At 72.8% G+C, this 56,150-nt stretch carries 52 protein-coding genes and 4 tRNA genes (2 of these 56 cut by a window edge); 22 read left to right on the top strand and 34 right to left on the bottom strand.

The window, feature by feature from the left end; translation table 11 throughout:
* Positions 1-1,038, top strand: the 3' portion of a protein-coding gene (locus G6R13_RS05560; protein WP_078025969.1) for a helix-turn-helix domain-containing protein. Its footprint begins 429 nt before the window's first position; the window shows 1,038 of its 1,467 coding nt (coding positions 430-1,467); its start codon lies beyond the left edge, outside the window; the stop codon is at positions 1,036-1,038.
* Positions 1,039-1,097: 59 nt separating this feature from the next.
* Here G6R13_RS05560 and fbaA read toward each other — a convergent pair whose 3' ends face one another.
* Positions 1,098-2,120 carry a class II fructose-bisphosphate aldolase gene (gene fbaA / locus G6R13_RS05555; protein ID WP_095695227.1) on the bottom strand — a complete coding sequence of 341 codons (1,023 nt, stop codon included), beginning with the start codon at positions 2,118-2,120 and terminating at the stop codon, positions 1,098-1,100.
* Between the two features lie 197 nt (positions 2,121-2,317).
* Here fbaA and G6R13_RS05550 point away from each other — a divergent pair, with 197 nt between their 5' ends.
* Together G6R13_RS05550 and G6R13_RS05545 are read left to right on the top strand one after the other, a co-directional pair.
* Positions 2,318-3,673: a lipase family protein gene (locus G6R13_RS05550; RefSeq protein ID WP_119217600.1), complete on the top strand. Its 1,356-nt coding sequence runs from the start codon at positions 2,318-2,320 to the stop codon at positions 3,671-3,673.
* 51 nt (positions 3,674-3,724) lie between these two features.
* Positions 3,725-4,621, top strand: a complete 897-nt coding sequence (locus tag G6R13_RS05545; RefSeq protein ID WP_119217601.1) for an SMP-30/gluconolactonase/LRE family protein — start codon at positions 3,725-3,727, stop codon at positions 4,619-4,621.
* Between the two features lie 121 nt (positions 4,622-4,742).
* Here the strand turns inward: G6R13_RS05545 and G6R13_RS05540 are convergent, their stop codons facing one another.
* Positions 4,743-5,513 carry an RNA methyltransferase gene (locus tag G6R13_RS05540; protein ID WP_233569935.1) on the bottom strand — a complete coding sequence of 257 codons (771 nt, stop codon included), beginning with the start codon at positions 5,511-5,513 and terminating at the stop codon, positions 4,743-4,745.
* Positions 5,432-5,800, bottom strand: coding sequence for a hypothetical protein (locus G6R13_RS05535; RefSeq protein WP_020626754.1), 369 nt, complete (start codon positions 5,798-5,800; stop codon positions 5,432-5,434). The genes G6R13_RS05540 and G6R13_RS05535 overlap by 82 nt, the downstream gene beginning before the upstream one ends.
* A 63-nt stretch (positions 5,801-5,863) precedes the next feature.
* Here G6R13_RS05535 and G6R13_RS05530 point away from each other — a divergent pair, with 63 nt between their 5' ends.
* Entirely contained in the window at positions 5,864-6,955 is a 1,092-nt protein-coding gene (locus tag G6R13_RS05530; RefSeq protein ID WP_316044126.1) for a magnesium and cobalt transport protein CorA, read from the top strand.
* Positions 6,956-6,983: 28 nt separating this feature from the next.
* Here the strand turns inward: G6R13_RS05530 and pyrE are convergent, their stop codons facing one another.
* Positions 6,984-7,580: an orotate phosphoribosyltransferase gene (gene pyrE / locus G6R13_RS05525; protein WP_041103612.1), complete on the bottom strand. Its 597-nt coding sequence runs from the start codon at positions 7,578-7,580 to the stop codon at positions 6,984-6,986.
* 58 nt (positions 7,581-7,638) lie between these two features.
* Here pyrE and G6R13_RS05520 point away from each other — a divergent pair, with 58 nt between their 5' ends.
* The 6 genes from G6R13_RS05520 to G6R13_RS05495 all read left to right on the top strand — a co-directional run bounded on the left by G6R13_RS05520 (position 7,639) and on the right by G6R13_RS05495 (position 14,445).
* Entirely contained in the window at positions 7,639-8,082 is a 444-nt protein-coding gene (locus G6R13_RS05520) for a MarR family winged helix-turn-helix transcriptional regulator (protein ID WP_036340247.1), read from the top strand.
* 58 nt (positions 8,083-8,140) lie between these two features.
* Positions 8,141-9,049, top strand: a complete 909-nt coding sequence (gene nadE, locus G6R13_RS05515; protein ID WP_119217603.1) for an ammonia-dependent NAD(+) synthetase — start codon at positions 8,141-8,143, stop codon at positions 9,047-9,049.
* Between the two features lie 44 nt (positions 9,050-9,093).
* Positions 9,094-9,921 carry an exodeoxyribonuclease III gene (locus tag G6R13_RS05510; RefSeq protein WP_119217604.1) on the top strand — a complete coding sequence of 276 codons (828 nt, stop codon included), beginning with the start codon at positions 9,094-9,096 and terminating at the stop codon, positions 9,919-9,921.
* Positions 9,922-9,939: 18 nt separating this feature from the next.
* On the top strand, positions 9,940-10,842 hold the full coding sequence (locus G6R13_RS05505) for a hypothetical protein (RefSeq protein WP_159833636.1): 903 nt from the start codon (positions 9,940-9,942) through the stop codon (positions 10,840-10,842).
* Between the two features lie 105 nt (positions 10,843-10,947).
* The gene (locus tag G6R13_RS05500) at positions 10,948-12,771 is read left to right on the top strand and encodes a glycoside hydrolase family 13 protein (RefSeq protein ID WP_049147816.1); all 1,824 of its coding nucleotides are present in this window, start codon (positions 10,948-10,950) and stop codon (positions 12,769-12,771) included.
* A 207-nt stretch (positions 12,772-12,978) separates the two neighbouring features.
* Positions 12,979-14,445 (top strand): amino acid permease, encoded by a 1,467-nt coding sequence (locus tag G6R13_RS05495; protein WP_049147815.1) that lies wholly within the window; start codon positions 12,979-12,981, stop codon positions 14,443-14,445.
* 82 nt (positions 14,446-14,527) lie between these two features.
* On the opposite strand, the gene G6R13_RS05490 is transcribed toward G6R13_RS05495, so the two are convergent.
* On the bottom strand, positions 14,528-16,387 hold the full coding sequence (locus G6R13_RS05490; protein ID WP_069941068.1) for a BCCT family transporter: 1,860 nt from the start codon (positions 16,385-16,387) through the stop codon (positions 14,528-14,530).
* Between the two features lie 202 nt (positions 16,388-16,589).
* On the opposite strand from G6R13_RS05490, the gene G6R13_RS05485 reads away from it, so the two are divergent.
* Positions 16,590-16,856: a hypothetical protein gene (locus G6R13_RS05485; RefSeq protein ID WP_041103606.1), complete on the top strand. Its 267-nt coding sequence runs from the start codon at positions 16,590-16,592 to the stop codon at positions 16,854-16,856.
* A 7-nt stretch (positions 16,857-16,863) separates the two neighbouring features.
* Here G6R13_RS05485 and G6R13_RS05480 read toward each other — a convergent pair whose 3' ends face one another.
* The 4 genes from G6R13_RS05480 to G6R13_RS05465 all read right to left on the bottom strand — a co-directional run bounded on the left by G6R13_RS05480 (position 16,864) and on the right by G6R13_RS05465 (position 17,981).
* Entirely contained in the window at positions 16,864-17,478 is a 615-nt protein-coding gene (locus tag G6R13_RS05480; RefSeq protein ID WP_069941069.1) for a cysteine hydrolase, read from the bottom strand.
* Between the two features lie 92 nt (positions 17,479-17,570).
* Positions 17,571-17,646 (bottom strand) — tRNA-Phe (locus tag G6R13_RS05475).
* Between the two features lie 72 nt (positions 17,647-17,718).
* A tRNA-Asp gene (locus G6R13_RS05470) sits at positions 17,719-17,792 on the bottom strand.
* Positions 17,793-17,908: 116 nt separating this feature from the next.
* Positions 17,909-17,981 (bottom strand) — tRNA-Glu (locus tag G6R13_RS05465).
* Positions 17,982-18,106: 125 nt separating this feature from the next.
* On the opposite strand from G6R13_RS05465, the gene G6R13_RS05460 reads away from it, so the two are divergent.
* Positions 18,107-18,502, top strand: coding sequence for a metallopeptidase family protein (locus G6R13_RS05460; RefSeq protein WP_010079615.1), 396 nt, complete (start codon positions 18,107-18,109; stop codon positions 18,500-18,502).
* Between the two features lie 7 nt (positions 18,503-18,509).
* Here G6R13_RS05460 and G6R13_RS05455 read toward each other — a convergent pair whose 3' ends face one another.
* From G6R13_RS05455 to G6R13_RS05435, 5 genes are all read right to left on the bottom strand, one after another.
* On the bottom strand, positions 18,510-19,484 hold the full coding sequence (locus G6R13_RS05455; RefSeq protein ID WP_041103604.1) for a universal stress protein: 975 nt from the start codon (positions 19,482-19,484) through the stop codon (positions 18,510-18,512).
* Positions 19,485-19,544: 60 nt separating this feature from the next.
* Positions 19,545-20,474, bottom strand: a complete 930-nt coding sequence (locus G6R13_RS05450) for a fused MFS/spermidine synthase (protein WP_163721177.1) — start codon at positions 20,472-20,474, stop codon at positions 19,545-19,547.
* Complete coding sequence (locus G6R13_RS05445; RefSeq protein ID WP_163721175.1) at positions 20,471-21,034, bottom strand: GNAT family N-acetyltransferase; 564 nt, start codon at positions 21,032-21,034, stop codon at positions 20,471-20,473. Before G6R13_RS05445 ends, G6R13_RS05450 begins: the two co-directional genes overlap by 4 nt.
* A gap of 109 nt (positions 21,035-21,143) precedes the next feature.
* Complete coding sequence (locus G6R13_RS05440; RefSeq protein WP_163721173.1) at positions 21,144-21,521, bottom strand: thiamine-binding protein; 378 nt, start codon at positions 21,519-21,521, stop codon at positions 21,144-21,146.
* A 31-nt stretch (positions 21,522-21,552) separates the two neighbouring features.
* Positions 21,553-22,893 (bottom strand): Nramp family divalent metal transporter, encoded by a 1,341-nt coding sequence (locus G6R13_RS05435; RefSeq protein ID WP_163721171.1) that lies wholly within the window; start codon positions 22,891-22,893, stop codon positions 21,553-21,555.
* Positions 22,894-23,054: 161 nt separating this feature from the next.
* Here G6R13_RS05435 and pta point away from each other — a divergent pair, with 161 nt between their 5' ends.
* Both pta and G6R13_RS05425 read left to right on the top strand, forming a co-directional pair.
* Entirely contained in the window at positions 23,055-25,130 is a 2,076-nt protein-coding gene (gene pta, locus G6R13_RS05430; protein WP_020625363.1) for a phosphate acetyltransferase, read from the top strand.
* A gap of 20 nt (positions 25,131-25,150) precedes the next feature.
* Positions 25,151-26,299: an acetate kinase gene (locus tag G6R13_RS05425; RefSeq protein ID WP_041103599.1), complete on the top strand. Its 1,149-nt coding sequence runs from the start codon at positions 25,151-25,153 to the stop codon at positions 26,297-26,299.
* A 128-nt stretch (positions 26,300-26,427) separates the two neighbouring features.
* Here the strand turns inward: G6R13_RS05425 and G6R13_RS05420 are convergent, their stop codons facing one another.
* The 5 genes from G6R13_RS05420 to G6R13_RS05400 form a co-directional block, all read right to left on the bottom strand.
* Positions 26,428-28,182 (bottom strand): ABC transporter ATP-binding protein, encoded by a 1,755-nt coding sequence (locus tag G6R13_RS05420; RefSeq protein WP_163721169.1) that lies wholly within the window; start codon positions 28,180-28,182, stop codon positions 26,428-26,430.
* A gap of 2 nt (positions 28,183-28,184) precedes the next feature.
* Positions 28,185-29,177, bottom strand: a complete 993-nt coding sequence (locus G6R13_RS05415; protein WP_123244189.1) for an ABC transporter permease — start codon at positions 29,175-29,177, stop codon at positions 28,185-28,187.
* Positions 29,174-30,178, bottom strand: a complete 1,005-nt coding sequence (locus tag G6R13_RS05410; protein WP_069941074.1) for an ABC transporter permease — start codon at positions 30,176-30,178, stop codon at positions 29,174-29,176. The genes G6R13_RS05415 and G6R13_RS05410 overlap by 4 nt, the downstream gene beginning before the upstream one ends.
* A gap of 136 nt (positions 30,179-30,314) precedes the next feature.
* Positions 30,315-31,997: an ABC transporter substrate-binding protein gene (locus G6R13_RS05405; RefSeq protein WP_163721167.1), complete on the bottom strand. Its 1,683-nt coding sequence runs from the start codon at positions 31,995-31,997 to the stop codon at positions 30,315-30,317.
* A gap of 154 nt (positions 31,998-32,151) precedes the next feature.
* Entirely contained in the window at positions 32,152-33,075 is a 924-nt protein-coding gene (locus G6R13_RS05400; RefSeq protein ID WP_036383537.1) for a glycerophosphodiester phosphodiesterase family protein, read from the bottom strand.
* A 100-nt stretch (positions 33,076-33,175) separates the two neighbouring features.
* On the opposite strand from G6R13_RS05400, the gene G6R13_RS05395 reads away from it, so the two are divergent.
* Entirely contained in the window at positions 33,176-34,453 is a 1,278-nt protein-coding gene (locus tag G6R13_RS05395; protein WP_163721165.1) for a DUF445 domain-containing protein, read from the top strand.
* Between the two features lie 128 nt (positions 34,454-34,581).
* Here the strand turns inward: G6R13_RS05395 and G6R13_RS05390 are convergent, their stop codons facing one another.
* The 3 genes from G6R13_RS05390 to G6R13_RS05380 all read right to left on the bottom strand — a co-directional run bounded on the left by G6R13_RS05390 (position 34,582) and on the right by G6R13_RS05380 (position 36,362).
* Positions 34,582-35,469, bottom strand: a complete 888-nt coding sequence (locus tag G6R13_RS05390) for a hypothetical protein (protein WP_041103594.1) — start codon at positions 35,467-35,469, stop codon at positions 34,582-34,584.
* 33 nt (positions 35,470-35,502) lie between these two features.
* The gene (locus G6R13_RS05385; RefSeq protein ID WP_041103593.1) at positions 35,503-36,228 is read right to left on the bottom strand and encodes an esterase; all 726 of its coding nucleotides are present in this window, start codon (positions 36,226-36,228) and stop codon (positions 35,503-35,505) included.
* A gap of 61 nt (positions 36,229-36,289) precedes the next feature.
* Positions 36,290-36,362 (bottom strand) — tRNA-Lys (locus tag G6R13_RS05380).
* 158 nt (positions 36,363-36,520) lie between these two features.
* Here G6R13_RS05380 and G6R13_RS05375 point away from each other — a divergent pair.
* From G6R13_RS05375 to G6R13_RS05365, 3 genes are all read left to right on the top strand, one after another.
* Complete coding sequence (locus G6R13_RS05375; protein ID WP_041103592.1) at positions 36,521-37,195, top strand: hypothetical protein; 675 nt, start codon at positions 36,521-36,523, stop codon at positions 37,193-37,195.
* A gap of 139 nt (positions 37,196-37,334) precedes the next feature.
* Complete coding sequence (locus G6R13_RS05370) at positions 37,335-37,961, top strand: hypothetical protein (RefSeq protein ID WP_036314859.1); 627 nt, start codon at positions 37,335-37,337, stop codon at positions 37,959-37,961.
* 15 nt (positions 37,962-37,976) lie between these two features.
* Positions 37,977-39,002 (top strand): inorganic phosphate transporter, encoded by a 1,026-nt coding sequence (locus G6R13_RS05365; protein ID WP_041103591.1) that lies wholly within the window; start codon positions 37,977-37,979, stop codon positions 39,000-39,002.
* Positions 39,003-39,094: 92 nt separating this feature from the next.
* Here the strand turns inward: G6R13_RS05365 and pstB are convergent, their stop codons facing one another.
* From pstB to pstS, 4 genes are all read right to left on the bottom strand, one after another.
* Positions 39,095-39,874 (bottom strand): phosphate ABC transporter ATP-binding protein PstB, encoded by a 780-nt coding sequence (gene pstB, locus G6R13_RS05360; RefSeq protein WP_041103590.1) that lies wholly within the window; start codon positions 39,872-39,874, stop codon positions 39,095-39,097.
* An 87-nt stretch (positions 39,875-39,961) separates the two neighbouring features.
* A complete protein-coding gene (gene pstA / locus G6R13_RS05355; RefSeq protein WP_036384203.1) occupies positions 39,962-41,143 on the bottom strand; it encodes a phosphate ABC transporter permease PstA in 1,182 nt (393 codons plus the stop codon).
* Position 41,144: 1 nt separating this feature from the next.
* Positions 41,145-42,101 (bottom strand): phosphate ABC transporter permease subunit PstC, encoded by a 957-nt coding sequence (pstC, locus tag G6R13_RS05350; protein ID WP_044658633.1) that lies wholly within the window; start codon positions 42,099-42,101, stop codon positions 41,145-41,147.
* Between the two features lie 134 nt (positions 42,102-42,235).
* Positions 42,236-43,348, bottom strand: a complete 1,113-nt coding sequence (pstS, locus tag G6R13_RS05345) for a phosphate ABC transporter substrate-binding protein PstS (protein ID WP_060974250.1) — start codon at positions 43,346-43,348, stop codon at positions 42,236-42,238.
* 226 nt (positions 43,349-43,574) lie between these two features.
* Here pstS and G6R13_RS05340 point away from each other — a divergent pair, with 226 nt between their 5' ends.
* Positions 43,575-44,744 carry an FUSC family protein gene (locus tag G6R13_RS05340; RefSeq protein ID WP_060974249.1) on the top strand — a complete coding sequence of 390 codons (1,170 nt, stop codon included), beginning with the start codon at positions 43,575-43,577 and terminating at the stop codon, positions 44,742-44,744.
* A gap of 89 nt (positions 44,745-44,833) precedes the next feature.
* Positions 44,834-46,270 carry a DNA repair protein RadA gene (gene radA, locus G6R13_RS05335; protein WP_123244182.1) on the top strand — a complete coding sequence of 479 codons (1,437 nt, stop codon included), beginning with the start codon at positions 44,834-44,836 and terminating at the stop codon, positions 46,268-46,270.
* A 13-nt stretch (positions 46,271-46,283) separates the two neighbouring features.
* On the opposite strand, the gene G6R13_RS05330 is transcribed toward radA, so the two are convergent.
* Positions 46,284-47,114: a hypothetical protein gene (locus G6R13_RS05330; protein ID WP_123244183.1), complete on the bottom strand. Its 831-nt coding sequence runs from the start codon at positions 47,112-47,114 to the stop codon at positions 46,284-46,286.
* Positions 47,115-47,155: 41 nt separating this feature from the next.
* Between G6R13_RS05330 and G6R13_RS05325 the strand changes: the two genes are divergently transcribed.
* The gene (locus tag G6R13_RS05325) at positions 47,156-48,088 is read left to right on the top strand and encodes an A/G-specific adenine glycosylase (protein ID WP_186319459.1); all 933 of its coding nucleotides are present in this window, start codon (positions 47,156-47,158) and stop codon (positions 48,086-48,088) included.
* A 37-nt stretch (positions 48,089-48,125) separates the two neighbouring features.
* On the opposite strand, the gene G6R13_RS05320 is transcribed toward G6R13_RS05325, so the two are convergent.
* The 7 genes from G6R13_RS05320 to G6R13_RS05290 all read right to left on the bottom strand — a co-directional run bounded on the left by G6R13_RS05320 (position 48,126) and on the right by G6R13_RS05290 (position 55,204).
* Positions 48,126-48,641: an amino-acid N-acetyltransferase gene (locus G6R13_RS05320; RefSeq protein WP_049147791.1), complete on the bottom strand. Its 516-nt coding sequence runs from the start codon at positions 48,639-48,641 to the stop codon at positions 48,126-48,128.
* A gap of 96 nt (positions 48,642-48,737) precedes the next feature.
* Entirely contained in the window at positions 48,738-48,920 is a 183-nt protein-coding gene (locus tag G6R13_RS05315) for an Rv0909 family putative TA system antitoxin (protein ID WP_163721162.1), read from the bottom strand.
* Positions 48,921-49,247: 327 nt separating this feature from the next.
* A complete protein-coding gene (locus G6R13_RS05310; RefSeq protein WP_123244185.1) occupies positions 49,248-51,803 on the bottom strand; it encodes an ATP-dependent Clp protease ATP-binding subunit in 2,556 nt (851 codons plus the stop codon).
* Between the two features lie 156 nt (positions 51,804-51,959).
* Positions 51,960-52,262, bottom strand: coding sequence for an Lsr2 family protein (locus G6R13_RS05305; protein WP_036314827.1), 303 nt, complete (start codon positions 52,260-52,262; stop codon positions 51,960-51,962).
* 164 nt (positions 52,263-52,426) lie between these two features.
* Entirely contained in the window at positions 52,427-52,666 is a 240-nt protein-coding gene (locus G6R13_RS05300) for a hypothetical protein (protein ID WP_002856071.1), read from the bottom strand.
* A gap of 1 nt (position 52,667) precedes the next feature.
* On the bottom strand, positions 52,668-54,182 hold the full coding sequence (gene lysS / locus G6R13_RS05295; protein WP_123244186.1) for a lysine--tRNA ligase: 1,515 nt from the start codon (positions 54,180-54,182) through the stop codon (positions 52,668-52,670).
* A gap of 32 nt (positions 54,183-54,214) precedes the next feature.
* On the bottom strand, positions 54,215-55,204 hold the full coding sequence (locus G6R13_RS05290; protein ID WP_159833630.1) for a D-glycerate dehydrogenase: 990 nt from the start codon (positions 55,202-55,204) through the stop codon (positions 54,215-54,217).
* Between the two features lie 168 nt (positions 55,205-55,372).
* On the opposite strand from G6R13_RS05290, the gene G6R13_RS05285 reads away from it, so the two are divergent.
* Positions 55,373-56,150: the 5' end (the start) of an MDR family MFS transporter gene (locus G6R13_RS05285; RefSeq protein ID WP_163721160.1), read on the top strand. Its footprint extends 1,097 nt past the window's final position; the window shows 778 of its 1,875 coding nt (coding positions 1-778); it begins with the start codon at positions 55,373-55,375; its stop codon lies off the right edge, out of view.

The following is a 56,150-nucleotide window of genomic DNA, read 5'->3' as shown; positions in this document are numbered from 1 at the left end:
GCGCGCCGCGCCAACGCCCAGCTGCGCGCCCGGATGCGCGCGGTGGACAATCACTACCCCGACCTCGAGGCCGAGGCGCATCGGCTGCTCGACGCGATCGGCCACACGGGCGGGCCGCTGGGCCTGCACGCGGTCTCGGAGCTGGCCGAGCACCTCGGCTTCACCCTGCGCTTCGTCCCGGACCTGCCGCACTCCACGCGCTCCGTCACGGACCTCAAGCACGGGCGCATCCACATCAGCGGCTCCCGCTCCTCGGACCACGACCGCCGCACCGTGGTGCTCCAGGCCCTCGCCGCCGCCGTCCTGGGCCACGGCGAGCCGCGGGACTACGAGGACTTCCTCGCCCAGCGTGTGGCGGTGAACTACCTGGCGGGCGCGCTGCTCATGCCGCAGCGGGCGGCGTCGTCGCTGCTGCGGGCCGCCCAGAAGCGCCGGGACCTGTCCGTGGACGACCTGAAGGACGCGTTCGGCGTCTCCTACGAGGCCGCCGCGCACCGGTTCACCAACCTGGCCACCGTGGACCTGGGCATCCGCTGCCACTTCCAGAAGGTCCACGAGACCGGGGTGATCCACAAGGCCTACGAGAATGACGGGATCGTGTTCCCCGCCGACCACACCGGTGCGATCGAGGGCCAGCAGGCGTGCCGGAAGTGGGGCGCACGGCAGGCGTTCTCCCGCAACGACCGGTTCCGCGCCCACGCCCAGTACACGGACTCGCCCAACGGGACGTTCTGGTGCACCTCGATGATCGAGAACGGCCCCGACGGACTGTTCGCCCTCTCCGTGGGCACCCCGTTCGAGCATGCTCGGTACTTCCGCGGCGCGGACACCCGCCACCGGGTCACCTCCACGTGCCCGGATCCGCGCTGCTGCCGCCGCCCCGACCCCGAGCTCGAGGCCGCGTGGGGCGGGCACGTGTGGCCCGCGGCCCGCATGCACGCGCATCTGCTGGCGGCCATGCCCACGCAGACCTTCCCCGGTGTGGACGAGCGTGAGGTCTTCGAGTTCCTCCAGGCCCAGGAGGAGCGGGAGGGCTGAGGACGACGCCGGCCCGCACCCTCACGCGAGGGTGCGGGCCGGCGCGGCGGACGGCGGGGTCAGCCGATACTCTTGCCGGCCGAGTTCAGCTCGGTGCAGGCCTGGACCACGCGGGCGGCCATGGCCTCCTCGGCCTTGGCGCCCCACACGCGGGGGTCGTACTGCTTCTTGTCGCCGACCTCGCCGTCGACCTTCAGGACGCCGTCGTAGTTCTCGAACATGTGCCCGGCCACCGGGCGGGTGAACGCGTACTGGGTGTCCGTGTCCACGTTCATCTTCACGACGCCGTACTCCACCGAGTCGGCGATCTCCTGGGCGGCGGAGCCGGAGCCGCCGTGGAACACGAGGTCGAACGGGCGCTCCCTGCCGAACTTCTCGCCCACGGCCTGCTGGATCTCCTGCAGGATCTCCGGGCGCAGCTTCACGTTGCCCGGCTTGTAGACGCCGTGCACGTTGCCGAAGGTCAGCGCGGTGAGGTAGCGGCCGTGCTCCCCGAGGCCGAGGGCCTCCACGGTGGCGATGCCGTCCTGGACGGTGGTGTAGAGCTTCTCGTTGATCTCGTGGGCCACGCCGTCCTCCTCGCCGCCCACGACGCCGATCTCCACCTCGAGGATCTGCTTGTTGGCGTGGGTGCGCGCGAGCAGCTCGCGGCCGATCCGCAGGTTCTCCTCGAGGGTCTCGGCGGAGCCGTCCCACATGTGGGAGTTGAAGATCGGGTCGCGCCCGGCCTTCACCTCCGCCTCGGAGGCGTCCAGCAGGGGCAGGACGAAGCCCTCGAGCTTGTCCTGGGGGCAGTGGTCCGTGTGCAGGGCGATGTTCACGGAGTACTTCTTGGCGACCTCGCGCGCGAACGCGGCGAAGGCCAGCGAGCCGGCGACCATGTCCTTCACGGAGGAGCCGGAGAAGTAGGCGGCGCCGCCGGTGGAGACCTGGATGATGCCGTCCGAGCCGGCCTCGGCGAAGCCGCGGATGGCGGCGTTCAGGGTCTGGGAGCTGGTGACGTTGATCGCCGGGTAGGCGAAGGCGCCGTTCTTGGCGGCGTCGATCATCTCGGCGTACTTCTCCGGGGATGCGATGGGCATGCTGCAGCTCCTAGGCGTCGTCGACTCGGGCAGGCGGGGGGAGCGCGGCGAGCGCGACACCCTCGGGCTCATCCTATCCGCGCGGCCGGACCCGCCCCAGGGTCCCGGACCCGACGGCGACGCCGGCCTGGGCACGACCCCGCCGTTGGCCTAGGGTGAGCGGCGTCACATTCGCATCCGAGAGACCGGAGACCGCCATGGCCCCCGCACGCCGCCCCTCCCGCCCCCTCGCCCTGGCCGCCGCCCTGGCTGTCGTCGCCGGGTTCGGCGCGCCGCACGCTGCCCTGGCCCAGGAGTCCGCCCCTGCCCCGGACGCGCCGGAGGTGAGCTCCGCCGTCGAGGACCTCTCGCAGCCGGCCACGGCGGCCGAGGACGCCCGCTGGAACGCGGCCCGGGACGCCCTGGCGGCCGCCTCGGCCGACGACCCCTTCTACCTGCCGCCCACCGTCGTGCCCGCGACCCCCGGCGCCCTGATCCGCACCGAGCCCACCGCCTTCTACCTGGACCCGGTGCGGCTGGTGCAGGTGCCGGCGCACGCCACGCGCATCATGTACGCCTCGCAGGACGCCCAGGGCCGACCCATCGCCGTGACCGGCACCGTGCTGACCCCCACCGCCCCGTGGACGGGCGGCGGCGAGCGCCCCGTGATCAGCTACGCAGTGGGGACCCAGGGGGCGGCGGACCGCTGCGCCCCGTCCCGCACCCTCTCCACCGGCGTGCAGTACGAGGGCGTCGGGATCACGTCCCTGCTGAGCCGCGGCCACGCCGTGGTGGTCACCGACTACGAGGGCCTGGGCACCCCGGGCGCGCACACCTACATGGTCCGGGAGGCCCAGGCGCACGCCGTCCTCGACGCGGTGCGCGCGGCCGCCCAGGTGTCGGGGTCGGGCGTCACCGCGACCGCGCCGGTCGCGCTCGCGGGCTACTCACAGGGCGGCGGGGCGGCCGCGGCCGCCGCCGAGCTCGCGCCCGACTACGCCCCGGAGCTGGACCTCAAGGGCGCCTACGCGGGCGCCCCGCCGGCCGACCTCGTGCAGGTCGCGGGCCGGATCGACGGCGGTCTCTACGCGGCCTTCCTGCTCTACGCGATGGCCGGGCAGCTCGCCGCGTACGACGTGGACCCGGCCACGCATCTCAACGAGACCGGCCTGACGGCCCTCGCCGGCGCGGCCGAGACCTGCATGGTGGGCAGCCTCGCCTACGCGCACCTCGACTCCGCCACACTGACCCACACGGGGCAGGACTTCCCTGAGCTCGTCCGCTCCGATGCCGAGCTGGCCGGGATCCTCGCCGAGCAGCGGATCGGCGCACCGGGCCGCCGTCCGGATGTGCCGGTGATGATCGCGCACTCCGTCACGGACGACGTCATCCCGTACCGCACCGGCCGCGACCTGGGCCGCCGCTGGTGCGCGGAGGGCGCGCGGGTGCGTTTCGACCCGCTCCTCACCCCGACCCACGTGGGCGGCCACGTGGCCTCGCTGCCGCGGATGGGGGCGTTCCTGGACGCGACCCTCGCCGACCGCTGGACCGCCGACTCGTGCGGGTGGTTCTGAGCCTCGGCTAGCGTCGGGGCCAGGACCGTCCCGCCCACCGAAGGAGCAGTCATGCGCGCCGAGCAGGTCACCGATCCCATCGCCTACCACGGCGAGGGCCCCGTCTGGGCCGCCTCGTGGGGCAGCGCCGCCGAGGGCGTGACCGCCGGCGGCGGCCTGCGCTGGGTGGACATGCTCGCCGGGGACGTCCTGTCCCTGCGCACCGACGGGACGGTGGACCGCACGCACGTCGGCGACGTGGCCGCCGCGCTGCGCCCGCGTGCGGGGGGTGGCGCCGTCGTCGCGGTGGAGCGGGGCTTCGCCCTGATCTCGCCCGAGGGCGAGCTGACGACGCTGCCCGAGCTGTGGGGCGCGGACGCCGGGATCCGCATGAACGAGGGCGGCTGCGACCCGGACGGCCGGTTCCACTGCGGCACCATGGCGTACGCCAAGACCCCCGGCGCCGCGAACCTCTACCGGCTCGCCCCCGGGCCCGACGGCGGCGCCGGCGAGGTGGACGTCGTGCTGACCGGCGCGACGACGTCCAACGGCCTCGAGTGGAGCCCGGACGGCACACGGGCCTACTACAACGACACCCCCACGCGGCAGGTGGCCGTGTTCGACTACTCCCGCGAGGAGGGCCTGACGAACCGCCGCGTGCTCGTGGACGTGCTCGACGGCGAGGGCAAGCCGGACGGACTCACCGTGGACGCCGAGGGCGGGATCTGGGTGGCCGTGATCAGCCACGGGCAGATCCACCGGTACACGCCCGAGGGGGCGCTCGACGAGGTGATCGAGGTGCCCGTGCAGAAGACCACGGCCTGCACCTTCGGCGGCGACGACCTCGGCACCCTCTACATCACCACCTCCTGGGAGAACATGGAGCGCGGCGAGGACCCGCTGGCCGGGGCCCTGTTCGCCGTCCGTCCGGGGGTGACGGGCCTGCCGGCCCGTCCCTTCGCGGGCTGACGGCGCTCCGCGCCCGATACCGCGCGTCGTCCTGCGTCGTCCTGCGTCGTCGGCGCGGTCCCGCGTCGTCGGCGCGGTCCTGCGCCGCGAGCCAGACGAATCTGCGGCCCAAAGGCTCCTTTCAGCGCGGAATCGTCTGGCTCGCGCCTGGAATCGTCTGGCTCGCGCCGGACTCAGGGGACGCCGCGTGCTGCCGGATCCACGCGTGCATCGCGATGCCGGCGGCCACGCCCGCGTTGATCGAGCGGGTGGAGCCGTACTGCGCGATGGACAACACCGCGCTCGACGCCGCCCGCACCTCCGCCGAGAGTCCCGGCCCCTCCTGCCCGAAGACGAGCACGCAGGCACGCGGGAAGTCGAAGGTCTCCACCGGCACCGACTCGGGGAACAGGTCCACGCCGAGCACGGGCAGCCCCTCCCCCGCCGCCCACTCCGTGAACGCCGCCACCGTCTCGTGGTGGCGCACGTGCAGGTAGCGGTCGGTGACCATGGCGCCGCGCCGGTTCCAGCGGCGCCGCCCGATGATGTGCACCCCGGCGGCGTTGAACGCGTTGGCGGTGCGCACGACGGTGCCGATGTTCAGGTCGTGCTGCCAGTTCTCGATGGCGACGTGGAACGGGTGCCGCCGCGCGTCGAGGTCCGCGACGATCGCCTCGAGGCGCCAATAGCGGTAGCGGTCGAGGACGTTGCGGCGGTCGCCGTGCGCGAGCAGCTCCGGGTCGTAGCGGGGGTCCTCCGGCCACGGGCCGGTCCACGGGCCGACGCCGACCTCGCGGGGCGCGGCGCCGTCCTCGGCCGGCGCGGGCTCGCTCAGCGGCCGGCCTCGGACCGGTCGACGGCGGCCCAGGCGGCCCCGGCGGACACCGCGGCCACGGAGAGCACCGCCGGCCACGCACCGATCTTCTTGGCCAGCGGGTGGGAGGCGCCGAAGCCGCCGAGGTACAGGGCGGCCAGGCCACCGGCGACGGCGGGCCCACGCTTGGCCAGCCACGTGCGCCCGGCGTACAGGCCGGCGGCGGCCAGCACGACGCCGCCGAGCGGGCGGATGCCGGTCTCACGGGCGGTCAGGTAGCCGCCGATCAGACCGAACGCGGTGACCGGGGCCGTGGAGACGGCGTGGGCGGGGAGGAGGGTCTTGCCGTCGCGGACGACGGGCGGGGCATGACGCGGAGTCTTCATGGCGCCACCGTAGCGCGCGCATCCTGGAATCCGCCGGGGGCCGCCGTCGGGGAGAATGTCCGGGTGAGCATGATCGACAACGCCGTGTACGTGGACGGGCGGCGCGTCCACGCCCCCTCCACCCTCGAGGACACCTGGGAGGAGTGCGAGCGCACCGGCGGCATGGCCTGGCTGGGCCTGTACCGCCCGGACGTGGCCGAGCTCCAAGCGGTCGCGGAGGAGCTGCGCCTGCACCCGCTCGCCGTCGAGGACGCCCTCGCCGGAGGCGAGCGCGCCAAGCTGGACCGCTACGGCGAGGACTCGTTCATGGTCCTGCACCCGGCCCGCTACGTCGACCGCACCGAGACCGTGGAGTTCGGCGAGCTGAGCGTCTTCACCGGTGAGCACTACGTGGTGACGGTGCGTCACGCGGAGGAGCCGGACCTGGCCGCCGTGCGACGGTCCCTGGAGACGGAGGGCCGCGAGCGCCTCGCGATGGGGCCGTGGCAGGTCACCCTGGAAATCCTGGACCGGGTCGTGGACGACTACTTCCCGGTGGCCGACGGCCTCGAACAGGACATCGCGGAGATCGAGGACCAGGTCTTCGCCGGCGACGGGCACGTCTCCCGGCGCATCTACGAGCTCTCCCGCGAGGTGCTGAACTTCCAGCACGCCATCCGCGCGCTGCCGTCCATCGTGGAGCAGCTCCAGGAGGAGGTGCGCACCCGCCTGCACGAGGACACCCGCCGCCTCGACGCCGACGGCCTGCCCCGGCGCGACGACGCCCACGCCTGGGAGGACGAGGAGCTCAGCGAGCAGGCGCGTCTCGAGGTGGAGAACCTGCGCCGCCTGCGCGACGTCCACGACCACGCCGTCCAGATCAACGAGCGCGTGATGACCATGCGCCAGATGCTCAACAGCGCCCTCGAGCTGGACTCGACGCTGGCCTCGAAGCGGCTGGCCGAGCAGTCGATCGCCCAGAACGAGCAGGTCAAGCAGATCTCGTCCTGGGCGGCGATCATCTTCGCGCCGCAGCTGGTGGGCTCGGTGTACGGCATGAACTTCGACGGCATGCCCGAGCTGCACTGGGCGTTCGGCTATCCGTTCGCCCTGGGACTCATGCTGGCGGTGGCCCTCACGCTGTTCGTGCTGTTCAAGCGCGCGGACTGGCTCTAGGCGGGCGGCGCGCGGGGCCGTCCGAGGCTCAGTCGAGGCCGAGCTCGTCCTTGCCGAACGCGTACAGGTACGGCACCCCCGCTTCCTCGGCCACGCGTTCGGCGGCGCCGGTCGCACGGTCCACGATCACGGCCACGGCCTGGACGTCGCCGCCGGCGTTGCGCACGCCCTCGACGGCGGTCAGCGCGGAGCCGCCCGTCGTCGAGGTGTCCTCCAGCACGACGACGCGGCGACCGTCCACGCCCGGGCCCTCCACCTGCCGGCCCATGCCGTACGACTTCTGCGCCTTGCGCACCACGAAGGCGTCGAGCGCGCGGCCTGCGGCGCCGGCCTGGTGCATCATCGCGGTGGCCACGGGGTCCGCACCCATGGTCAGCCCGCCCACCGCGTCGCACCCGATCCCGTTCTCCTCGAGCAGGCGCAGCATCACGCGGCCGATCAGCGGGGCGGCCTCGTGGTGCAGGGTGACCCGACGCAGGTCCACGTAGTAGTCCGCCTCCTTGCCGGAGGACAGGGTCACCCGGCCGTGCACCACAGCCAGATCCTGGATGAGCTGCTTGAGCCGCTCGCGGTCCTGCTCGGGCGTGGGGACGGTGGGGGTCTGCGCGTCGGTCATGCCGCCCATGCTAGTGCGGGCCCGACCGCCCCTGCCGCTTCCGTCCCGGACTGGCTAGGCTCAGGCCATGAGCGAGATCCAGCACGACGACGCCGTCCAGCATCCCTCCGGCCTGCCCCTGGCGCACTGGCTCACCCTCACCGAGGGCCTGATCGCGGCGCGCGTGGCCGAGAGCCTCGAGGAGCACGGCCTCACCCGCGCCCAGTGGCAGTTTCTGAACACCCTCACGGTGGCCCCGCAGTCCCGCGCCGAGCTCGAGGCCGGCTTCGAGGAGGAGCAGCGCGGCGCGGTGTCCGGTCAGATCGAGGAGCTGGTCGAGTCCCGCTGGGTGACGGTCGAGGGCGACCTCTACACCCTCACCGCCACGGGCCGCACCGCGGGCGCCCGCGTCGGTGAGGCGGTCGAGGCCCTGCGTGCCGAGGCGACGGCGGACGTCCCGCGGGACCAGATCGACGACGCCGTCCGCGTCCTGCGCCGCATCGCCCGCAATCTGGGGCACCCGGACGCGTGAGCCGCCGTCGCCGACCGCCCCTGTCCCCGTGCGCGGGGCCGGTCCTACGCTGACCGGCATGCGTGAACTCCAACAGCGGATCATCGCCCAGCAGGGCGTCCTCCCCGAGATCGACCCGGCGGCCGAAGTCGAACGGCGCGTGGCCTTCCTCGTCGACTACCTCGCGGCCACGGGCGCGTCCGGCTTCGTCCTGGGCATCTCCGGCGGCGTGGACTCCACCGTGGGCGGCCGGCTGGCCCAGCTCGCCGTCGAGCGTCGCCGCGCCCAGCTCGGCGTCACGGACGCCGTCGCCCTGGGCGGCCCCGACACCACCCCGCCGGGTGAGGCGGGGGTGGGCGCCGACGTCGTGCCCTCCCGCGAGAACCCCCGGTTCACCGCCGTGCGCCTGCCCTACAAGGTGCAGCACGACGAGGCGGATGCCCGGGCGGCCATGGACTTCGTGGGTGCGGATCAGGACGTCACCCTGAACATCGCGGAGGCCGTGCAGGGTCTGGCCGCCGCCTTCGCTGAGGCCGTGGGGGAGCCGATCTCGGACTACAACCAGGGCAACGTGAAGGCCCGCATCCGCATGACGGCCCAGTACGCGGTGGCCGGCGCCCACGGGCAGCTGGTGATCGGCACGGACCACGCGGCCGAGGCCGTCACCGGGTTCTACACGAAGTTCGGCGACGGCGGCGCGGACGTCCTGCCGCTGGCCGGCCTGAACAAGCGGCAGGTGCGGGCGCTGGGCCGCGAACTCGGAGCCCCCGAGCCCCTGTGGAACAAGGTGCCCACCGCGGACCTGCTGGACGGCACGCCGGGCCAGACGGACGAGGCCGAACTCGGGATGACGTACGAGGACATCGACGACTACCTCGAGGGCAAGGACGTCCCCGCCGAGGTCGCGGAGAAGCTCGAGGGCATCTGGCTCCGCAGCCGCCACAAGCGCACCACGCCGGTGACGATCCACGACGACTGGTGGCGCTGAGGCGCCGATCCCACGGTGTCCGCGCCCTTCGATAGCCTGGCCGGGTGAAGATCGCCACCTGGAACGTCAACTCCCTCCGTGCCCGCGCCGACCGCGTCGAGGCCTTCCTCGAGCGCCATGACATCGACGTCCTGGCCATCCAGGAGACCAAGTGCCGGGACGAGAACTTCCCCTGGGAGCTCTTCGAGCGCGCCGGCTACGAGGTGGCGCACAACGGCACCTCGCAGTGGAACGGCGTGGCCATCGCCTCCCGCGTCGGCCTGAGCGACGTGCAGCGCGGCTTCCCCGGCCAGCCGCACTTCGGCAAGGGCGGCGTGGACCCGCAGGAGGAGTCCCGCGCCATCGGGGCGACCGTGGGCGCCGAGGCGGCCGACGGCGTCGCCCCGGTGCGCCTGTGGAGCCTGTACGTGCCCAACGGGCGCGGCCTGGAGGACGAGCACATGGGCTACAAGCTCGAGTGGCTGCGCGTGCTCCAGGAGCACGCGGCCGCTCGCCTCGCCGAGGACCCGGACACCCGGCTCGCCCTGGCCGGCGACTGGAACATCGCTCCGCAGGACGAGGACGTGTGGGACATCGAGCTGTTCCAGCGCGAGGGCTACACGCACGTCTCCCCGGCCGAGCGCGCGGCGTTCCACGCGTTCGAGGACGCCGGGCTGGTGGACGTGGTGCGCCCGCGCCACCCCGGCCCCGGCGTGTACACGTACTGGGACTACACGGGCCTGGCCTTCCCCAAGAAGAAGGGCATGCGCATCGACTTCCAGCTGTGCTCCCCCGCCCTCGCACGGACGGTCACGGACGCCTGGATCGACCGCGAGGAGCGTAAGGGCAAGGGCGCCTCGGACCACGCGCCCGTGGTCGTCGAGCTGGGCTGAGCCACGGACGAGCCCGCGATGACCCACGACGACGACGGCCCGCCCCCGGGTGTCGCGCGCGGCACCGCGCACCTGCGCGTCTTCCAGCCGCTGGCCGCGTTCCCGGACGCGGTCCAGGCACGACTGATCGCCGGCGGCCACCGCACGCGCGCCGAGGTCGAGGCCGAGGCGGCCGAACGGGCCCGGCGTCGCCTCGCCCGGCCCGTGGCCGACCCGTTCCCGGAGCCCGGCGAGGACGACCTCGTGCGGGTCCTGCAGGACGAGCACCGCTCCGCGTTCTACTGCCCGGACGAGCGGGGCCTGCGGGCCGAGATGGCCGCGGCCATGCTCGAGGAGACGATGCTGCCGCGGCTGCACGAGGCCGCCATCCCGCCGGCGGCGCGCGCCATGAACCGCGGCCGCGCGCTCGTGGCGCTCGAGGACGAGTGGGGCCTCTCCCCCGACCCGGACGCGGCGGGCCAGGACCCGCAGGACGAGGGCGGCGCGCCGGAGCACCACCGCGTGCAGACGCGCACGGCCACGTGGGGTGTGCCGCACGGCTGGCTCACGGTGTTCGACCCCGAGGAGCCCGTGCAGCGCCTCGTGGACAGCGAGCGCACGGCGTACCGGCGCGCCCCGATCGTGGCCGCCCGGGAGCGGGCCGGGCACGCGGCGGCGGTGCTCGCGCGGCACGCCCCGGATGCGGAGCTGATCGGCGAGCTCACGGTGATGGTGGAGTGGCTCGGCGCGTTCCACCCCGACTCGTGGATCGAGCTGGACTACGGCGGCCTCACGCGGCACGTGTGGCCGGACGACTCCGTCTTCGACCTGTGGACGCTCATCGACGCGCTCGAGGAGGGCGACGAGGCGACCGCCGGCGTCGCACAGGAACGACTGAACCGCCGCTGGGCCGCCGTCGGGATGCTGGCCCGGCTGACCTGAGCCGGCCGTTGCGTCCGACCGCGCCGGGCGCCCGAGACGCACACCACGCCGCCGACGCCGCTCACGCGGGGCGCGCGCTCCCGCGTCGGGCCTAGGGTGGATCCCATGACCACGCAGCGCCTGAGCACCCCGCCCTCGGAAGCCCGGAACCGGCCCGTCACCCCGTGGTGGGTGGACGCCGTGATCTACCAGGTGTACCCGCGCTCCTTCGCGGACGCGGACGGGGACGGCATGGGCGACCTGCGCGGCGTCACCTCGCGCCTCGACTACCTGGCCCAGCTCGGCGTGGACGCGATCTGGCTCTCGCCCTTCTACCTCTCCCCGCAGCACGACGCCGGCTACGACGTCGCGGACTACCGCGCCGTGGACCCGCGGTTCGGCACGCTCGCGGACGCGGACGAGATGATCGCCGCCGCGCACGAGGCCGGCATCCGCGTGGTCGTGGACCTCGTGCCGAACCACACCTCGTCCGAGCACGCGTGGTTCCAGGCCGCCCTGGCCGCCGGCCCCGGCTCCCCCGAGCGCGCCCGCTACCACTTCGCCGAGGGCCGCGGCGAGCACGGCGAGCTGCCCCCCAACAACTGGGAGTCCACGTTCGGCGGCGGGGCCTGGACCCGCGTGACCGAGGCGGACGGCACCCCGGGCCAGTGGTACCTGCACCTGTTCGACACCACGCAGCCGGACCTGAACTGGGAGAACGAGGAGGTGCGTGAGGAGTTCCGCTCCATCCTGCGGTTCTGGCTGGACCGCGGCGTGGACGGCTTCCGGGTGGACGTGGCCCACGGGCTCATCAAGCAGCCCGGCTACCCGGACGCCGAGCACTCCCGCATGGGCATGGTCACGGACGCGGGCGAGGACGCCGACCCCACGTTCGACCCGGACACCTTCGAGCCGCTCACCCCGTTCATGGACCAGGACCGCGTCCACGAGGTCTACCGGGACTGGCGGCGGGTCCTGGACTCCTACGACCACGAGCCGATGATGGTGGCCGAGGCGTGGGTGGCCCCGCTCTCGCGGATGTTCCGGTACGTCCGCCCCGGCGAGATGCACCAGACCTTCAACTTCACCTACCTCATGGCCGGCTGGGACGCCGCCTCGCTGACCCACGCGATCGACCGGTCCTTCGAGCAGGCCGGCCGGGTCGGCGCCCCGAACACCTGGGTGCTCTCGAACCACGACACGGTGCGCCACGCCTCCCGCTACGGCCTCGCCGACCCGAGCTCCTACCCCGCCGGCATCACGGCCGAGGACGAGCAGCCAGACGAGGCGGTCGGTCGCCGTCGGGCCCGCGCCGCCGCGATGGTGGAGCTGGGCCTGCCCGGCTCCGCGTACATCTACCAGGGCGACGAGCTGGGCCTGCCCGAGCACACCACCCTCGCCGCCGAGCACCGCCAGGACCCGTACTTCTTCCGCACGGACGGCAAGGAGCCCGGCCGCGACGGCTGCCGCATCCCTCTGCCGTGGGCCGCCGACGAGCCGTCCTACGGCTTCTCGACCCCCGCGGACGACGACGGCCCCGCGTCCGCCGCCGAGGGCGTCGCCGCGCCGTGGCTGCCCCAGCCCGCGTCCTTCCGAGCGCTGGCGGCGGACCGGCAGGTCGGCGTCGAGGGCTCCGTGTTCGAGCTGTACCGGCGTCTGCTGCAGATCCGCGGCGAGCTCGACCTGGGCACGGGCACGTTCGCGTGGTCCGAGCACCACGACCCCGCACGCGGGGTGCTGGCGTTCACGGTCACCTCGGGCGGTGGCCGGCACCTGGGCTCGGGCGAGCCGATCCCGGCGCGCACCGTGCTCGTGATGGCGAACCTGTCGACCGATCCCGTCGACCTGCCCGCGGGCCATTCCCGGGCCCTGTTCTCCCTCGAGGAGGCGGAGGCCGTGCAGGACGGGCGGCTCGCGCACGACGCCGCCGCGTGGCTGCTCATGGACTGAGCCCGGCGCGCCCCGGGACCCGCCGGGGCACCCCGGACCTTCCGCGGGGAATCCGCGGTGGGCGAGGTCACATCATCCGGCCCGGCCGGACGAACGCGACGTAACGTCCACGATGACTCGCATCACACCGGACAAAGTGGCATGAACGCTGTGTCACGAGTCACCATGGCGTGTCCTGATCCACCCCCCTTCGAGCGGAGACTTCACGTGAGCACCTCCCCCTTCGGCTCCCGCGTCGCCGAGACCGGCGCGGCCACCGCGGACCGCGGGCAGCTGCACCGCGGCCTGAGCCAGCGGCACATCATGTTCATCGCCCTGGGCACGGCGGTGGGCACCGGCCTCTTCTACGGCTCGGCCGGCGGCATCCAGGCCGCCGGGCCGGGCGTGATCCTGTCCTTCCTCGTCGCGGGCGCCGCCGTGTTCCTCGTGATGCGCGCCCTCGGCGAGATGACGCTCCGGGAGCCCGTCTCCGGGTCCTTCGCCGCCTACGCCTCCCGTTATCTCGGCCCCTTCGCCGGCTACGTGACCGGCTGGACCTTCGTCTTCGAGCTGGCCGTCGTGATCGTCGCGGACACCGCCGCCATCACCACGTACATGGCGTTCTGGTTCCCGGGGGTCCCGGCCTGGGCCTGGGTCGCGGCCACGATCCTCGTGGTCGGCCTGATCAACTTCACGCACGTCGGCAACTTCGGTGAGGCCGAGTTCTGGCTGACGCTCGTGAAGGTCGGGGCCATCGTGGCGATGATCTTCGGCGGTGTGATCCTGCTCTTCACCGGCGCCTCCACCGCGGACGGCACCCAGGCCAGCCTGGCGAACCTCGTGGACCACGGCGGATTCCTGCCGCACGGCATCCTGGGCGTGCTGACCGCGCTCACCATCGTGACGTTCTCCTTCGGCGGCATCGAGACCCTCGGCGTGGCCGCGGGCGAGGCCAAGAACCCGGAGAAGGTGCTGCCCAAGGCCATCAACACGGTGCCGATCCGCATCCTGTTGTTCTACGTGCTGACGATGGCGGTCATCATGGCCCTCGTCCCCTGGAACCAGGTGGACGGCAAGGCCAGCCCGTTCGTGCAGATCTTCGAGGGCCTCGGCGTCCCCTTCGCCCCGCACCTGCTGAACTTCGTGGTGCTCACCGCCGCCGTCTCCGCGATCAACGCCTGCATCTACGCGTCCGGTCGCCTGCTCTACGCGATGGCCCACGACGGCCAGGCACCCCGGGCCTTCACCCACACCAACCGCGGCGGCGTGCCGTGGCTGTCCGTGGCCGTGATGCTGGGCGTGATGGTGCTCGGCGCGGTGCTGATCACCGTGGACCCGAACGCCTTCAGCCTGGTGGCCGGCGTCGCCTCGTTCGCCGTGGTGCTGACCTGGGCCATGATCTTCCTGTCCCACCGCGCCATGCGCAGGCGCGTCGCGGAGCAGGGCGCGGAGCCGTCCCCCTTCCCCATGCCGCTGGGCGGCGTCGGCACCTACCTGGGCCTGGCGTTCGTGGCCACCGTGGTGATCACCATGGCCACCATCCCGGATTCGCGCCAGGCGCTCATCATCGGTCTCGTGTGGGTCGCGGTCCTGACCCTCGCCTGGTTCGTCACGGGCACCCGCACGTCGGCCGCGGCCCACGACCGCACCGGCACCCTGCCGGTGGTCCGCACCCGCCAGTCCCACGAGGACTGACCCCCACGACGACGACGGCCCCTGTCCCGCGCGGGACAGGGGCCGTTCTCGTCGGGGCCGGGAGGGCGCCCGGGGGCGGACGTCAGTGCCCGTGGCGGCGCAGCCGGGTGCGGCGCGGCCCCTCCGAGGCCGGGACGCCGGCGGCCGCATCGGCGATCCGCTGCTGGTGGTCCCGGCTGAGCGAGGCCCACCACTGCGAGGCCGCCACGGGGCCGGCGTCGACCACCTCGTCGTCGTCGGACTCGAGGCCCAGGCGGTCCTTGATGGAGGCCAGCATGGCCTGACGGCGCACCGCCTCCACCCGCGCCACGGAGTAGCCGAGCGAGCGGAACGTGGCCAGGCAGATCAGCAGCATCAGCACGGAGAACGGCAGGCCGATGGTGATGGCCAGGACCTGGATGGCGGACAGGCCGCCGGCGGCCAGCAGGGCCGCGGCCATGAGCGAGGTGGCGATGGCGAAGAAGATCTTCACCGTGGCCTTCGGGTTCACGTCGCCGCCGGTGGCGAGCATGCCCATCACCAGCGAGCCCGAGTCGGCGGAGGTGATGAAGAAGATGCCCGAGAGGATGATGGCGCCGACCACGAGCATCATGCCCGCGGGCAGCTGCTCGAGCACCTGGAAGAGCGCGGTGTTCGAGTCGATGGCGCCGTCCGCGCCCACCACGGAGGTGTACCCGGCCGGGCGGGTGGTCTCGAGGAAGATCGCGGTGCCGCCCAGGATGCCGAACCAGACCACGCAGACCAGGGTGGGCACCAGCAGCACGCCGGCGATGAACTCGCGCACGGTGCGACCGCGCGAGATGCGGGCGATGAAGATGCCGACGAACGGCGTCCAGGACATCCACCAGCCCCAGTAGTACGCGCTCCAGCCGGCCTGCCACGCGTCGCCCTCGGCGCCGTAGAACGCGGAGACGTTGAGCGAGTTCGCGAAGAAGTACTGCATGTAGGAGCCGAGGGACTGCACCATCTCCTTGAGCAGGAACGCGGTGGGCCCCACGATCGCGATGAACAGCAGCAGTCCGGCGGCCAGGATCAGGTTGGTGTTGGACAGCCACTTCATGCCGCGCTCGACACCGGAGACCACGGTGTAGAGCACCACGCAGGTGACCGCGCCGATCATGGCGTACTCGAGCCAGGGGCTGTCCTCGGGCACGATGCCCAGCGCGCGCAGGCCCGCGGACATCTGGGTGACGCCGAGGCCCAGCGAGGTGGCCACGCCGAAGACGGTGCCGATGAGGGCGATGTTGTCGATCAGGTGGCCCCAGCCGCCGCGCACGCGGCGCTCGCCGATCAGCGGCTCGAAGGCCCAGCGCAGCGCGAGGGGACGGCCACGCCGGTGGATGGCCAGCGCGACCGCCACGCCCACCACCGCGTAGATCGCCCAGGGCTGCAGGCCCCAGTGCAGGAACGTGGTGGCCAGCGCCGACTGGGCGGCCTCCGCCTGGGTGGGGTTGGCGGCCGCCACGTCGGGCCGCGGCGAGGTGAAGTGCATGAGCGGCTCGGTCATGCCGAAGAACACGAGGCCGATGCCCATGCCCGCCGCGAAGAGCAGGGAGAACCAGGACAGCGTGGAGAACTCGGGCTTCTCATCGGGCTTGCCCAGGGTGATGTCGCCCTTGCGGGAGAACGCGAGGTAGCCGCAGAACAGCACGAAGAACAGGGCGACGAGGGCGTACCACCACGAGAAGTTCGTGATGATGGCCTGCTGGACCAGGCCGATGCCCACGGTCATCTGCTCGGGGGCGAGCAGCGTGGCCCCCACGAAGGAGAGCACGATGACCGCGGAGGGCCAGAACACCCACGGCAGCAGGACGCGGTCGCGGGCGGCCGCGGCGGAGGTGGCAGGGGCGACGGCGCCGTCGGCCGTGGGGGCGGAGGAGGGGCGGGTGTCGGCCCGCTCAGGATCCAGTGGATTCTTCAAGGGCGGTGTCGGATCGCTCATCCTCCCGACCCTACGTGGTCCCGCGCGCCGGCCCCCCGCCTGAGACGCGGCCGAGTGGACGGTCTCACCCGGCCGGGTGACCGCGCCCACGGCCCCGGCGCGGGCGCCCCCTGGTGAGGCGTGGGCGGCCTCACTAGGGTGTGGGGCACCACGACGACGGCGGCGCCGGACGGGCCCGCCCGTGAGAGGAAGGACCCGCACCATGACCGACGTCCCCTTCGAGGACCGCGAGGACGAACGAGAGCTCGAGACGGACCTGCTCGCCGATCCCAACGCCGCCGGCGACCCCGAGCCGGAGGACGGCCGCGACGGCCAGCCCGTGCGCGGCGGCTCGGACGACCCGCAGCACCGGGCCGGGGAGGGACGTGCCCCGGACTCCCTGCGCAATGCGGAGTCCGCCGCCATGCACATCGAGGAGGACGCCCAGGACCGCACGCGTGCGGACGAGGGCGACGTCGAGATCCTGTGAACGCCCCTCAGCCCCGGTCGGGGACGAGGCCGGTGCGCAGGAGGGTGAGTGCCTCGTCCTGCCCGAGGAGCGGCTGACGCATCTCGTCGCGGAGGAAGTCGAGCATCGCCGCGGCCAGCGCCGGCTCCTCGGAGGCGATCGCGTCCGTCGCGATCGCGGCGTGGAAGTCGAGGGCGAACGCGGCCGTGGCGGTCTCGGCGATGCAGCTGTGGGTGGAGACGCCGCACAGCAGGAGCCGATCCACCCCGCGGCCCCGCAGCTCGGCCGCCAGTCCTGTGCCGTGGAAGGCGGAGTCCCGGGTCTTCACGACCTCGACGGCGTCCGGGGCGGCCGCCGCGACCCCGTCGAGCAGAGCGGCCTGCCGGGTGCCCGGGAAGGCGAAGCCCTCGTCGTCGGCCAGCATGTTCAACGTCCACGTGGAGCGGTCCCGCGCGTGCTCGGTCCGCACCAGGAAGACGGGACGGCCGGCCTCGTGCGCGGCCCGGAGCAGTTCCACGACCGCCGCCGTCAGCTCGGACTGATGGGCGGCCAGCGCGGGATGCTCGAAGTAGCTGTGCTGGACGTCGATCACCACGAGCGCGGTCTCGCCGCCGGTCGCGCGGGCGGAGGGGGAATCGGGCATCGACCCAGTGTGCCCACCGCGTCGCCGCCTGTCAGCGGCCCGTCGCCCCGGACGACGAAGGCCCCCCGCGTCTGCGGGGGGCCTTCTCGAAGTGGTGGCTCCGACCGGCGTCGATCCGGTGACCTTACGATTTTCAGTCGTACGCTCTACCAACTGAGCTACAGAGCCCGGCGACCTTCGTCACCAGGACCATGCGTCACCGGACTCCGTTTCCGAATGCCGGTGATCGGACGATCCGAGCGACCCTGACGGGACTTGAACCCGCGACCTCCGCCGTGACAGGGCGGCGCGCTAACCAACTGCGCTACAGGGCCATGTTCTGTTGTTCTCGCCGCTTTCGCAACGAGTGGAAACTCTAGCAGAGCCTCCGAGCGTCGTGCAAATCCACGCTCCACGTGCCGTTCCGGCCGCCGAGGGCGGCCGTTCTGCGTACCCCCAACGGGATTCGAACCCGTGTCGCCGCCGTGAAAGGGCGGTGTCCTAGGCCTCTAGACGATAGGGGCAGGTCCGATGTCGAGATTCCCGAGGTGGACCCTGGGAGTCTATGGTGGCCGCACACCCTCCGGCAAGTCCGGCCGCCGGCCGGCCGCCCTCCGCACCGCGGAGCCCCGCACCCCCAGGAGCCGCCGTGGACCACCGCCCGTCGCCCGACCAGCCCGCCGCCACGTGGATGAGCGAGCAGGAGTTCGACGACGCCGTCTCCGCGGCCCTCGCCCGTATCCCCGACGAGCTGGCACGGCTGCTGACGAACGTCGTCGTGGTGGTGGAGGACGAGTACGAGCCGCAGCGCTGGGAGGACCCGGCCACCGAGCTGTTCGGCCTCTACGAGGGCGTGCCGCTGACCGAGCGCGCCGAGTTCGCGTGGCAGATGCCGGACCGGATCGTGGTGTTCCGCGGTCCACTCACCCGCCACTGCACCTCCCGCGCCGAGCTCGAGGACGAGATCACCGTCACCGTCATGCACGAGGTCGGGCATTTCTTCGGCATCTCCGAGGAGCGCCTCCACGAGCTCGGCTGGGGCTGAGCGCCGGTCAGGACTCCGGCTGGTCCTGGACCGGGCCGAACGAGGCGCGGCGGCTGAGGCGGACGTCCTCGCGGAACGGGACGACGAGCACCGGGCCCTTCGCGTGGTCCGCGACGCCGCGGCTCGTGGAGCCGACGATCGCACCGGCGAAGCCGCCCAGACCGCGCGTGCCCACCACGGTGAGGCAGGCGGTGGCGCTCTGGTCCACCAACACGTCCACGGGGGTGCCGTCCACGAGCTCGGTGAGGACCTCGAGGCCGGGGAACTCGGAGCTGATCCACGCGGCGCCGGCGTCGAGACGCTCGCGCAGCTCCCGCTCGCGGGCCTCCTCGTCCAGGCTGACGGCCAGCCACGCGGCGTTCGCGCCCAGGGGCGGGACGGCGCACACGAGCTTCAGCGGGGCCTGGCGGAGGCGGGCCTCCTCGGCGGCCTCGAGAGCGGCGGCACGACCCTGCTCGGAACCGTCGACGCCCACCACGACGGCGGTCCTGTCCCCCGCGCGGCTGGCCTCGACCCCGGCGGGGATGATGGCGACCGGGCAGTGCGCGTGGCCGGGCAGCGCGGCGGCCACCGAGCCGAGCAGGCGGCCCATGAAGCCGCCGCGGCCGCGCGCGCCCGAGACGAGCAGGGAGGCCTCGGCGGAGAGCTCCACGAGGACGCCGGCCGCGTCCCCGATCTCCACACGCAGCTCCGGACGCACCCCGTCGGCGTCGAGCTTGCCGGCGACCTCCTCCAGGAGGGCCTGCACGCCCTCGCGGAGACGGGAGTCGTCCAGGACGGCGCCGCCGGCGTCCGCGCCGTAACCCCAGTACGCGGGGATCGAGTAGGCGGTGACGAGGGTCAGCGGCTCGCCGCGCAGGCCGGCCTCGCGCTGGGCCCAGCGGGCGGCGGAGACGGACTGGTCGGAGCCGTCCACACCCACCAGGACGCCGAGCGGTGCGTCCTCACGGCGGGTGGCGGCGGGCTGGGTCTGGGCGGACATGGCGACCTCCTCGAGTCGGACTCGACGGGCCCCGGGCGGACCCGGCCGAGTGCCTCCAGTCTACGCCTCGGGGCCCGGGACGAGTCCCGTGATCCCGGGCGCGACGCCCGCGGGGAAGCCGCGTGGATCCTCCGCGAGCCGGGCCGGGAAGGCGTCCATGCGCAGGGCACGGGCCAGGCGGTCGCGGGGGTCGGAGCCGGGCGGGGCGTCCGCGGCGGGGCGGGCCACGGGGGCGTCCGAGGCCGCCACGATGACGTTGCCGCGGCGCCGCCCCTTGAGCATGGGCGGATCCGCGATCACCTCGACGTGCTCGAACGCGGCGACGACGGCAGCCACGTCCGCCCGCACCGACGTCAGGTCCGGCCCGCCGCCCACGTTGAGCACGTACAGCCCGCCCGGGGCGAGGACCCGCGCAGCGGCGCGGGCCGCGTCCAGGCCGGTGAGGCCCGGCGGGGTGATGTGGCGGGCGCCGGTCAGGTCCGTGGGGTCCGGGGCGAAGACGTCGCGGATGATCAGGTCGCGGCTGGCCGGGTGGGCCGTGGCCAGGACCTCGGCGGCGTCGGCCACGCGGATGCGCAGGGCCGGGGCGCGGGGCAGGCCGAAGCGCTCGCGGGCGAGGGCGGCCAGGCCGGCGTCGATCTCCACCGCGGTCTGGTGGGAGCCCGGGTACGCGTGGTCCACCCAGCGGGCGAGCGCGCAGCCCGCGCCGCCCAGGTGCAGGGCCCGCAGCGGCGTGGGCTCCGGCCAGTGCGCCCGGACGGCCGCGGCGGCCCAGCGCATGTACTCGAAGGCCATGCGCTCGGGGCGCTCGGGGTCCAGCGGGGAGGACTCGACGCCGTTGACGTAGAGGATGAACGCGCCCGGCTCGAAGGCGTCCTCGCGGATCTCGGCGGTGCCGTGGGTGATCGCGTGGACGCCCGGCTCGATCCCGGCGGGGGCGGCGGGGCCGCCCACGGCCCGGCCCCGGCGCGCCGACGACCGGCGACTCACGCCGCACCGCCGTCGTGCGGGAGACGGCGCACCATCAGCTGCTCGTGCAGGCCGGCCCACGGGCCGGTCATCGGCTCCGGCGCCCCCACGGCCGCGAACCCGTGCTTGGCGTAGAACGCCGCGGCCCGCGGATTCTCGGCGAGGACGCGCAGCATCGCGGGGCGGTCGCCGACGACGGCGTCCAGCAGGCGCGCTCCCACACCGGTCCCGTACGCCTCGGCCAGGACGTAGAGCACCATGAGCTCCACATCGGGCGGGTCGGCGGGCGATGCGGGCGCGTCGTCCGCACCCGTCCGGCCCGTCTCCGCCGCCGAGCGACGCGGGCCCGCGAGCGCCACGCCGAGCAGCCGGCCGCCGTCGTCGGCGACCCAGAGGTCCCGGTCCGATCCGATCAGCGCGGTCCACGCGGACACGTCCTCCGGGATCCGGTCCTCGATCGCGTCCAGGTAGGCGGACGGCAGGAGCGCGCCGTAGGCCTCCCGCCACGACCGCGCCTTGACGCGCAGCAGCGCCTCGACGTCCCCGGGGGCGGCGGGGCGCACGGTCACAGACTCAGGCACGGGCTGCTCCTCTGGGCCGCCGGCGCGGCGGCCATTCCTCGAACGAAAGCGTCTCGACACGCCGCCGTTTCTCGAACGAAAGCGTCCGGGGGGGCAGCGGGGAGGGGGGTCACCCGGCGTCGCCGTCGCGCGGGGCCGGGGCGGCGCGCCGCTGCTCGTCCTCGGCGAGGGCCGACTCGAGGCGCTCGAGCTTGCCGTCCAGCTCGCCGGTGCGGCCGGGGCGGATGTCCGCCTTCAGCACGAGCGAGACGCGTGTGCCGTACGGGGACACGGCGTCCACGGCGGCGCGCACGACCTCCATCACCTCGTCCCACTCCCCCTCGATCTCGGTGAACATCGAGGAGGTGCGGTGCGGCAGGCCGGAGGCGCGCACCACGGCGACGGCGGCCGCCACCGCCCGGTGCACGGACGCGGTGTCCGCGTCGCCGGGCAGGTGCTCGGCGTCGGCGGGTTGGCCGGAGGGGGCGACGGAGAAGGCGACGATCATGGCACCAGTGTGCCCCGCCCCCGCCGCCGGCTCACCCCCCGAGCACCGGCTGCAGGGCCTTGATCAGCTCGTTCACGCCGATCGCCACGAACACGGCCGCGGTCAGGCCCAACAGGGTGTTGCGGACCCAGCCGTTGCGGAACTGCCGCGGCACGTCCTTCGTGTTGTTGAGGAACAGCAGGGTCACGGCCAGGAACGGCATGAACAGGGCGCCGAGCGTGCCGTAGAGCAGGATCAGGAAGATCGGCCGGTCCAGGAACAGCAGCGCCATGGGCGGCAGGGTCAGCCACAGCAGGAAGAAGCGGCCGGGCTTCGAGGACAGCGACGGCGCGTCGTCCTGGTCCAGCTCCTCGGCGGGCCGGCGGAAGTTCGTCCAGAAGTCCGCGAACATCAGCGAGACGCCGTGCCACACGCCCAGCAGGGAGGAGAAGGACGCGGCGAAGAATCCGATGAGGAACACCGTGGACCACGCCGAGCCGTAGCGCTCGGCCAGCACGTCGCCGACGTCGAGCAGGCCCTTGTCGCCCGAGGAGATCGCCAGCCCCGCCGAGTGCAGCAGCTCCACGCCCATGACCATGGTGGCGATCACGAAGATGCCGGTGAGGATGTACGACGTCGCGTTGTCGAACTTCATCACCCGCATGTACTTCGGGACGTTCCAGCCCTTCTCCCGCAGCCAGTAGGCGTACGCGCCGAGGGTGATGGTGCCGCCCACGCCGCCGGCCAGGCCGAGCACGTAGAACATGACGTCCGGGTCGCCGGACGGGATGCGCGGGACCAGGCCGGCGAGGATGTCGCCCACGTTGGGGGCGGTGAGCGCCGCGGAGAGCAGGACGGTCAGGAACATGACGCCGATCAGCACCGCCATGAGCTTCTCGATCAGCCCGTACCGGTTCAGCCACACCAGGCCCAGGCCCACGAGGCCCAGGCCGATCGCGTAGACCTTCATGTCCACGCCCGGGAACAGCGCGGCCAGGGGCAGCGCGGCCGAGCTCATGGCGGTGGCGCCGTACACGAAGCCCCAGATCAGGATGTAGGGGCCGAAGTACCAGGAGGTCCAGGAGCCCAGCGAGCGCCAGCCCTGGAAGATCGTCTTGCCGGTGGACAGGTACCAGCGGCCCACGCCCTCCACGAGCACGATCTTGAAGATCACGCCCAGGATCACGGCCCACAGGAGCATGTAGCCGTAGCGGGAGCCGGCGGTGAGGGTGGCCACGATGTCCGCGGCGCCCACGCCCGTGGCGGCCGCCACGATGCCGGGTCCCAGCGAGTTCCACTTCGGCCGGATGGGGGTCTCGTTGAGCTCGGCGTCCGTGAACCCGATGATGTCGGGGTTGTGCACGGGGCGGCCGCGGTCGGCTCTCGTTGCCATGGGAGGGTCCTTAATGCTTGACGGGGCGAGTGCAGTCATGTGTATTACGCGCGTGAGAGACACGCCTCACTCACGTCGATCCGCGTCGGCCGGGACGGGCCCCGACGCCGCGGCCTCGGTACCGTGAACGACGAGCCCCGTCCTCCACCGGAAGGTCCGCCATGCCCCAGGGAATCTTCGTCTCCACCACGTCCACCGGCGCCGGCAAGTCCCTCGTCAGCCTGGGCCTGGCCGACTCGCTGTACCGGCGCTCCGGCACGGTGGGCTACTTCCGCCCCGTGGTGCCCGGCGACGACGTGGAGACCGACCCCATGGTGCTGCTGATGCGCGAGCAGTACGGCCTCTCCCCGGAGCAGGCCCGCGGCGGCCTCACCGCGGCCGAGGCCCGCACCCTCATGGCCGAGGGCCGCGGCGACGAGGTCCAGCAGCGCTGCGTGGAGCAGTACGACGCCATGCGGGCGGCGGGCGGCGTCGTGGTGGTGGAGGGCACCGACCTGATCAGCCCGGACCCGGCCGCCGACCTCGACCTCAACGCCCAGCTCGCCCGCAACCTCGGCACCCCCGTGGTCGCCGTGGTCTCCGGCGCGGACCTGACACCCGAGCAGGCGGCCGACGTCGTGGACCTGGCCCGGCGCACCCTCGACGACGCCGGCGTCGAGCTGCTGGCCGTCATGGTCAACCGCGCGGACCCCCGTGACCTCGACGCCGTCGGCGCGGCCGTGCGCCCCGGCCGCCACGCCTGGCCCGTGTACGTGCTGCCCGAGCTGACCGAGCTCGCGCACCCCTCGGTGGCCGAGGTGGCGGACGCGCTCGGGCTCGAGCAGATGGCCGGGCAGGAGACGCTGGACCGCGACGTCGCCGAGGTCAAGGCCGTCTCCATGGAGGGCGGCAACTTCCTCGAGGTCCTGCGCGAGGGCGCGCTCGTGATCGTCTCCGGCGACCGCTCCGACGCGATCCTGGCCACCGTGGCCTCCTCGCTGACCCCGGACTTCCCCACCCCCTCCGGCATGATCCTCACCAACGGCATCCTCCCGAACCGCCAGCTCCAGCGGCTCTACCTGGGCGCGGCCTTCCCCGTGTTCGTCACCCACGACGACACGTTCACCACCGCCGCGAAGGTCTCCCGGGTGCGCTCCGAGCTCTCCAGCGCCCAGCCCCGCAAGACCGCCGCCGCCCTGGGCACCTGGCACCAGCGCGTGGACGGGGACGAGCTGCTGGCCCGCTTCGACCTGCCACGCACCGACGTCGTCACCCCTCTGCGCTTCCTGCACGAGCTGATCTCCCGCGCCCGCGCGGACCGCCGCCGGATCGTGCTGCCCGAGGGCGAGGATGCCCGCGTGCTGCGCGCCGCCGAGATCCTCCAGCGCCGCGACGTCTGCGACCTCGTGGTGCTCGGCCCGGCCGCCGCCGTGCGGGAGCTGGCCTCCCGCGAGGGCGTGGACCTGAGCGGGATCGAGCTCGTGGACCCCGCCGACTCCCCGGACCTGGAGCGCTACGCGCAGGAGTACGCCCGGCTGCGCGCCCACAAGGGCGTGGACGCCGAGCGCGCCCGCGAGGTCATGCAGGAGGGCGCCTACTTCGGCACGATGATGGTCCACCTGGGCGACGTGGACGGCATGGTCTCCGGCGCCGCCCACACCACCGCCAACACCATCCGCCCCGCGCTGGAGTTCGTGAAGACGAAGCCGGGCGTCTCGATCGTCTCATCGGTGTTCTTCATGCTGCTGCCGGACCGCGCCCTCGTGTACGGCGACTGCGCCGTGAACCCGGACCCGGACGCGCAGCAGCTCGCGGACATCGCCGTGGCGTCCGCGGCCACCGCCGCCCAGTTCGGGGTGGACCCGCGCGTCGCCATGCTCTCCTACTCCACGGGCGCCTCCGGCTCCGGGCAGTCCGTGGACAAGGTCCGCGCCGCCACGGAGCTCGTGAGGGAGCGTGCCCCCGAGCTGAAGGTGGAGGGCCCGCTGCAGTACGACGCCGCCGTCAACGCCTCCGTCGCGGCCTCGAAGATGCCCGGCTCCGAGGTGGCCGGCCAGGCCACCGTGTTCGTGTTCCCGGACCTGAACACCGGCAACAACACCTACAAGGCCGTCCAGCAGTCCTCCGGGGCGGTCGCCGTCGGGCCCGTGCTGCAGGGCCTGAACAAGCCCGTCAACGACCTCTCCCGCGGCACCACCGTGGAGGACATCGTCAACACCGTCGCCATCACCGCCATCCAGGCCCAGGCCCAGGGCTGACGCCCCGGAAGGAGTCCCCCGTGCTCGTCCTTGTCATCAACTCCGGCTCGTCGTCCCTGAAGTACCAGCTCCGTGAGCTGGCCGACGACGGCACGGACGCCCCGGTGCCCGTCCTCGCCCAGGGCCTGGTGGAGCGCATCGGCGTCCCCGGCTCCGGCGTGCCGGACCACGCCGCCGCCCTCGAGCAGGTGGAGGCCGAGCTGGCCGAGGCGACCGGCGGGCGCACCATCGACGCCGCCGGCCACCGCGTGGTCCACGGCGGCGAGCGGTTCACCGCCCCGGCCCGGGTGACCAACGAGGTGATCCGCGCGATCGAGCGCCTCGCCCCGCTGGCCCCGCTGCACAACCCCGCCGCCGCCCAGGGGCTGCGCGCCATGGCCGAGCGCTGGCCGGACATGCCCCAGGTGGTCGTGTTCGACACCTCGTTCCACCAGACCATGCCCCGCGAGGCCTGGCAGTACGCCCTGCCGGACGAGGTCTACACGGAGCACGGCATCCGCCGCTACGGCTTCCACGGCACGAGCCACGACCTCGTCACCGGCCTCGCCGCGGAGCATCTGGGCATCCCGCGGGGGGAGTTCCGGGCCGTGGTGCTGCACCTGGGCAACGGCGCCTCCGCCACCGCCATCCGCGACGGCGTCTCCGTGGACACCTCCATGGGCTACACCCCGCTGGCCGGCCTGGTGATGGGCACCCGCTCCGGCGACCTGGACCCCTCCGTGGTCACCCACCTCATGCGGAACCACGGCTACGACGCCGAGGAGCTGGACACCCTCATGAACAGGCGCTCCGGCCTGCTGGGCCTGGCCGGGGAGGCGGACATGCGCCAGGTGCTGGAGAACGCCGCCTCCGGGGACGGCCGCGCCCGCAACGCCCTGGACGTGGCCTCCTACCGGCTGGCCAAGTACGTGGGCGGCTACCACGTGGCCGTGGGCGGGGCGCAGGCGATCGTGTTCACCGCCGGGATCGGCGAGAACTCGGCTCCGTTCCGGGCGCGCGTGCTCGACCGGCTCGGGGCGCTCGGGGTGGCCTACGACGCCGAGGCCAACCGCGCCCGCGTGGCCGGGCCCCACACGATCTCCGCGCCGGAGTCGGCGATCCCGGTCCTCGTGGTCCCCACGGACGAGGAGCAGGCGATCGCCCGCTTGACGTGGGAGCTCGCCCGCTGAGCACCGCGCCCGACCGTCCGACCGACGCCCAGCGACATCGCCGCCGGTCCGCCCGGCAGTGATGTCGCTGCGGCTCGGTCGACACGAACGGGGCGCTTCTGCACCCGACCGTCCGGCCCGGTCAGCGCTCAGACGTGGGTGCCGTCCGCCTCGACGGCGATGCCCAGCTCGTTGCCCGGGATCGAGGCGAGCAGGCGGCGGGTGTACGGGTGCCGGGGGTTGGTGAAGACCTCCTCCGAGCTGGCCGCCTCCACCACCTCGCCGTCCTTCATCACGCACACGTAGTCCGAGATGAGGCGCACCACCGCGAGGTCGTGCGAGATGAACAGGTAGCTCAGCCCCAGCTCCTCCTGCAGGCGCCGCAGCAGCGTGAGGATCTGGTCCTGCACGAGCACGTCCAGCGCGGAGACCGGCTCGTCGCACACGATCAGCTCCGGGTTCAACGCGAGCGCCCGGGCGATCGCCACGCGCTGGCGCTGCCCGCCCGAGAGCTCGGCGGGGTACCGACGGTGGAAGTGCGAGGGCAGGGCCACCTGGTCCATGAGCTCGAGCACGCGCGCCCGCCGCTGCCTGGCGTTGCCCCGCCGGTACGTCTGCAGCGGCTCCTCGATGATCCGGCCCACCGTGAACGAGGGATTGAGCGAGGAGAAGGGGTCCTGGAACACGGCCTGCACGCGCTGCCGGAAGTCCTTGAGCCCCTCCCCCTTCAGCGCCAGCACGTCCTTGCCCTCGAAGCTGATCTCGCCCGAGGTCGGCTCGATCAGCTTGAGCAGCATGCGCGCCGTCGTCGTCTTGCCGGAGCCGGACTCGCCGACGATCGAGACGGTCTTGCCGCGCGGGATCTTCAGGGAGACGTCCTTCACGGCGATGAAGTCCTCGTGCCCGCGCACGGGATAGACCTTGGTGAGGTCGCGGATCTCCACCAGCGGGGTGAGGTCCTGCTTCGCCAGGGCCACCGTGGTCAGGGCCGCCGTGTCGTCCTCGGCCAGTGCGACGGGCGCGGGATCGAAGGCCTCGGGCAGCAGGCGGGCCGCCGCCACCGACGGCGCGGCCGCCACGAGCGAGCGGGTGTAGGCGTGCTGCGGGTCCTCGAGGATGGCCCGCGCGTCGCCGGACTCCACCACGCGTCCGCGGTGCATCACCACGAGCTGCTGCGCCCGCTCGGCGGCGAGGCCGAGGTCATGGGTGATCAGCAGCACGGAGCTGCCGAGCTCGCGGGTCATCTCGTCGATCTGGTCCAGGATCACCTGCTGCACCGTCACGTCCAGGGCGGAGGTCGGCTCGTCCGCGATCAGCAGCTGCGGCCGGCACGCCAGGCCGATGCCGATCAGCACGCGCTGGCGCAGGCCGCCCGAGAGCTCGTGCGGGTACTGCTTGGCCCGTCGCGCGGGCTCGGGGATGCCGGCGCGCTCCATCACCTCGACGACGGCGGCCCCCACGTCCTTCTTCGTCGTCATGCCGTGGGTCAGCAGGGTCTCCCCGATCTGCTGCCCCACCCGGGTCACGGGGTTGAGGTTGGACATCGGGTCCTGCGGCACCAGCCCGATCCGGCGGCCGCGGATGCCGCGCATCCGCGACTCGGGCAGGCCCACGAGCTCCTCGCCCGCGAAGCGGACGGAGCCTGCCGTGACCCGGCCGTTGCCGGGCAGCAGGCCGATCGCGGCCATCGCGGTGGTGGACTTGCCCGAGCCGGACTCGCCCACGATCGCCAGCGTGCCTCCGGCCGGGAGCGTGAGGGACGCGCCCTCCACGGCCTGCACGGTGCCCTGCTGGGTGGTGAACTCCACATCCAGGTCGCGGATCTCCAGCAGCGGGGCGCCGGCCGCGGGGACCGCGGGTGTCGTGCCGGGGCCGGGCGCGCCGTCGTCGTGCTTGGGGTCCATGGTCAGCGCCTCCGGGAGGTCGGGTCGAGGGCCTCGCGCAGGGACTCGCCCAGCAGGGTGAAGCCGAGCGCGGTGATGGCGATGCACAGGCCGGGCAGGAACGCGAGCCACGGGTTGATGCCCAGCTCGGCCTGCGCGTAGGTGAGCATGCGGCCCCACTCGGCGGTCTCGGGGCGGCCGCCGCCGAGGCCCAGGAAGGACAGGGCGGCCGCGTCGATCACGGCCGTGGCCAGGGTGAGCGTGGCCTGCACGATCACGGGGCCCAGCGAGTTCGGCAGCACGTGGGACATCGTGATCCGCCCGCGCGAGAGGCCGAGGGTCTGCGCCGCGAGCACGTAGTCCGACCCTTTCTGCGTGAGCATCGAGGAACGCAGCAGCCGCGCGAACACGGGCACCTGCGCCACCCCGATCGCGATCATCACCGCGAACGGGGTCTGCCCGAGGATCGCCGCGATGGACACCGCCAGCAGCAGGTTGGGCACCGAGAGCAGGATGTCCACGACGCGCATCACCACGGAGTCCACCCAGCCGCCGAACGTGCCGGCCAGCAGGCCGAGCAGCATGCCGCCGGCCAGGCCGAACGCCGTCGAGATGACGCCGATGAGCAGCGAGGCCTGCGCGCCCCAGATCAGCTTGGAGAGCACGTCCCCGCCGAAGCGGTCCAGGCCCAGCGGGTAGCCGGCCACCTCGCCGGGGCCGGGCACGTGGGTGGGACGGATCTCGCGCATGCCGGGTGTGGCCGTGCCCGCGTACGGGGCCAGCACCGGGGCGAGGACGGCCACGAGCACGAAGAGCAGCACGATCACGGCGCCGGCGATCGCGGCCGGGTTGCGGCGCAGCCGCTGGAACGCGGCGCCCCACACGGAGGTGCCGCGCGCGTCCGCGGCGGCCTCGGTGGTCGCCTGGGTGGCCCCGGCCTCGACGGGCGCCAGCGCGTGCTCGACGGCGTGCTCGGTGGGTCCGCCGCCGGGGCTGGGGGGCAGGTTCACGCTCATGAGACACGCACCCTCGGGTCGATGAGGCCGTAGGAGACGTCCACGACCAGGTTGATCAGCGAGTAGAGCAGGGCGATGAAGATGATGAAGCCCTGCAGCACCGGGAAGTCGAGCTGGAAGATCGCCTGCGCGAGGAACCGGCCGATCCCGTTGAACGCGAACACCGTCTCGGTGAGCACCGCCCCGGAGATCAGCAGGCCCAGCTGCAGGCCGAGCGTGGTGCTCACCGGCAGCAGGGCGTTGCGCATGATGAACCGGTTTCGGATCAGGCGCGGGGCCAGGCCCTTGGCGCGGGCCGTGCGCACGAAGTCCGCGTCCTGCACGTCCAGCACGGAGGCACGGGTGATGCGCGCGATGATCGCCAGCGGGATGGTGCCCAGCGCGATGCCGGGCAGCACCAGGTGGGTCAGCGCGTTCAGGGCCGCGTCCCACTCCGCGGTGATGATGCCGTCCCACACGTAGAAGTTCGTGTAGTGGGTGGCGTCGATCCGCGGGTCCTGCCGGCCGTCCGTGGGCAGCCAGCCCAGCTTCACCGCGAACACCCACTTGAGGATGAACGCCAGGAAGAACACGGGCACCACCACGCCGACCAGGGACAGCACGACGGCGACGTCGTCCTGCCACCGGCCCACATGGCGGGCCGCCCAGTAGCCGAGCGGGATGCCGATGGCCACCGCGAACACGATCGCGAAGACCGAGAGCTCCAGCGTGGCCGGGAAGCGGTCCGCGAACTCCTCGACCACGGACCGGTTCGTCATGGTCGAGGTGCCGAAGTCGCCGCGCAGCAGCCGCCCCATGTAGGTGAGGTACTGCTCGAGCAGGGGCTTGTCGAAGCCGTACGCCGCGTTCACGCGGGCCACGGCCTCGGGGGTGGCGCGGTCGCCGAGCAGGGCGGTGGCGGGGCCGCCGGGCAGGCTGCGGACCCACACGAACAGCAGGACGGACAGTCCGAACAGGGTGGGGATCAGCAGCAGCAGGCGCTTGCCGATGAGTCTGAGCACGAGGGGCCTCCATGCCGGCGCGGGGGCCGGGCCGGTCGGTGCGAGGGACGGGCGGTGGCGGGCGGGCCGGCGACGACGGCGCCGGGGCGCGGCGCCGTCGTCGCCGGTGGGGCGGGTCGTCCCCGGCCCGCCGGGCTCACTCGGTCAGGTCGATCTCGTTGAAGACCTCGTCGTTGACCGGGCTCGCCGGGTAGGAGGCCACGCGCTTGTCGAAGGCCAGCGACGGGGCCGGGTGGGCGAGCGGGACCGCCGGGACGATCTCGGAGATCTGCTCGTTGATCTCCTGGTACTTCGGCGTCTGCTCCTCGAGCGTCGGGATCTGGCGGGCCTCCTCGAGGGCGGAGAACAGCTCCTCGTCGGTGAAGCCGAACTCGGGCTTCTCCTGGCCGAAGAACACGCCCACGAAGTTGTCCGTGTCGTTGTAGTCACCGGTCCAGCCCAGCAGGTGGATGCCGTGGTCCGAGGTGCCCTGCACCTGGTCGAGGTAGTCCGGGCTCCACTTGGCCGGCTTCGCGTTCACCGTGATGCCCACCTCGGCCAGCTGGCTCGAGAGGTTGGAGAACGCCTGCTCGGGGGTCGGCATGTACGGGCGCGAGACGCCGGTGGGGTAGTTGAAGTCGATCGTGAAGCCGTCCGGGTAGCCGGCCTCGGCGAGCAGCGCCTTGGCCTTGGCGGGGTCGTGCTCGTACGTGGTGACGTCCTCGCTGTACCCGTTCACGGACTTCGGGATGAACTGGGTGGCGGGCTCCGTGCCCTCGGGGAGGGTCTGCGCGATGAGGGCGTCCTTGTCGATCGCGTGGGCGATCGCCTGGCGCACCCTGACGTCCTGGAGCTCCTCCTTCTCCTGGTTCAGGCCCAGGTAGAGGATGGTGAACGGGTCGCGGGCCACCACGTTGAAGCCGGCCTCGGACAGCGCCGCGGTGTCCGCGGGGGCCACGAGGTCGTAGCCGTCGACATCCCCGGCCTCGAGCGCCTGACGGCGGGCCACCGGGTCGTCGATCACGCGGAAGGTGATGTCCGTGACCTCGCCGCCCTCGCCCCAGTAGTCCTCGTTGGCGGTGAGCTTGACGTCCTCGCCCACGCTCCAGGACTCGAACTTGTAGGGGCCGGTGCCGGTGGGGTGTGCCCGGGCGTACTCGGACATCTGGGGCGACTCGGCGGTGCCGCCGACCTCGTCCGCCTTGTACTCCTCGAGCGCCTTCGGCGACTGCATGGCGAAGGCCGGCAGGGACAGGGAGGAGATGAAGCCCGCGAACGGCTGCGCCAGCGTGATCTTCACCTCGTGCTCGCCGGTGGCCTCGCACTCCTTGTAGACGGCGTCCTCGGGCTTGTCCGCGAAGCCGCGGAACAGCTTGCCGTAGTAGTACGAGAGGGTCTCCGACTGCTGGATGCCCGTGAAGTTGTACCAGCGGTCGAAGTTGGCGCACACGGCCTCCCCGTTGAACGGCTCGCCGTCGTGGAAGGTCACGCCCTCCTTCAGCTGGAACGTGTGGGTCAGGCCGTCCTCCGAGGACTCCCAGGACTCGGCCAGCAGCGGCGCGGGGTCCGCGGTGCCCGGCTTCGTGCCCACGAGGCCCTCGAAGATCTGACGGGAGACCCGGAACGTCTCGCCATCGCTCGCGAACGCCGGATCGAGGCTCTTGGGGTCGGAGGAGGCGGCGAAGATGAACGAGCCGTCCACTTGGGCGGCGTCGCCCCCGCCCGAGCCGCCGGAGCCGCCGCCGTCGCGCTGGCTCTGGGCGCAGCCGGTGACGAGCAGGGCGCCGGCCGCGGTGAGCGCGGCGGCGGACAGGAGTCGGTGACGCAGACGGGTGGCCATGGGGGCTCCTCCGGGAGAGGTCTCAGCCGAGACGCGGGTGCGAGGGGACCGCGCCGTCGGGTGTGACCTCGGGCACGCTCCTGGACGTGACTATAGCCACAAGCGCGGGCAGGAACGCAACGCAGGCCGCGTCTGCGCGTGCGGCACGGCGCCCTCAGGCCCCGGTGGGCACCCGCTCCCGACGCGCGGCGGCCCGCTCGCGGACCCAGCGCAGCACGTCCTCCGGACGGTTGGTGGTGAGCTCCTGCACCCCCTGGGCGAGGAGGAAATCGGCGTCCTCGCGCTCGTCGACGGTCCACACCCGCAGCCGCCGCCCCGCCGCCAGCCACGCCTTCACGTCCGCCAGGTGCTCCCGCACGTAGGCCACGGAGGGCCCCGCCATCCCGGCCCGGCCGCGCCAGACGAGCGCCTCGGACCCCGCCAGCGACTGACGCGCCGCCGCACGCACCGCCGCCCGGCTCAGCGGCCCCCGCGCGAGCCGGGTCGGCAGCTCCGTCGGCATGAGGTCCATCAGGGGGCAGAGGGGGTCCGTGCCGGCCAGCGGCGCCACGTGGCGCAGCGCGTCCGGATGGAAGCTCATGAGGGACACCTGCACCTGACCCAGTCGGCCGGTCTCCGGGTCCCAACCGGCCCGCAGCAGCTCCCGCAGCACCCGCTCCTCGAGCTCATGCCCGAACGGGGAGGGGTGCTTGAGCTCCACGGCCAGGCGCAGCGGCCGGTCCGCGGCCGCCGCGATCGCCAGGAGGTCGGCCAGGGTGAGCACCTGCTCCCCCGCGCCGCCGTACACGGCGGGCGGCGCCGTCGTCGTGGCGGGCTCGGCCCCCGGACGCCGGGCGTGCCACGAGACGACGTCGAGACCGCGCAGACGATCCAGCGTGTGGTCCGCGACGGCGCCGCGCCCGTCCGAGGTGCGGTCCACGGTGGGGTCGTGCCAGCAGACGACCTCGCGGTCCCGCGTGAGCTGGACATCGCATTCGAGACCGTCCGCGCCCACGGCGAGGGCGTGGAGCATGGCGGCGCGGGTGTGCTCGGGGAAGGCGGCGGAGGCACCGCGGTGGGCGATCACGAGAGCGGGCACGCCGCCAGGCTAGGGAGCGCGAGTGCCGGCCACGTCACCGCAAGGTGCCCGGCTGGTTAACTGGTGGGGACCATTCGGTGCGCGCGATCAGGAGCCTCCCGTGTCCCTCTCCCCCGACCCCGCCCAGCAGCTGCTCAGCGCCGGCGCCCTCGAACGCGCGGCGGGCCTGCGGCGCATGAAGGCCGTCGCCCTGGGGCTGCTCATCCTGCTGGCCGTGGTGTTCGTGGTCGCGTTCCCGTTGCAGGACACCCACCCGGTGTGGGGCTACGTGCGCGCCGCCGCGGAGGGGGGCATGGTCGGCGCGCTGGCGGACTGGTTCGCGGTCACGGCGCTGTTCCGCCACCCGATGGGGGTGCCCGTGCCGCACACCGCCCTGATCCCGCGGAAGAAGGACCAGCTCGGCGCCGCGCTGACCGAGTTCGTGCAGGAGAACTTCCTGGACTCGGAGGTCGCCCACGAGAAGGTCGACGGGCTGAAGGTGGCCGAGGCCGCCGGCGGCTGGCTGCGCCGTGAGGAGAACGCGGCCCGCACCGCCCGGGAGATCGCGACGGCGGCCCGGGGCGCCATGGCCGCAGCCGACGACGACGCCGTCCAGGAGCTGCTGCGCCAGCTGATGGAACGCCACATGGTGGCCCCGGACTGGTCCCCCACGCTCGCGGGCGTGCTGGAGGACGTGGTGGCCGGACGGCACCACGAGCGCGTGGTGGACCTCGTGGTCGCCCACACCGGGGACTGGGTGGCCGCCCACCCCGAGCTGTTCGTCGAGACCGTGCGCCGTCGCTCCCCCGAGTGGAGCCCGGACCTCGTGGACCGCCTCCTCGCCGAGCGACTGCACGCCGAGACCCTCAAGTATCTCGCCGGCATCCGCCGCGACCGGCAGCACGAGGCCCGCCGCGCTGTCGACGACTGGCTCGACCGCCTTGCCGACGAGATGCGGAACGAGCCGACCACCCGCGCCTCGGTGGAGCGGTTCAAGCGGAACCTGTTCGCGGACGAACGGCTGCGTGCGTGGGCCGGGCGGGCCTGGGTCTCCCTGCGGGACTCGCTCCTGGACGCGCTCGAGGACCCGTCCTCCGACCTGCATCGCGCGCTCGTGGCCGCCCTGCGCGACCTCGGCGCCCGCCTGCAGGAGGACCCCGAGCTGCGCGACCGTGTGGACGGCCACGCCCGCCGCGCCGCGGCCTATGCGCTGAGCTCCTACGGCCCGGCGCTGACCGGGGTGATCGAGGAGACGGTCGCCCGCTGGGACGGCGAGCAGACCGCGCGCACCCTCGAGCTGTTCGTGGGCAAGGACCTGCAGTTCATCCGCATCAACGGCTCGGTCGTCGGCGCGCTCGCGGGCCTGGCGATCCACGGGGTGGCCACGCTGTTCCTCTGAGAGGCGGTTCCTCCCCCGCACTTTCGAACGTGACATGTGGCGAAGGGGCGCTTTCGAACGTGAGATAGGGACTTTCTCACGCTCGAAAGCGCGGGGGCGGGGGCGACGGACGCGCGGGGGCGGGGCCGTCAGGCGGCGGGCTTGCCCTTCTTCTGCCTGTCGTCCTTCTCGTCCTTGCCGCCGGGCAGGGCGCGACGGATCGCACCGAAGACGCCGCCGTCGTCCTTGGTGCCATCGGCGCGCCCCTGTGCGGCGCCCTCGCGGATCTCGCCGGGGATCACCATCGGCAGGGGGCCGAAGAGCTCCGCGGCGTTCTCCATCACGGCCTTGCCCATGGCGCGGTTGCCCACGCCGCCGATCACGGCGCCCACGCCGAACGGCACGGCGCGGCCCACGAAGCCGGCACCCTGCCGCAGGCGCATCTTGCGCATGAACGTCCTCTTGAGGCGATCCACCACGAACGCGCTGATGCCGGTGCCCGATGCGGTGCCCGCGAGCGCGTTGAGGCTGGACTGCGGGTCGTAGGGACGGCCGGCCTTGGCGGCGGCCTCGCGGAGCAGCTCCTTGGCGTCGTCGCCGAGCATGAGGCCCATGACGAGGGCCTGGGCGCGCTGCGGGTCCTGCGTGGTGATGCCGTGCAGCTCGGCGAGGGACTGCGCGTAGAGGGCGGTGGCCTCCATGAAGCCGGCGACCGCGGCACCGGACAGGCCGAGCGCGGCCACGGTGCCGATGCCCGGGACGATCGCGGTGCCGCCCACGGCGGCACCGGCCCCCGTGACGGTGGTCAGGTACTGCTGCCCGAGCCGCTCGGCGAGACGCTCCGGGCTCTCCCCCGGGTGCTTCGCCGCCATGCGCTGGATGTTCTTCAGGACCAGGGGGCGCTGGACCGCCAACACCGTGGAGAGGGCCTTCTCGAAGCCCTCCGTGGGCTCGCCGTTCTCATCGAGTGCCGACTTCAGCCCGAAGTCCTTCACCTTCCCGGACGCGTACCGGCCGATCGTCGAGTTCTTTGCCATGCGCGCCACAGTATCGGCGCGCGACCCCCGCGGTCAGGACCCGGGCGTCGCCGCGCGCAGGGAGTGCTCGAGGAAGATGCGCACGTCACGGACCTCGTCGGGGCCGGTCCCGTGCAGGATCCCGGGGTAGGTGCGCACGGTCAGGCGGGTGTGCTCCTCGGCCCACGCGCGGGTGTGGGCGACGGCGTCCGGATGGATCACGGGATCCTCGGCGTCCCGGCCCCAGAAGAACGGGCGCGGGCCCGGTCCCTCGGCCGGGGAGTCGAGCATGGCCAGCAGCTCGTTGTCGACGGCGAAGCCGCTCAGGCCCACACCGCAGGTGAACGCCTCGGGGCGCAGACGCAGGACCGTCGTCGCCATGGCCATGCCCTGGGAGAAGCCGAGCACCGAGACCGTGCGGAAGCCGGCCGCCACGACCTCCTCGGCGGAGAGCACGTCGAACACGCGGTGGGCGGCGGCGAGCACCTGGGCGAAGTCGGACTGCAGCAGCAGGTCGAGCAGGAACCAGCCGTGCGCGCCGGGGTCGCCCGGGCCTTCGGACGCCGTCTCGTCGATCTCGAAGCCGCCGCGCACCGCCAGGCCGGTGCACCGCTCCGGGAGCATCGGGAAGTGGCGGCGCGCCGCGCGGACCTCGTTGGAGCCGTAGCCGTGGAACACGAGCACCAGGTCCGTGCCCGCGCGCTCCGCCGGCGGGCGCGACCACACCACGCTGTGGCCGGAACTGATCGTCTCGGTGACTGGTGGGGGCGTGGGGCTCATGGCTCCATCCTAGGGAGGACCCCCGACCGGGCGTCATGCCTGGTCAGGGGCCGTTTTCGCGTGGGCCCTGCGGGGATCGAACCCGCGACCGGCGGATTAAAAGTCCGATGCTCTGCCAGCTGAGCTAAAGGCCCTCACCCGCGGCCGACGACGACGGCGTGCGGCCGACGACGGCGACCCTCGCGGGTGCCCTCCGATGGTAGCCCAGGCGCCCGGGGCACTACCGTGGACGGGGCCGCCGCCTCCGGCGACCACATCCCCACCCCGATGCGCCCTCGAAGGGAGCCCGCCCATGGCACGTCACCGCCTGCCCGCCGGCCGCGGCGCCAGCTCGAGCGCCTCGGGCGTGCTGCGCCCCCACCGGCCCCGCCTCTCGGAACCGCAGGAGCTCACGCACTTCGCCGGCGGCGAAGACCCGCAGGAAGTGGCCGCGGCGGCCTCGCGCCTGGCCCACGCCCTCGTGGCCGGCGGCCGCGCGGAGGAGGACCCGGCCATCGTCGAGCGGCTGGTCGGGCTGGTCCGCGAGCTGGGCGTCGAGACGCTCGCCGAGCTGTGGGCGGACGCCCCGCCCGTCTCGCTCGCCGGCGCCCTGTGGCGCCTGTACGCGCTCCAGGAGGCGACGACCCGCGACGGCGAGCGCTGGGCCGCCTGGTACCGCGCCGGGCATGCCGCCTACGCCTCGCGCGTCGTGGCGGGGGCCGTCGAGCCGCCGGGGCCGGCCGAGCTGCGCCGCCTCACGGACACGATCCTCACGGGCGCCTACCGCTCCGAGATCGACGTCGCGTTCGAGCGCGCCGCGGCCTACGCCCGCGTCGTGGCTCTGGGCCAGGTCGAGCACGCCGAGGGCTCCGAGGCCGCCGCCCCGGACCGCGCCGCCGCCCTCACCCGCCGGGCCGCGCGCCTGGTCAGCACCGCCGACGCCCTGGAGGCGGCGGGTCGAGCGTTTCGGGACGGATCGCTAGACTGATGGGGACGGCGCCGGGCCGCTGGTAACCCCGGGCTCCAACACATAGCCGCTGCGAGCGGCCTTCCGCCGAGAGGCGTTCCCGGTCCGGCGTCGTCGTCGACCCCTTCGCCACCCGTCGACGAGAGAGCGACCGCTGCCCATGTCCCCCCGCATGCCCTGGCTCGTCACGCGCGACACCCCGGCGCTGCGCCACATGGCGGACCTCGCCGAGGCCCTGCACCGGTCCGTGCATCTGGTGGCCCAGGTCGCGGGGACCCGCGGACCCGAGGCGGACCGTGCCGCCCGTGAGCTCGAGGAGCTCGACTCGTCCTCGAGCGCCACCCTCATGGCCTTCCTCACCGCGCTGCGCAGCGCCTACGTGACTCCGCTGCCCCGTCAGGACCTCTACCGGCTGGCCAGCGGCGTGCACGCGACCACCCGGCGCGTCGTGTCGGCGGGCGTGCTGATCCAGCGGGCCGACCTCGAGGAGCTGCCGACGCACGCCCTCGACGTCCTGGAGACCGTGGGGCGGCAGGCCGAGCTGCTCGCCCGCGGCGCCGCCGAGATGCGCGACCTCGACGCCCTGGAGGCCACGTGGATGCAGCTGCTGCGCGCCTCCCGCCGCACGGAGCGGATCATGGTCGAGTGGCTCGCCGACCTCGGCATGGACCTGCTGCAGCGCGACTACAACCGCCAGCGCGAGGTCGCCTGGGCGCTGCACGCGGCGCTCGAGGCCCTCTCCCGCGTGAACATGGACCTGGGCATGGTGCTCGTCCGTGAGTCCTGAGCCGGTGGAGGCGCCGTGACCGCGGGGCTCGCCGTCGTCCTCGTGCTGCTGTGCGCCGTCGGCGCGCTGATGGGGTTCCGCGACGCCCCCAACGCCGCGGCGCTGCCTGTCCGGTACCGGGCGCTGACACCGCGCGGGGCCCTCCTCCTGACCGGAGCGGTCAACACCGTGGGCGCGCTGCTGGGCATCGGGCTCATCACGCTGAGCGTGCACTACTTCACCTCGCCCGCGGTGCGCAGCGAGATCGGCCCCCTGGCCGTGGGCGTGTCCTGCGCGGTGACCCTCGTGTGGGGTCTGCTGCTGTGGTGGCGGCGCCTGCCCGGCTCCAGCACGCACGCGCTGATCTCCGCGCTGGCGGGCAGCCACCTCGCCGTGCGCCTGAGCCTGCACATCGACGTCGCCCACACCATCTTCGACCTCGTCCGCGCCGAGGTGCTGCTCAGCCTGCTGCTCTCGCCCCTGATCGCGTGGGCGCTCGCCCGCCTGCTCACTGCGCCCGCCACGCGGCTCGCCACCCGCGGCACCACGGTCAACGTCCAGCACCGGGCCCGCGTCGCGTTGGGCATCTCCGCCAGCGCCATGGCCATGGGCCACGGCCTGCAGGCCGGTCAGCGCATGGGGGTGCTGTGGGCCGCCGTGCTGGTGGGGTCCGGGTCCGTCCTGGCGCCGGACGCCCTGACGGCCGAGTTCGTGGGGGGCGCGTTCCTGTTCGCCCTCGCGGTCGGGCTCGGCACGCTAGGCGGCGCCTGGCGGATCGCCTGGACCCTCACCGAGCGTCTCGTGCGCCTCGACCCCCTGCGGGCGTCCGTGGCCGCCGTCATCCCCGCGGGCCTGCTGTTCGTCGGATCCCTGGTGTTCCACCTGCCCCTGTCCTCCACCCACACGGCGACGGCGGCCATCGTGGGCGCCGGCCAGACGCAGACCTACGCGTCCGTGCGCTGGCCCACCGTGCTGCGCGTGGTCGGCTGGTGGCTGCTCACGCCGGTGGCCTGCGCCCTCCTCGGCCTCCTCGGCACGCTGGCCCTCCTCCCGCTGGCCTGAGGCCGCGCCCGACGACGACGCCCGGCCCCGCAGACGCCGCGACCCCGCCCGGCGTGCGGCCGGACGGGGTCGGGGACGGAGCGCGGGGCGGCTCAGCCGAAACGGCCGGAGACGTAGTCCTCGGTCTGCTGGCTCGAGGGGTTGTTGAAGATGACGTTGGTGTCGTCGTACTCGATCAGCTTGCCGGGCTTGCCGACGCCCTGGATGTTGAAGAACGCGGTCTTGTCCGCCACGCGCGCGGCCTGCTGCATGTTGTGCGTGACGATGATGACCGTGTACTCCTCCTTGAGCTCGTTGATCAGGTCCTCGACGGCGAGGGTGGAGATCGGGTCGAGCGCGGAGCAGGGCTCGTCCATGAGGATCACGTCGGGCTGCACCGCGATGGAGCGGGCGATGCACAGACGCTGCTGCTGACCGCCGGAGAGGCCGGAGCCGGGCTTGTCGAGGCGGTCCTTGACCTCGTTCCACAGGTTGGCGCCGCGCAGGGACTTCTCCACGAGCTCGTCCGCACGGGACTTGTTCAGGCGGGTGCCGTTGAGCTTGTAGCCGGCCAGCACGTTGTCGCGGATGGACATCGTGGGGAACGGGTTCGGGCGCTGGAAGACCATGCCGATCTGGGAACGGACGCGGACCGGGTCCACACCGGGCCCGTAGATGTCCTCGCCGTCGAGCAGGAGCTGGCCGTCCACGGTGGCGCCGGGGAGCACCTCGTGCATGCGGTTGATGCTGCGCAGGAAGGTGGTCTTGCCGCAGCCGGAGGGGCCGATGAAGGCGGTGACGGAGCGGGGGGCGATGTCGATGTTGACGCCCTCGACGGCCTTGAACTTGCCGTAGAAGACATCGACGTCGACGGCCTGGATGCGCTTGGACATGAGTGGTTCTGTTCCTTCGTGGAAGTCTCTGGGGGGGGTGCGACGGGGTCGGGGCCGGCCGCCCGGGGGATTCCGGGCGGCCGGACCTCATCGGCCCTTCTTGGGGGCGAACGCCTTGGCGATGAACCGTGCCGCCAGGTTGAGCAGCATGACGATGGTCACGAGCAGCAGGGCGGCTGCCCAGGCGCGGGCGGTCGAGGGGTCCGCCGCCGTGGGCGAGGTCGGGGCGACCAGCTGGCGGTAGATGTACACCGGCAGCGCGGTCATCCAGTTGTCGAACGGGTTCCAGTTGATGCTGGTGGCGAAGCCGGCCGTCACGAGGATCGGCGCGGTCTCGCCGGCCACGCGGGCGATGGCCAGGGTGACGCCGGAGGCGATGCCGGAGATCGCGGTGGGCAGGACCACCTTGGCGATGGTCTGCCACTTGCGCACGCCGAGGGCGTAGGCACCCTCGCGCAGCTCGTTGGGCACCACACGGAGCATCTCCTCCGTGGATCGGACGACCACGGGGATCATGAGCACCGAGAGCGCGATCGCGGCCGTGAGACCCATCTGCACGGACTGCAGTGCGGTGGACTTGCTGCCGGTGACCAGGGTCAGGACCCACGTGATCGCGGCGTAGGCGAAGAGGCCGGCCACGATCGAGGGGATGCCGGTCATGACGTCCACGAAGAACACGATGGCGCGGGAGAACCAGCCGCCGCGGCTGTACTCCACCAGGTAGATGGAGGTGAGCATGCCGATCGGCACGGAGATCAGGGTCGCGATGATCGTGATCACGACGGTGCCGATCAGGGCGTGGCCGAAACCGCCCGCGAGCCCGCCGGCGGGCTTGCCGTCCTCCACCCACGCCGAGTCGTCGATGCCGGTGATGCCCTTCATGTCGTACGCCATGATCTGCGGGTTGGCGATCAGGGTCGGCAGACCGGCGGAGAGGACCGACCACAGCACGGAGACCAGCGGCACCAGGGCCACGAGGAACGCCAGCCACACGAGGTTGCGGCACAGGCCGTCTGCGGCGCGGCGCCGGTTCTCCATCACGCGGGTGGCCACGTAGAGCCCCGCGATGTAGAGGATGGCGGCGATGATCACGAAACCGACGACGTTGAAGGCGCCGCTGAGCAGCACGGTCAGGCCGGCGGCGACGACGGCCGCGGCAGCTGCGACGGCCATCCAGGTCCAGCCGGGCTTCTGACCCTCGGTCAGGGAGTGACGCCGCGGCGTCACGCTGTCCTCGGTGGCCCGGGGAGAAGTCGAGACAGTGCTCATGTCAGTTGGCTCCCGAGAATTCCTTGTGCTTGTTCACGATCGCGCGGGCGATCATGTTCACCGCCAGGGTGATGATGAAGAGCATGAGACCGGCAGCGATCAGCTCGTGCAGGCGCATGTTGAACGCCTCGGGGAAGTTGAGCGCGATCTCCGACGGGATCGTCTGGTTCCTGCCGGACTCCACGAGCGACCAGGAGAAGACGCCGCCGGAGAGCACCATGGTGACCGCCATGGTCTCGCCGAGCGCGCGGCCGAGGCCGAGCATGATCGAGGAGACGATGCCGGCCCGGGCGAACGGGAACACGGTCATCTTGATCATCTCCCAGCGCGTGGCGCCGAGGCCGAGCGCGGCCTCCTCGTGGAGCTTCGGGGTCTGGGTGAAGATCTCACGGCAGAGCGCGGTGATGATCGGCAGGACCATCACGGCCAGCACGACGCCCGAGGTCAGCAGGGTACGGCCCGTGGTGGTGGCCGAGCCGCCGAAGAACGGGATGAAGCCCAGGTTCTCGTTGAGCCAGCCGTAGATCGGCACCATCAGCGGAGCGAGCGTCAGCCAGCCCCACACGCCGTAGACCACGGAGGGGATCGCGGCCAGCAGATCGATCACGAAGCCCACCGACTGCGCGATGCGCGGGGGCGCATAGTGCGAGATGAACAGGGCGACACCGATCGCGACCGGGGTGGCGATGAGCAGAGCTATGATCGACACCATCACGGTGCCGGCCATGAGCGGCCACACGTACTGGAAGAAGGAGTCCGCGGACACGAGCTCCGCACCCGGCTGCAGGGCAGGCCATGCCTCCGTCAGGAGGAAGACCGCCACGAAGGCGAGCACGAGCAGGATCAGGACGGCGGCCGCAAGGGCCCCGCCGGAGAGGAGCTTGTCTCCGGCGGCTCCGCGGCGGGGGCCGCGCAGGCTGGACGGCTTCGGTGCCGCCTCGTTGGTGGTTGAGGACACAGTGCCTTCCCTCAGATCGACGTGCGTGGTGATGGACGGGCCGCGACGAACGAGAGCCCTGACGCGGCTTCAGCCGCCGGGCCCGTGGGGCCCGGCGGCCGAAGCGGCGGTGGGTCAGCCGACAAGAAGCGACATCAGCCCTTGACCGAGATGGCCTCGATGCGCTCCATGGCCTTCTTGCGGGTGTCCTCGGAGATCGGGGCGTTGCCCGCGGACTCCTCGGCGGTCTTCTGACCGTCCTCGGACACGACGTACTCGGCGAAGGCCTTGACCTGGTCCACGGTCTCCTGCGACTCGTACTGGTTGCAGTAGATGTGGTAGGAGACCAACACGACGGGGTACACGCCGGACTCGTCGGTGGCGCGGTCGAGCTCGATCGAGCCGTCCTCCTTGGCCTCGGACTTCTCGACGGTCGCGGCCGCGGCCTCGGCGGAGTACTTCACGTACTCCTCGCCGACCTTCACGGACACGGTGCCCAGCTCGCCCACGGCGGAGGCGTCGGCGTAGGTGATGGCGCCCTCGGTCTGGGAGGCCAGGCCCACGACACCCTTGGTGCCCTGGGCGGACTCGGCGGTGATGTCGGACGGCCAGGTCTCGACCTCGTCGTAGGACCAGGCATCGCCGGCGGCCTCGGTGAGGTAGGCGGTGAAGTTCTCGGTGGTGCCCGAGTCGTCGGAACGGTGCACGACGGTGATCGGGGTGTCGGGCAGCTCGACGCCCTCGTTCTGCGCGGCGATGGCCTCGTCGTTCCAGTTCTTGATCTCGCCGGAGAACACCTTGGCGATGGTCTCGGCGTCCATCTTGACGTCATCGACGCCCGGCAGGTTGTAGGCCACGGCGATCGGGGAGATGTAGGCCGGCACGTGGAACGCGCCCTCGTCGCCGCAGTTCTTCTTGGCGGACTCAGCCTCCTCCTCCTTGAGGGCGGCGTCGGAGCCGGCGAAGGAGGTGGCACCGGCGAGGAACTTCTCACGACCGGCACCGGAGCCGTCCGGGGAGTACTGCACGGTCAGGTTCGGAGCGGTCTCGGTGACACCCTGGGTCCAGGCGGTCATGGCCGCCTCCTGCGAGGAGGCGCCGGCGCCGACCAGGTTGCCCTGGACCTCGGAGGTGGTGCCCTGCTCGCCGCCGGCGGAGCCGGAGGCATCGGAGCCGCCGTTGCCGCTGTCCGCGGAGGAGCAGGCGGTCAGGGCGATGGCGGCCACGGACAGGAGGGCGGCGGAGCGGCCGAAGCGGAGAGCCTTCACGAAGAGCCTCTTTCAATCGGATGACGACGGTGAGGGCAGAGCGTCCGGCTGGCCCGGTTCTGCACCGCACTCGACCGTACGGTCCAGAGGTGAATCGAGTGCTCGGCCGGGGTGAACAGATGGTGAACGGGAGCGGCATTCGCAGGAATGAGCTGTGCCGTGGGTCACAATGCTTGGTTGAGCCTCGCACGGCGGGGGCTCCGCGGCGTCGGACTAGGCTGGCCGCATGACGGACCGCTTCGCCACCGCCACGGGCACGGTGCCGATGGTCGACCCCCAGACCCGCGGGGAGCGCCTCGGCCGCTTCCTGCGTCGGCGCGCCCGTGCGGGTTGGTCCCGCGTCCGCTCCTCCGTGGGCCAGGCCGCCCTCGTCGCGGTCTGCGCGGTGGGCGCCTATTGGTTCGCGGAGACCATCCTGGGCCACCAGCAGCCCCTGTTCGCCTCCACCGCCCTGCTGATCGCCCTCGGCTTCCAACGGGAGCCGAAGCTGCGCAAGGTGGCCGAGGTCGCCGTCGGCTGCACCGTCGGCATCCTGATCGGGGACCTGCTCATGGTCGGGCTCGGCCGCGGCCTGTGGCAGGCCTCGGTGGTCGTGTTCGTGTCCGTGATGGTGGCCCGGTTCCTGGACTCCGGCGCCACGTTCACGATGCAGATGTCCCTGCAGTCCGTCCTCGTGGTCCTCCTGCCCATCGGCGCGGGAGGGCCGTTCGTCCGCAGCCAGGACGCGATCGTGGGCGGCGTCCTGGCCCTGCTCGTCACGTTCCTCTCACCCCAGGACGTGCGACGCCCCGCGGTGCGTCAGCTGGGTGGGCTCTACAACTCGATCGCCACGGTGCTGCGCGACCTCTCCCGGGCCCTGCGGGACGACGACTCCCGCACCGCGTGGATGGCGCTCGTGGCCAGCCGCGGCACGCACACCACGCTGGAGGCGCTGCGCAACGAGCTGCGCGTCACGCATGAGCAGACCGTGTTCAACCCGCTGCACCGCTCCTCGCGCTCCTTCGTGGACGACGCGGTGAACGCGGCGGATCGCTCGGACCTGGCGGTGCGCTCCCTGCGGATCGTGGCCCGGCGGGTGGTCTCGGTCCTGGACGAGGGCGTGTTCGACGACGACGACCGCGAGCGCCTGGCCGCCTGGTTCGACGACGCCGCGGACGCCGTCGAGATCCTGCACCGCTCCCTCGTGGAGCCGCAGGCCGAGGGCCGCCACCGTTCGCTGTCCGTGGCGCGGGACGCCCTGGGGGCGTCCGCGTCCGCACTGGACCCGCACCAGCTGGGCGGCGGGTCCGTGCACGGCGAGGCGCTCGTGATGCTGCTGCGGCCGATGATGGTGGACCTCATCGAGGCCACGGGCGCCGAGCACGACGAGGCGCGGGCCTACCTGCCCCGCGTCTGAGCCCGACGGCGGAGCGCGGCCCCGGCGGTCGACGGCGGGGCCGTGCGCGGGCCGGTTAACGCGTCCGCCCCGGCTCCTAGAGTGGGCGCATGGCCACCAAGACCGCCCCGAAGCGCGCCCCCGGATACCGCTGCACCGAGTGCGGCTGGACCACCGTGAAGTGGGTCGGCCGCTGCGGGGAGTGCCAGTCGTGGGGCACGGTCGAGGAGATCGGGCTGACGTCCACCACCGGCCGCACGCGCGCGGCCACGGTCGCGGAGGTCGCGCCGCGCATCGCGGACGTGGACGCCACGCTGGCCTCGTTCCGCTCCACGGGGGTGCGCGAGCTGGACCGTGCGCTCGGCGGCGGCCTCGTGCCGGGCGCGGTGATCCTGCTGGCCGGCGAGCCGGGCATCGGCAAGTCCACGCTGCTGCTGGACGTGGCCGCCCAGACGGCCCGCGGCGCGGGCGGCGGCGGTCCGCGCTCGGTGCTGTACCTGACGGGTGAGGAGTCGGCGGCGCAGGTGCGCTCCCGCGCAGACCGGATCGGGGCGATCGCGGACACCCTGCGCTTGACGGCGGAGACGGACCTGGGTCGGGCGCTGGGGCAGATCGAGCGGACGGACCCGGAGCTGGTGATCGTAGACTCCGTGCAGACCCTGCAGTCCACCGAGGTGGACGGGATCGCCGGGGGCGTCAGCCAGGTGCGCGAGGTGGCGGCCAGCCTCATCCGCACGGCCAAGGAGAAGGGGATCACCACGGTCCTGGTGGGCCACGTGACGAAGGACGGGACCATCGCGGGTCCGCGGCTGCTCGAGCACCTCGTGGACGTGGTCTGCCAGTTCGAGGGGGACCGCCACTCACGGCTGCGCCTGGTGCGTGCGGTGAAGAACCGCTTCGGGCCCACGGACGAGGTCGGCTGCTTCGATCTGCGGGAGGACGGCATCGAGTCCCTGGACGACCCCTCCGGTCTGTTCCTCTCGGGCGTCTCGGAGCCGGTCGAGGGCACGTGCGTGACGGTGACGCTCGAGGGCCGGCGCCCGCTCGTGGCCGAGGTGCAGTCCCTGCTCACCCCGTCCGCCGGCGGCAGCCCGCGCCGCACCGTCTCCGGCGTGGACGCGGCGCGCGTGAACATGCTCCTGGCCGTGCTCCAGCGCCGGGCCCGTTTCGCCCTCGCCCAGGACGACTGCTACGTGGCCACCGTGGGCGGCGTGCGACTCTCGGAGCCCGCCTCGGACCTGGCCGTGGCCGTCGCCGTGGCCTCGGCGAAGCTCTCGGCCCCCGTCCCGCAGGGGATGATCGCGGTCGGCGAGCTCGGGCTGGCCGGGGAGGTGCGCCCCGTGCCCGGCATCGGGCGACGGGTGCGCGAGGCCGCGCGGCTGGGCTTCACCCGCGCCCTGGTCCCCCGCTCCCCCGAGCCGCTCGGGGACGTCCCGGCGGGCTTCACGGTGGCGGAGGTCGGCTCGATCGGCGAGGCCCTCGCTACGATCCCCACGTGGACGGGCGGCGGCCCGGCCGCGCGTCCGGAGGCTGGCCCCGGCCGCTGACGACGCGCCCGGCTCAGCGGGACGGCGACGGCGACGGGTCGGTGGTCGTGGCCGGCGCCGCGGACGGCGAAGCCGACGCCGATGCTGAGGCGGACGCCGGAGCTGAGGCGGACCCCGACGGGGAGGTGCTGCCGCTCGAGGAGGGGGTGGCCGAGGAGCTGCTGTCCTGGGCCCCCGGGGCGAGCTCCTCGAGGATCTTCAGCGCCACGGGGCGGGAGGTGACGTCGCCGAGGCTGACCGTCAGCAGATGGGGCCCGGGCTCCGCGAGAGCGCCGAGTCGGCCGCAGTCCTGGCTCGAGGCACGGCCGGACCAGCGGTACACGGCGGTGAGCTCCTCGTGCGGGTACAGCACCCGCTGGGCCTCCGCGGGGTCCGCCTGGCAGATGCGGGTGGAGAAGACGTCGTCGCCCTCGGCCGTGCGGATCCTGAACTCCTGTCGGGCCGTGCCCACATCCGTGCGGCACGGGGTCGAGGAGAGGTTCGTGATGCCCAGGCGCAGCTCGGCCTCCTCGCCCCGCTGGTACTCGGACCGGTCCGCGGAGGCGGTGATCCGCAGGTCCGAGGGCTGGCACTCGGCCGCGTCCTCGAGGGCCACGGTGGGCGAGGCGGAGCCGGACTCGGCGTCCGTCGCCGGGGCGGGCGACGGGGAGTGCACCGGCGTCGGGGCGGCGGAGGGGTCGGCGTCCTCGGAGGAGAAGGCGCCGATCCCGGCGCGGACGAGCGCCACGACGGCCCACCCCACCAGGAGCAGGAGCACGAGGGCGAGCAGGGCGGCCACGAGCCGCCGGCGGCGGTAGACGGCGGGGGACGGCTTCGACCCGGGGGAAGTCGGACGAGACGGCATGCGATCCAGGGTAGGCGGCGGCGCACCCTACAGTGGACGCCATGCCCGCGCCCGCCCCCCTCGTCCCGCCCACGGTGGACGTGCCGCGCCTGCACGACGCGGTGCTGGGCTGGTTCGCCGTCCACGCCCGGGACCTTCCCTGGCGCAGCCCGGACTGCTCCCCGTGGGGCGTGCTCGTCTCGGAGATCATGCTCCAGCAGACACCGGTCGTGAGGGTGCTGCCCCGCTGGCGGGAGTGGCTGGAGCGCTGGCCCACCCCCGCGGACCTGGCCGCCGCCCCCACCGCAGACGTGCTCACGGCCTGGGACCGGCTCGGCTACCCGCGCCGGGCCCTGCGCCTCCAGGAGGCCGCCCGGGCCGTCGTCGAGCGCCACGACGGCCGGGTGCCGGCCGACCCCGCCGCCCTGCGCGCCCTGCCCGGCATCGGCGAGTACACGGCCGCGGCGGTCGCGAGCTTCGCGTTCGGCATCCCCGAGACCGTCGTGGACACCAACGTGCGCCGGGTGATCGCGCGCGCGGTCGCGGGTGAGGCCCTGCCCGGCAGGTCGCTGACCCGCGCCGAGATGCGCCGCGCCCAGGCCCTCATGCCCGAGGACCCCACCCGCGCCAACGCGTGGAACGCGGCCGTCATGGAGCTCGGGGCCCTCGTCTGCACCGCCCGCTCCCCCGCCTGCGACCGCTGCCCCCTGGCGGAGACGTGCGCGTGGGTCGCGGCGGGCTCCCCGCCGCCGGTGGAGGTGCCGCGCGGCCAGGCCTGGGCCGGCACGGACCGTCAGGTGCGCGGGGCTGTGATGGCCGCCGTCCGCGAGCACGGTCGCGTGGCCGAGGCGGAGGTGCCCGCCGTCGTCGTGGCCGGGGGGCGGCTCGGGTCGCACCGCCCCGACGACGCGCAGTGGGCGCGGTGCGTCGCCGGGCTCGTGTCGGACGGGCTGCTGGCCCGGGACGACGACGGCGGCCTCACCTTCCCGGCCTGACCTCGCCGGGGCACGGGGCGGCCCGCGGTGCGGCGGCTCAGAGGCGGCGGATCATCCGCGTGTTGCCGAGCGTGTTCGGCTTGACCCGGGCGAGGTCCAGGAACTCGGCGACGCCCTCGTCCGTGGAGCGCAGCAGTTCCGCGTAGACCTCCGGGTCCACGGCGGACTGGTCCGCCATCACCTCGAAACCGTGCCGGCGGAAGAACTCGACCTCGAAGGTCAGGCAGAAGACCCGCTCGACGCCCACGGCCCGCGCACGGTCCAGCAGCTCCTCGATGACCAGGTGCCCGACGCCGGCCCCCCGGTGGGCCTCCGAGACGGCGAGGGTGCGGACCTCGGCGATGTCCTGCCACATCACGTGGAGGGCGCCGAAGCCGGCCAGGGTCCCATCCGCCTCCTCGGCGACCACGAACTCCTGGATGGCCTCGTAGTAGGCCACAGCCTCCTTCTGGAGCAGCACGCGCTCCCGCGCCAGCGGCTCCACGAGCGCCTGGATGACCGGGACGTCCTGGGTCCGCGCCGAGCGGAGGGTGAGGGGGCGGTCGGCAGGCATGGGGTCCAGTCTAGGCACGGACATCCCGACCCCGGACAGACGGGAGCCCCCGTCCCGGCGGACCAGGCGGGGGCTCCCGCGGCGTCGACGGCAGGCTCAGGCCTGCTGCTCGCCCTCGTCCCCGGACAGGAACTTCTCCCGCGCGCCGTCGACACCCTTGTTCACGGTGTCGCCGTGCTCGCCGAGCTTGTCGCCGTGCTGCTCCTGAGCGTTGTCCACGGCCTCGTCGATCTTGTCCGAGTGCTGGTTTGCGAGGTTGTTCAGGTCACCGATACCCATGGGCGGCCTCCTTCTTCTCGGGGCTGCTCCGCGGCCGTCCCGGCGAGTGCCGGGCCGAAGCGGAGACAGGACCACCGTCGAGCGGTCACAGACCACAGTGGCACCGATCCCGCCGCGAGGGAACCCCTCTCGCGCCTGCGGGGAGGCGGGCCGGTTCAGCGGTCCTTCGCGAGGCCGTCCTTGATGCCGGCGGCGGTGTCGCGGACCTCGGCCCCGGCGTCCCCGCGGGGGCACGACGACGGCCCGCCGCCTCCTCCCCGAGGGGGAGGGGCGACGGGCCGTGGCCACCGGACGCGCGGTCCGGCGTCGTGGGTCAGACCCCGCAGGTCACACGGAGCGGTCGGCGTCCACCGGATCGCCGGCACCGGGCTCGAGCTCGGCCAGCTCCGCACCCTCCAGGGCCTCCCGGCCGCCGGAGAACGCGAACGTCAGCTCGGCGCCCTCCCCCTCGCCCGTGGCGTCCACGGTGATGAGGGAGCCGGCCGGGATCTCGCCGAAGAGGATCTTCTCCGAGAGCTGGTCCTCCACCATCTGCTGGATGGTGCGGCGCAGCGGGCGGGCGCCCATGGCCGGATCGTAGCCGCGGTCCGCGAGCAGGTCCTTGGCGGACTGGGTGAGCTCGATGGACAGGTCCTGCTCCGCCAGGCGCTTGCCGAGGCGGGAGACGAACAGGTCCACGATCTCCACGATCTCGTGCTTCTGCAGCTGCGGGAACACGATCACGTCGTCCACACGGTTGAGGAACTCGGGGCGGAAGTGCTGGCGCAGCTCCTCCTTGACCTTGCCCTTCATCCGCTCGTACCCGGTGGTGGTGTCCGTGGCCGACTGGAAGCCGGTCATGACGCCCTTGGAGATGTCCCGGGTGCCGAGGTTCGTGGTCATGATGATCACGGTGTTCTTGAAGTCCACCACACGGCCCTGCGAGTCGGTCAGGCGACCGTCCTCGAGGATCTGCAGCAGGGAGTTGAAGAGGTCCTGATGGGCCTTCTCCACCTCGTCGAACAGCACCACGGAGAACGGACGGCGGCGGACCTTCTCGGTGAGCTGGCCGCCCTCCTCATAGCCCACGTAGCCGGGAGGGGCGCCGAACAGACGCGAGACGGTGTGCTTCTCCTGGAACTCGGACATGTCCAGCGTGATGAGCGCGTCCTCGTCCCCGAAGAGGAACTCCGCGAGGGACTTGGCCAGCTCCGTCTTGCCGACGCCGGTGGGGCCGGCGAAGATGAACGACCCCGAGGGGCGGTTCGGGTCCTTCAGGCCCGCGCGGGTGCGGCGGATGGCGCGGGACAGGGACTTGATGGCCTCGTCCTGGCCGATCACGCGACGGTGGAGCTCGTCCTCCATGTTGCGCAGGCGGTCCGTCTCCTCCTCGGTGAGCTTGAACACCGGGATGCCGGTGGACTTGGAGAGCACCTCGGCGATGAGGTCCTCGTCCACCGTGGCGACGTCGGCGTCGGCGCCGGTGCGCCACGCCTGCTCCTTCTCGCGGCGCTCGTCCTCGAGCTGCTGCTCCTGGTCCCGCAGGCGGGCGGCGCCCTCGAAGTCCTGGCCATCGATGGCGGCCTCCTTCTGGGTGCGCACCTCCGCGATCCGGGACTCGTAGGCCTTGATCTCCGGCGGCACGGTCATGCGACGGATGCGCAGACGCGCACCGGCCTCGTCGATCAGGTCGATGGCCTTGTCCGGCAGGTGCCGGTCGGAGACGTAGCGGTCCGCCAGGCCGGCGGCGGCCTTGAGCGCGCCGTCGGTGATGGAGACCTTGTGGTGCGCCTCGTAGCGGTCCCGCAGGCCGCGCAGGATCTCCGTGGCGTCCTCGACGGACGGCTCGGCGACCTGGATCGGCTGGAAGCGGCGCTCGAGCGCGGCGTCCTTCTCGATGTGCTTGCGGTACTCGTCCAGCGTGGTGGCGCCGATGGTCTGCAGCTCACCGCGGGCCAGCATCGGCTTGAGGATGCTGGCGGCGTCGATCGCGCCCTCGGCCGCACCCGCCCCGACGAGGGTGTGGATCTCGTCGATGAACAGGATGATGTCCCCGCGCGTGCGGATCTCCTTGAGCACCTTCTTCAGGCGCTCCTCGAAGTCGCCGCGGTAGCGGGAGCCGGCCACGAGGGAGCCGAGGTCCAGCGAGTAGAGCTGCTTGTCCCTGAGCGTCTCCGGGACGTCACCGCGGTCGATCGCCTGGGCCAGGCCCTCGACGACGGCGGTCTTGCCGACGCCGGGCTCGCCGATGAGCACGGGGTTGTTCTTGGTGCGGCGGGAGAGCACCTGCATGACGCGCTCCATCTCGCCCGCACGCCCGATGACGGGATCCAGCTTGCCGTCGTGCGCGGCCGCGGTGAGGTTGCGTCCGAACTGGTCCAGCACCACGGAGCCGGCGTTCTGGCCGGCCTCGCCGCCCTGGCCCACCCCGGCGCCGGCGGTCTCCTTGCCGCCCTGGGCGCCGCCCTGGTAGCCGGAGAGCAGCTGGATGACCGTCTGACGGACGCGGTTCAGGTCCGCGCCGAGCTGCACGAGCACCTGGGCGGCCACGCCCTCGCCCTCGCGGATCAGGCCGAGCAGGATGTGCTCGGTGCCGATGTAGTTGTGGCCGAGCTGCAGCGCCTCGCGCAGGGACAGCTCGAGCACCTTCTTGGCGCGCGGCGTGAAGGGGATGTGGCCGGGCGGGTTCTGCTGACCCTGGCCGATGTCCTCCTGCACCTTCTCTCGCACGGCGCCCAGGGAGATGTCCATGGACTCCAGTGCCTTGGCTGCGACGCCCTCACCCTCGTGGATCAGACCGAGCAGGATGTGCTCGGTGCCGATGTAGCTGTGGTTGAGCATGCGCGCCTCTTCCTGGGCGAGCACGACCACCCGCCGGGCGCGGTCGGTGAATCTCTCGAACATGGGCACACTCCTTGCGTACGGTCGTGGTCGAGACTACGCACCCGGGCCGCGTGCCGCGCGACTGTTCGCCAGCGGGAGAAGCGGCCCGGCCGTCGTCGGGAGGGGCCGGAACGAGGCCCGGGGACGCCGATTCCTCGACGCACCCGGGCGGGGCGCTCACTTGCGCTTCGCGTTGCGGTAGGCCTCCACCACGTCGCGGTGCAGACGGCCCCGGCTCGAGACCTCGTAGCCGTTCTCGGCCGCCCACTTGCGGATCTGGGCGGCCTCGACCTTGGGCGACGGCGGCGCCACGGCGCGGCCCTTCTTCATGTAGGGCTTCAGGAACTCACGGAGTTCCGCAGCGTGCTCCTTCGACAGGTCGATCTCGTAATTGCGACCGTCCAATGCGAAGTTCACGGTCTCATCTGCAGGCGAACCGTCAAGATCATCCACGAGGACCACTTCTACCTTCTGTGCCAACGGTGATTCCCACTTTCTTCTCTCGTGCGCGTGTCCCTGGGTTCCGGTCTTCGCTCTCGGGGTTCTTTCCCGCGTGCTCACGATTCCGGCCGTGCACTTGTGGTGATTCAAGAATACCGCAACAAAGCCGGGCAGAAGGATTCTTCAACGCCGGGGAAGGAATCTCAGCGGGCGCGGTCCTCCGGATCGGCCTCCGGCCCTCCCTCGGCTCGGCGTCGGGCCGCCCACTCACGGGCCTCGGCCTCCTCGCGGGCCGCCCGCGCGTCCGCGCCCGAGAGCCGGCGGGCCTGACTCTCGCGCTCGCCCGTGTCCGAACGCAGCAGGGAGCGCATCACCAGCCAGAAGATGAGCCCGAGGCCGATCGAGGGGGCGAGGACGGAGAAGTAGTCCCAGAAGTCGGCCATGTCAGGCCTCCGGCTTGAGCAGCGGGAAGAGGATGGTCTCGCGGATGCCGGCGTCCGTGAACAGCATCACCAGGCGGTCGATGCCCAGGCCGATGCCGCCCATGGGCGGGGCGCCGTACTCGAGGGCGCGCAGGAAGTCCTCGTCCAGCTGCATGGCCTCGTCGTCGCCGGCGGCCGCCATCGCCGACTGGGCGGTCAGGCGCTCGCGCTGGATGACGGGGTCGATCAGCTCGGAGAACGCGGTGCCGCGCTCCATGCCGCCGATGATCAGGTCCCAGGCCTCGATGACCCGGTCCTTCGAGCGGTGCGGGCGCGCGAGCGGCTGGGCGGCCGGCGGGTAGTCGTACACGAACGTGGGGTTCATCAGGGTGGGCTCCACGATCTCGCCGAACAGCTCGATCACGAGCTTCTCCGCGTCCCACGCGGGGTCCACCTTGACCTCGTGCTCCGCGGCGATCGCCCGCAGCGTCTCGGCGTCCGTGTCCGGGGTGATCTCGCGGCCCACGGCCTCGGACAGCCCCGGGTACACGGCGACCCAGGCCCACTCGCCGTCGAGGTCGATGACGCCCTTCGCGGTCTCGAGCCGACGCCCGGCGCCCACCGCGTCCGCGGCGTTGAGGATGATCTCCTGCATGCGCTCGGCCATGACGTGCATGTCCGCCCACGCCTCATAGGACTCGAGGGTGGTGAACTCGGGCGAGTGGGTCGAGTCCACGCCCTCGTTGCGGAACACGCGGCCGATCTCGAACACGCGGTCGATGCCGCCGACGACGGCGCGCTTGAGGTACAGCTCGGTGGCGATGCGCAGGGTCATCGGCTGGTCGAACGCGTTGAGGTGCGTCTCGAAGGGACGTGCGAGGGCGCCGCCGTGGACCAGCTGGAGCATCGGGGTCTCCACCTCCACGTAGCCGTGGCCCTCGAGGGTGCGCCGCACCGCCGAGGTGACCTTGGCCCGGGTGTAGACCATGCGGCGGGCCTCCTCGCGCACGATCAGGTCCGCGTAGCGCTGGCGGACGCGGGTCTCCTCGTTCAGGTCCGCGTGCAGCACGGGCAGGGGGCGCAGCGCCTTGGAGGCCATCTCCCACGCCGAGGCCATGATGGACAGCTCGCCGCGGCGCGAGACGATCACCTCGCCGGTGACGGAGAGGAAGTCGCCCAGGTCCACGACCTTCTTCCAGTCGGCCAGGGACTCCTCACCGACGGCGGCCAGGGACACCATGACCTGGAGGCGGACGGCCTCCCCGTCCGCGCCGGACTCCTGCAGGGTGGCGAAGCAGAGCTTGCCGGTGTTGCGGAGGAAGACGACGCGCCCGGTCACCGACACGGTCTCGCCCGAGGCCCAGTCAGGCTCGTGGCCGTCGAACCGCTCACGCACCTCGGCCAGCGCGTGGGTGCGCGGCACCTGCACGGGGTAGGCCTCGCGGCCCGAGGCGAGCAGCTGCTCACGCTTGGCGGCGCGGACGGCCTGCTGATCGTGGTGGTCGACGGCGGCGGAGGCGGAGTTCTCGGTGGTCACGGTTCCCGAGTCTACCGACGGCGCCCCGCCGGTCAGCCGCGCACCTCGGGGTTGACGAGGGCCGGGACCTCCGCGCCCGTGGCCATGGCGATCGCGTTGCGCGCGGCCAGCTCGGCCATCGCGGCGCGGGTGTCCCGGGTGGCGGAGCCCAGATGCGGCAGGAGCATCACGTTCTCCAGCTCGGCCAGGCCCGGGGCGAGGGCGGGCTCGTCCTCGTAGACGTCCAGACCGGCGCCGAAGAGCCGCCCCTCGCGCAGGGCGGTGACGAGGGCCGCCTCGTCCACCACGGGCCCCCGGGCCGTGTTGACGAGGACGGCGTCGTCCTTCATCTTCGCGATCACGTCCGCATCCACGAGGTGATGGGTGTCGTCCGTCAGGGGCACGTGGAGGGACAGGACGTCCGCGACCTCGACGAGCTCCTCCCAGCGGACCTGACGGACGCGGCCGGCGAGGTCGCCGAGCTCCGCGGCCGCGACCTCCCGGTGCGCGGGCGGCCGCGGCGCGAACACGACCTCCATGCCGAAGGCGAGCGCACGCTCGGCCACCGCCTTGCCGATCCGCCCGAAACCGGCCAGGCCCAGGGTCGCGCCACGCACGTCCCGGCCCACGAGCAGGTCCGGCGCCCAGCCGTGGAAGCGTCCCTCGCGCACCATCCGCTCGCCCTCGGGGGCACGGCGGGTCACCCCGAGGATCAGGAGCATCGCGATGTCCGCGGTGGCGTCCGTGAGCACGTCCGGGGTGTTGCCGACGGCGATCCCCCGCCGCGTCGCGGCGGCCACGTCCACGTTGTTGTAGCCGACCGCGTAGTTGGCGATGCCCCTGATCCGCGCGTCGGCGAGCACGTCGGCGGTGAACTTCTGGTCCAGGGCCGCGACGACGACGTCGTAGTCCCCCGAGGCCACCAGCCGCGCGAGCGCGGCGTCCCCTCCGACGTCGGCGCCGTCCACCACCTCTCCGGCCGCGCGCAGCATCCCGAGCCCGGGCTCGGGGAGGCGGGTCATGAGCAGGAAACGGGGGGTCACGGCGGGGCCTCACTCTCGGATCGGGGCGGGGAGGACGGGGCGTCGTCCGGCGTGACCAGGCTAACCGCGGAGGGCGGGTGCGGCCCGGGCCGACGCCCCTTATGATTGACTCTCGTCAATCATTGACTCATGTCAATCATCGCGCCGCCCCTCCCGCCGAAGGACCCCATGACCCCGACCTCCCCCGCCCCCGAGGCCGTCGCGCCGGCCGGCGCCCCCTCGCTCGAGCGCGCCGCCGCCGACGCCGCGCGCCACCGCTCCGTGCTCCAGGCCCTGACCGGCCTCCTGCTGGGCATGTTCGTCTCGATGATCGCCAACACGGTGGTCTCGACCTCGATGCCGGTGATCATCCACGACATCGGCGGCGACCAGACCGCCTACACCTGGGTCATCACCTCGGCCCTGCTCGCCACGGCCATCGCCACCCCGATCTGGGGCAAGCTGGCCGACCTCGTCAACCGCAAGGTCCTCTTCCAGGTCGCCCTGGCGATCTTCGTCGCCGCCTCCGCGGCGGCCGGGTTCACCCACGATCCGACCTTCCTGATCGTCTGCCGCACCGTGCAGGGCCTGGGCGGCGGCGGCCTCGTCGCGCTCAGCCAGGTGATCATGGCGGACATCATCAGCCCGCGTGAGCGCGGCCGCTACATGGGCCTGTTCGGCGCCGTGATGGCCGTGGCCACGGTGGGCGGCCCGCTCGCCGGCGGCGTGATCACCGACCTGTGGGGCTGGCGCTGGAACTTCTTCGTGGCGGTGCCCTTCGCTGTCGTCGCCCTGGTGATGGTGCAGCGCACCCTCCACCTTCCGCACCGCGAGCGCCAGAAGGTGTCCATCGACTACCTCGGCATCGTGTTCCTGACCGCGGCCACCGCGCTGCTGCTGATCTGGGTCACCAGCGCCGGTCGCGACTTCGACTGGGCCAGCACCACCACCGCGTGGATGCTCGGCG

The sequence above is a fragment of the Micrococcus sp. Alg238-R198 genome, assembly GCF_900537135.1.
GTDB classification, from domain to species: domain Bacteria; phylum Actinomycetota; class Actinomycetes; order Actinomycetales; family Micrococcaceae; genus Micrococcus; species Micrococcus luteus.
This window is presented reverse-complemented; position numbering and strand designations above follow the sequence as displayed.

Bases quoted from the DNA above. Each gene is read 5' to 3' on its own strand.
- G6R13_RS05340 (WP_060974249.1), top strand. From the start codon at position 43,575: ATGACGGACCGCTTCGCCACCGCCACGGGCACGGTGCCGATGGTCGAC.
- G6R13_RS05310 (WP_123244185.1), bottom strand. From the start codon at position 51,803: ATGTTCGAGAGATTCACCGACCGCGCCCGGCGGGTGGTCGTGCTCGCC.
- G6R13_RS05405 (WP_163721167.1), bottom strand. From the start codon at position 31,997: ATGGCCACCCGTCTGCGTCACCGACTCCTGTCCGCCGCCGCGCTCACC.
- radA (WP_123244182.1), top strand. From the start codon at position 44,834: ATGGCCACCAAGACCGCCCCGAAGCGCGCCCCCGGATACCGCTGCACC.
- G6R13_RS05385 (WP_041103593.1), bottom strand. From the start codon at position 36,228: ATGAGCCCCACGCCCCCACCAGTCACCGAGACGATCAGTTCCGGCCAC.
- pstB (WP_041103590.1), bottom strand. From the start codon at position 39,874: ATGTCCAAGCGCATCCAGGCCGTCGACGTCGATGTCTTCTACGGCAAG.
- G6R13_RS05535 (WP_020626754.1), bottom strand. From the start codon at position 5,800: ATGAAGACTCCGCGTCATGCCCCGCCCGTCGTCCGCGACGGCAAGACC.
- G6R13_RS05320 (WP_049147791.1), bottom strand. From the start codon at position 48,641: ATGCCTGCCGACCGCCCCCTCACCCTCCGCTCGGCGCGGACCCAGGAC.
- pyrE (WP_041103612.1), bottom strand. From the start codon at position 7,580: ATGGGCGGCATGACCGACGCGCAGACCCCCACCGTCCCCACGCCCGAG.
- G6R13_RS05375 (WP_041103592.1), top strand. From the start codon at position 36,521: ATGGCACGTCACCGCCTGCCCGCCGGCCGCGGCGCCAGCTCGAGCGCC.
- fbaA (WP_095695227.1), bottom strand. From the start codon at position 2,120: ATGCCCATCGCATCCCCGGAGAAGTACGCCGAGATGATCGACGCCGCC.
- G6R13_RS05315 (WP_163721162.1), bottom strand. From the start codon at position 48,920: ATGGGTATCGGTGACCTGAACAACCTCGCAAACCAGCACTCGGACAAG.
- nadE (WP_119217603.1), top strand. From the start codon at position 8,141: ATGCGTGAACTCCAACAGCGGATCATCGCCCAGCAGGGCGTCCTCCCC.
- G6R13_RS05480 (WP_069941069.1), bottom strand. From the start codon at position 17,478: ATGCCCGATTCCCCCTCCGCCCGCGCGACCGGCGGCGAGACCGCGCTC.
- pta (WP_020625363.1), top strand. From the start codon at position 23,055: ATGCCCCAGGGAATCTTCGTCTCCACCACGTCCACCGGCGCCGGCAAG.
- G6R13_RS05300 (WP_002856071.1), bottom strand. From the start codon at position 52,666: ATGGCCGACTTCTGGGACTACTTCTCCGTCCTCGCCCCCTCGATCGGC.
- G6R13_RS05370 (WP_036314859.1), top strand. From the start codon at position 37,335: ATGTCCCCCCGCATGCCCTGGCTCGTCACGCGCGACACCCCGGCGCTG.
- G6R13_RS05485 (WP_041103606.1), top strand. From the start codon at position 16,590: ATGACCGACGTCCCCTTCGAGGACCGCGAGGACGAACGAGAGCTCGAG.
- G6R13_RS05420 (WP_163721169.1), bottom strand. From the start codon at position 28,182: ATGGACCCCAAGCACGACGACGGCGCGCCCGGCCCCGGCACGACACCC.
- G6R13_RS05435 (WP_163721171.1), bottom strand. From the start codon at position 22,893: ATGGCAACGAGAGCCGACCGCGGCCGCCCCGTGCACAACCCCGACATC.
- pstA (WP_036384203.1), bottom strand. From the start codon at position 41,143: ATGAGCACTGTCTCGACTTCTCCCCGGGCCACCGAGGACAGCGTGACG.
- G6R13_RS05325 (WP_186319459.1), top strand. From the start codon at position 47,156: ATGCCCGCGCCCGCCCCCCTCGTCCCGCCCACGGTGGACGTGCCGCGC.
- G6R13_RS05415 (WP_123244189.1), bottom strand. From the start codon at position 29,177: ATGAGCGTGAACCTGCCCCCCAGCCCCGGCGGCGGACCCACCGAGCAC.
- G6R13_RS05545 (WP_119217601.1), top strand. From the start codon at position 3,725: ATGCGCGCCGAGCAGGTCACCGATCCCATCGCCTACCACGGCGAGGGC.
- G6R13_RS05505 (WP_159833636.1), top strand. From the start codon at position 9,940: ATGACCCACGACGACGACGGCCCGCCCCCGGGTGTCGCGCGCGGCACC.
- G6R13_RS05550 (WP_119217600.1), top strand. From the start codon at position 2,318: ATGGCCCCCGCACGCCGCCCCTCCCGCCCCCTCGCCCTGGCCGCCGCC.
- G6R13_RS05330 (WP_123244183.1), bottom strand. From the start codon at position 47,114: ATGCCGTCTCGTCCGACTTCCCCCGGGTCGAAGCCGTCCCCCGCCGTC.
- G6R13_RS05455 (WP_041103604.1), bottom strand. From the start codon at position 19,484: ATGTCCGCCCAGACCCAGCCCGCCGCCACCCGCCGTGAGGACGCACCG.
- G6R13_RS05440 (WP_163721173.1), bottom strand. From the start codon at position 21,521: ATGATCGTCGCCTTCTCCGTCGCCCCCTCCGGCCAACCCGCCGACGCC.
- G6R13_RS05520 (WP_036340247.1), top strand. From the start codon at position 7,639: ATGAGCGAGATCCAGCACGACGACGCCGTCCAGCATCCCTCCGGCCTG.
- G6R13_RS05500 (WP_049147816.1), top strand. From the start codon at position 10,948: ATGACCACGCAGCGCCTGAGCACCCCGCCCTCGGAAGCCCGGAACCGG.
- G6R13_RS05490 (WP_069941068.1), bottom strand. From the start codon at position 16,387: ATGAGCGATCCGACACCGCCCTTGAAGAATCCACTGGATCCTGAGCGG.
- G6R13_RS05390 (WP_041103594.1), bottom strand. From the start codon at position 35,469: ATGGCAAAGAACTCGACGATCGGCCGGTACGCGTCCGGGAAGGTGAAG.